Genomic DNA, 57,671 nt, shown 5'->3' on the forward strand with positions numbered 1-57,671 from the left:
GAAAATAGAGACCTTATTTATGTGAGCATGCCGATGGTTATTAATGAGTTAACGCGAGATATTAACTATTTTCTATACATAAAATTAATATCTTTAATGTGATTAAATTCTGTAATAAAGAATCAATCTCAAATGAAAGGAATATATTACTATTTGCGAGTTTATTTAATTTTACTTAATTTTTTGAGAAAAATCTTAATAAATGGCTACTGATTATTAGTGACTATTCCCTCTGTAAAATGGAATTCAAGGGCATGAGAATCATGCGAATATTGGCTAAAAATATGAGTTTGTTTTTTTCTAACGGAAGAGAAAATTAGCATCACGATTTTTAGATCAGCCCTGAGTAACCTGCTATTCTATATTGATACTCTTCATAGTGTTACCATGCAGGGAATGAGTGTGATGTTGAATATGAAAAATCGATTTGAGCGTAATAACCTCTTCGGAGAGAAAAATATCCATGCTGTTTTTGAAGTCAGCCTACTACTGAAAGCAATATTAGCTATCATGGAGGTTGTGGCGGGTATTTTAACCTTTTTTATTACTCCCCAGTTTTTACTGAATATATTGCATCGCCTCACACAAGTTGAGTTTATCGAAGACCGGGGCGATGTGGTCGCCAATTATGTATTGCATGCGGCACAAAGCCTTTCCATCAGCAGTCTGCACTTTGCCGCTTTTTATTTACTAATACATGGCATTGTTAAGCTGTGGGTCATTATTGGATTGTGGCGCAAAAAGCTAGGTTATTACCCTGCGGCAATAGTGATTTTTAGCTTGTTTATTGTCTATCAACTCTATCGTTATACCTTTACTCATTCGGTGCTTTTGATCCTGATAACGCTGCTGGATGTGGTGGTTATCGTGCTGACGGTGCTGGAGTATCGGCAGTTGCGACTGGAACAAAAGAGGCCCCAAGTGAGGCCGTTGTAATAGCGGTTAAATAGCTATTAGGCTATCAGCGGCGGGTGATGCCTTCATAAATCAAACGTAGCCCAAACGCCCCCACGGCAACACCGATAATACCACTTAACAGATGTTGAACTTTACCATATGCGCGCCGCACCGCCGGGCGTGAGAACGCCATGCTAAGCAATGACCGCCAGAGGATAGAGGCTAGAACAATGCCGAGCCAGGCGACTATTTTTGCCCATGCTGGTGTGGTCGGGGTGAGCGTTACCGAGAAAATACTGATAAAAAACAGCACGGTTTGCGGGTTAGATAAATCAGTCAATAGCCCACGACGGAAGAACACATACCAAGGTGTAACCGAGGAAGTGGCGACAGCCCCCATACCCATATGCAGTTCCTGAGGGTGGCGCAGCATATTGTAGGCATACCAAATCAGGTACAAACCGCCGCCGATTTTAATTGCCGAGAACAATGCGCCGCCCTCAGCAATCAGTGCCGCCATACCAAATAACCCCAATCCTGAGTAAATTGCATCCCCCAAAGCCACGCCCAGCCCAGTGAGTAAACCTGCATTTTTGCCAGAGCTGAGACTGGTTTGCACCACAATAAGTAAGTTAGCGCCGGGATTGATAAATGTGAGTACAAATAGCCCGATGGTCAATATGATGACGTGCATTTCGTCCATTCTGTGCGGCTCCGGTAGTCGTGATTTCAGTAGCATAATGTAATCTGCGGGAGCGAACAGCGCATTAATCGTGTTTATTGCATTCAGTGAATAGAAATGTGTCGTCAGTCAGCAAAAATATGGGCCTGACCCACTATCGTCAAATCAACCATTAAGCCAATATGGAGCCCTTCGCGACTGATGGTTTTAATTTCTACAATTTTGTCATGCTGAACAATTTTCTCATGCTGAACAATTGATAAAGTGAGTGTCGAAATAAAACCAGCAAAATCAATACTGATAATTTTAGCCAGACAGTGAGTTGGATAATGATGAACTGCGGGCAGCGGTGTGATGGTCACTTGCTCGGGGCGCAGCATAATGCGTGCTTGCCCATGACGGGTTGCATCGTCAACTTTGACTCGGCCTAGTGCGCAATCGGCCCATCCGGCCTCAATATGAGCAGAAAGAATAAGCGTTTCACCCAGGAATGTGGCGGTCGGCTCATCAATCGGCCTCAGATAAAGCTCTTGCGGTGGGCCAACATGAGCCAACTTGCCCGCGCGCATTACGGCCACCTGATCGGCAAAAGAAAGCGCTTCACTTTGGTCATGTGTAACTAAAATGGAGGCGATATTGGCTTGTGACAACAGTTCAGCCACCGCTTTGCGGGTTGATGCGCGTAAGGCGGTATCCAGCGCTGAGAAGGGTTCGTCCAATAACATCAATACCGGACTTTGCGCCAATGCCCTGGCGAGTGCGACTCGTTGTTGCTGACCGCCGGATATTTCATGGGGCCAAAGCTGCGCTAATCGCCGGTCTAGCGCCACCATTTCCATTAATTCATCAACCCGGCGGGCTTTATCCTGCTTACTGCCTTTTAGTCCATAAGCAATATTGCCCGCCACGGTAAAATGTGGAAACAACGCACCATCTTGTGGGACAAAGCCAATCCCCCGCTTATGAGCCGGCACCTGGATTGAGTGGTCAAATACGGGGTTCCCTTGCAAAATCACCTTACCGCTATCCGGTGTTTCGAAACCGGCAATAATACGCAGTAAGGTGGTTTTACCTGAGCCAGATGGCCCGACAATCGCCGTGCGGCTCCCCGCCGTAACCTGTAAATCAATGCCGTCTAATACATTGACCGATTGGTAAGACTTGCCGATTTGTTGAAGTTCAAGCGTGCTCATAATCCTGCCGTACGTTGAGATTGAGAATAAAGAAGCCAGGTTAGCGGCAGGGAGAGCGCCACCATGAGCAGGGCGTAAGGTGATGCAGCAACGTAATCTATTTCACTGGTCAATGCCCAAAATCCAGTCGCTAATGTGCGGGTGCCATTCGGGGCCAATAACAAGGTGGCGGTCAGTTCATTGGAGATAGCCAAAAATACCAAGGCCGCGCCAGCCGCAGCGCCGGGGGCCGCCAAGCGCATCGTGGTGCTCCAGATAGCTTGAGTGGGCGTTTTCCCTAAACTGCGCGCCACGTTTTCCAGTTCGACCGGCGCGGTCGCAATACCGGCCCGTAAACTGATTAAGGCGCGTGGCGTAAACATCAATAAATAGGCCAGTAAAAGAGTGAATTCAGTTTGGTACAGTGGCCGGGCCATCCGGATAGTGATGGTCACCAGCGCCAGTGCGACCACAATGCCGGGCAGCGAACTGGTGACATAATTACAGCCCTCCATGACCCGGTGTAAACGGCTTGGGTAGCGCACGGATAACCAGGCCATCGGTATCGCGCATAGGGTGATAATTACCGCACCGCTCAGCGCCAATGCCAACGTTTGTTTTAATGCTGGCAGTAGTTCAGCATTCAACCATATATCAATACCGCCAATATAGAGCCAGCGGGTGAGAGTGATAAAGGGCACGCCGAGCGAGAGGGTTGTCATTACCAGCGGTAACAGCAAACACAGTAAGGTGAGGGCGGTTCCCATTGAATAAGAAGTTTGTCTGCGTGCGCTACCGGAACCCACGCGCGCGTAGCGGTTATAGCCGCGGCTGGTGGCTTCAATTAGCAATAATCCTAAGCAACATAACGCCAGAACACCCGCCAACATATTGGCCGCAGGGCCATTAAATGTAGATTGGAATTGATCAAAAATTGCGGTGGTGAAAGTATCGAAACGGATCATGGCGTATAGCCCATATTCTGCTAATAAATGCAGTGCAATCAGTATCGAACCACCCCAAACGGCTAATTTTAATTGTGGCAATACCACCCGGAAAAATACTGCGGTAGGCGTGCTACCCAGTGAGGCGGCGGCATCTTCAAGGCCGGGATCAAGGCGGCGCAATACTGCTGAAGCGGGCAGATAAATAAAAGGAAAATAGGCAATAACAGAGATAAATACACCTGCGCCCAGCCCATGCATTGAGGGTATCAGGCTAATCCAGGCATAACTTTGCACAAAAGCAGGAACAGCCAGTGGGGCGATAGCCAGTAGTGACCAAATTCGCCTGCCGGGTAGAGCAGTGCGTTCAGTGAGCCATGCCAAAGCCACACCAATAATGGCGCAGAGCGGCAAGGTGAATGCCACCAGTAATGCGGTGTTAAGTAGCAACTCCCCGACGCGAGGGCGGAAAACCAGCGCTTTTACTGTTGGCCAGCCAGTATCAATGGCAATGCCAATAACAAACCCCAGTGGCAATAAGGATAGCAACGAAAGCATCACGGCAATAGCCACAATCCCAGAGCCGGGGCGGCGGCTATATTGCACTTGAGCGGCTTGACTCAGTGACATTGGGATAACATCGGGGTTTACATTGGCCATAATCGTCAAGGCACTCGGCGTGTTAATGCCCGTCGGGTCAGGAACTCGACGGGCTAAAAGTTCATATTTTCAGCAGATTGACTTTGTTACAGCAAGCCAGCTTCTGTCATCAACTCAACCACTTTCTTGCTGTTCAGTTTAGACGGTTCTACTTTTGGCGCATCCAGATCTTTCAGCGGCACTAATTTAGGGTTAGACGCAGCATCGACACCCACGGCATATTCAAAAGCATTATTAGTGCGCAAGATATCCTGACCGGATTTACTGGTTATCCATTTCATGAATTCCTGGGCTTCTTGCGGATGCTTGCTTGACGCCAGCACACCGCCACCTGAGATACTCACAAATGCACCCGGATCTTGATGTTTGAAGTAGTGCAATTGTGTCTTGCCGCTGTTCTCGCCGGTTTTGGCTTGATCAACAAAGCGATAATAATGATAGATAACCCCACCATCAATCTGGCCGGCATTGACTGCTTTCATTACCGTGCTATTGCCTTTATACGCGGTGGAGTTGGCTTTCATGGCTTTTAACCACTCCAATGTGGCTTTTTCGCCTTTCAGTTCCAGCATGGCGCTAACAATTGCCTGGAAATCAGCTCCGGATGGTGATGCCGCCCAGCGGCCTTTCCACTCAGGTTTTGCCAAATCCATAATAGATTTAGGTAACTCGGCTTCACTGATTTTTTCCGGATTATAGACAAAAACCGTGCTGCGGGCGGCAATGCCGGTCCAGCGGCCATGTTCAGGGCGATATTCTTTGGCCACCTGAGCTTGTGTTGCCACATCCAATGGCGCGAACAATTTTGCGTTATCAACCAGCACCATGGCGGGGGAGTTTTCTGTCAAGAAAACGTCTGCGGGTGATGCGCTACCCTCCTGAACCAACTGATTACCTAACTCGCTGTCCCCGCCGTTGCGCAGGGTCACTTTAATTCCGGTATATTTGGTAAAGCCGTCAACCCAGGATTTCACCAGATTTTCGTGTTGGGCGTTATACACCACAATGCCTTCGTCATTGGATGCCGCATTAGCGGAAAACGCCAGCATCATTGAGGAAGCCAATAGAGCTGCGGGGCCGAGAGAGGATAAACGTAACTTCATAAAGACATCCTTTAACAGGTCAAAGAAGAAAACGAAAGAGTCAGGCAACAACGAAACAGCTCGATTGTATAGAAAATTAGTACTAATAATAGTGAAAATCATTCGTATTATTTGCTACGAAATGTTTCACTAATGTTGCTATAATTCCTTATTGTTCAAGGGGTTTAGTGCAATTTGTCCTGATAAATGAAGGGCGGTGAGCGCAATTCCTTGATCAATTACTGCGGAGTATCCCGCATTTTCCTGTTTGTTCGTTACAGACAATGACTTAACATAGCTATTACTTTTTGGCATGGTTTATGGATATACGATGCGTCACTTAGCTGTCATTCTTTCCTCACTCATTTTGCTTTCCGCCTGTAGCAGCAAACCGACGCCTCCTGTTGCTGCGACGCCGTCAGATAGCCTGACTCGCAGCGGTTTTTTACTTGAACCTCAGCATATGGGCCACGTGCCAAACGGTGATTTTGCCTATAATGCAGATACCGCCCGCTTTGTTGACAAAATGGTGCGTGAGCATGGCTTTGAACGTCAGCAACTCCATGATGTATTAGCACAAACTAAAAAACTGGATTTTGTTATCCGCTTGATGGATAAGCAAGCGCCGACTTCTGGCCGCCCCTCTGGGCCAAATGGTGCCTGGAACCGTTATCGAAGCCAATTTATTACTCCGGGTAATGTGCAGAATGGTGTGAATTTCTGGAATCAATATGAAGATGCCCTGCAACGCGCTTATGAGGTCTACGGGGTTCCACCAGAAATTATCGTCGGCATTATCGGTGTTGAAACTCGCTGGGGCAGAGTGATGGGTAAGACCCGTATCATTGATGCGCTGGCAACACTCTCCTTTGCATATCCACGTCGTGCCGAGTATTTCTCCGGAGAGTTGGAAACCTTCTTACTGATGGCGCGAGCCGAGGGCAATGACCCGCTCAGTTTACGGGGGTCTTATGCCGGAGCCATGGGCTATGGCCAATTTATGCCATCGTCATTTAAAGATTATGCCGTTGATTTTAATGGTAATGGTCATATCAATTTGTGGGATCCGGTGGATGCTATCGGCAGTGTGGCAAATTACTTTAAAGCACACGGCTGGACGAAAGGGGCGGTGGTCGCAGTACCGGCAAACGGGCAAGCGCCGAATCTCGATAATGGCTTTAAGACCCAATATCCGCTCTCAGCTTTATCTGCCGCAGGGCTAAGCCCAAGCGGTTCGCTGGGGGATTATCAGGAAGCCAGCTTGCTGCGCCTGGATGTTGGCATCGGTTATCAATATTGGTATGGTTTGCCCAACTTTTATACCATCACTCGCTATAACCACAGTACCCATTACGCCATGGCAGTATGGCAGTTAGGTGAGGCGGTGGGCCGAGCGCGGAAAGGTTAATCTGAACTGAGTGGATATAACAAACCAGACGGCGAACAACGTCAAATGAAGGGGAATCGTGCCGTTGGGGTCGTAGCGGCTTAGGCCGCCGGAGTGCCCCTAGGTGCGGTAAACCATTCACTCACTGAGCTATCAATTGTTTTGTCATTTATCTCAAACTAGGGCCACATTAAGTGGCCCTTTTCACTAATCTATCAGATGGGAAATATCATCCGGATGAACCGATGGCGGGGACTGACGCCAACCGCGAGTGAGCCAAAGCAGGTAAATAAAGCCCGCCAGCAACCACAGCAGGCCCACTTCCAGCGCGCGCTGTTCAAGGTGAACCCACAGCCAGACTGACATCACAAACCCCATCATTGGCAACAGCCCGTATTTAAACATGGCTGAAGCGCCGCGCCGTTTCTCATTGAAAATAAAGTGTTTTATGACACTCAAATTCACAAAAGTGAACGCGCCGAGCGCACCAAAGCTTATCATCGACACCACTAAATTCAGGTCAAGGAACAGCGCCAGCAGCGAGATGGTCGCCACGAATAAAATAGCGCGCCAGGGTGTATGGAACTTGCGATGCAGATGGAAAAATACTTTGCGCGGCAACACACCTTCGCGCCCCATGGCATAGAAAATACGCGACACGCTAGTTTGTGCGGTCATCGCCGAAGCATAAACGCCGGTCAGGTAAGTGGCCATAAAGAAGTTATACATCCACTTCCCGCCAACATGCTCGGAGATAATCAGGCTGGCGGTGTCCTGATAAGGAATTAATGATTTCCAGTCTGGATAAGCCAAGTGTGCAGCATAAGACACCGCAATAAAGATGGCACCGGCGCTTATCACCGTGAACAGAATGGCGCGGGGCAGGGTGCGCTTAGCATCGTGGGCTTCTTCTGCCATGGTGGCAATGGCATCAAAACCGAGGAATGCCAGACAAAGCACCGCAGCGCCGGATAATAAGCCCGACATATCACCAGCATTGACCAGTAGCGGCTTCATTAATGCCACTGGGCTTAAATCCGCCTGACTGAAAGAAAGTGCAATAAATAAGACGATAAAAACCATCTGTGCGGCGATCAGCGAGAAATTCACTGAGGTAAGCAGACGCACACCCAGAATATTCAGCAGGCTGACACTGACGATAGACGCAATAATAAAGACCGGAGCAGGGATCGCCGGGAATGCCTCGTGCAAGAAAATGCCTAAAACCAAATAGTTAAGGATTGGCAGGAACAGATAATCCAAAATTTGCGCCCAACCCACCAGAAAACCGGTTTTTCCACCAAAACTACGCTGAACGTAAGAATAGGCGGAACCTGATAGCGGCATGGCGCTAGTCATCCGGCAATAACTGAGGGCGGTAAATAGAATGGTGGCGACGGTAACCAGGTAGGCAATGGGTAAATGCCCCTGACTTAATACAGTCACCTGTCCGTAGGTCGTAAATACGCCCAAAGGCACCATATAAGCAAGCCCGAAAGCGACCAGCGCGGGGGTTTTAAGCACTCTGCGCAACTGAATATTTTGTGGCATTACCGTATCATCTCCTGGTGTGGACAAGCACCGCTAAGCTGTATTTCACAGCTTTAAAATATAAAGGAGCGGATTCTGACACAAGAGATACAGGTTTGAAAGCCAATACCTTTCCGACTTGGTATTGCCGCGTTATTCGCCAGATTGATGAATTAGACTATTAATAGGAATTGCTGCTGATTTTGGCCTGTTTATCCCCCGAATCACCAAATTACACCAGTGGTTCGGGGGCTAATGCTTATTTATCCGGCCAGATAAACCACTTTACCGCCGATTAAGGTGGATTCTACCTGAGTTTGATAAATCACCTCTGGTGACTGCTCAAACAGGTTATTTTTCAGAATGATAATGTCGGCGAATTTGCCCGCTTCCAGTGAACCAATATATTGCTCTTTGGCAATCATATAAGCCGCATCAATGGTCGCTGAGCGCAATGTCTCAATCAGGGTTAAGTCGCGGTCATTATCCAGCCGCGGGCCGGCAGGATTGCCGTCAAGATGCCATGCACGGCGGGTCATCCCCACTTGCAGATTGTACCATTCATCCAAGCGGTCAATCGGCCAGTCACTACCATAAGCAATACGCGCCCCGGCATCGAGGAAACGCGCCGCTGGCTCCATATGTTGGAAACGGGCTTCGCCCAGCATCTCGCGCTCTTCATCAATCAGCACCCCCGGCAAGCCGCCCCACTGGAAAGAGAGCACCGCAGTGGCCCCTAATTTGGCAAAACGGTCATACTGATGGGGAGCCACCAGCTCATTGTGAGCAAGCCCCGGCCGAATATCTTTGCCCGGCAAGGCGGCGCGCATCTGTTCCACTGCGTCCAGCACCATTTCGATTGCACCATCACCCACCGTGTGAGTGTGCGGATGAAGACCGGCGCGGGCACATTCCAGAATCACCGCATTGACCACCGGCGCGGTAAAATAGAGGTCGCCATAGTGCTCAGTTGGCTGCCAGTCTGGGTTTTCAGCCGTGCCGTGATTGGCACGATAAGGTTCGAGCAGGGCGGCGGTCATGGTCGGCGGCTGTAATACGCCGTCAATAAACAGTTTCAAGTGATCAACAGCAAATCCCGGTGCCGGTGTCCACTCATCACTCCCCCATAGGCGGCCAAATTCCACCACTTCCTGCACCACGCGCGCGGCATCTTCCGGCCCTTGTAGGCTATCTGGCGTGACTTCTTTGGCCCCCAGAACCCGCAAAGTCAGCTCATTGCGTTGATATAATTGATGGAAAGCGACTAATTGCTCGGAAAATACACGGGTATCCATCACTGTTGTGACGCCCTGAGCATTCAAAACTTGTTGCACATGGGCGGCAATCTGCACATTTTTTTCTGGCGTAGCAGAAGGAATGCTGTCAAAAGCGCGCATGGCGGGCGCATCTTCCAAAATACCGGTGAGTTTTCCGTTCGCATCACGGGCTATTTTGCCGTCCGGCGGGATGGGAGTGTTTTCGTCAATTCCCAGCAACTCAAGCGCGCGGCTATTCGCCGCCAGTGTGTGGCAGTCATTTGAGAATAAAGCCACCGGGCGACGAGTATTGAGTGAATCGAGGGCGGCTCGGCTCATATCGGCCCCGACCGGCGTCATAGCTTGGCGTTGCCAGGCGCGGACGGTTAGCCAGTCATTTTCGCCCTTAAACGGGTCACTATCGAGATGTTGCTGGATGATATCCAACGTCTGCTCAACACTCAGTGCCGCATAATTAAGATTACAACCAATCAGCTGCTTACCGCCCCAAAAGGGGTGCATATGGCTATCGATAAGGCCGGGCATCATAAACTTACCCGCCAGATCGATAAGTTGAGTTTTCGGGGAAGAGAACTGGGGGATCAGTTCGTCACCGCCAGTCGCCAGAATATAGCCCTGGCCCAGTGCGATAGCGCTGCAAACCTGGTTATTGGCATCAGCCGTGTAAATCGTGCCGTTATAATAGATAACATCGGCGACAGTAGATTGTTGAGTCATAGTTGGCTCTCAATAATCCCTTTCTTCCTTGATGTTGCAGCAGTTTTCACCATCGTGCTACAACGCCAATGACGTTGGGAATGGGTGGATATATAACCAGCATGGCCGGTGTCTCGAGTCAAACCTGTGATAAGAGACCGGCTGAGGCTGGTGTTAAGTTAAGTGTTTTTGAGTAACTCAGTTTTTATCATGACCGCCAGATGGCGCAGGATCTCGGCTTCGGAAAAACCTAATTCGGTTAATTGTGTCAATCCATCCAGACCACAGACCAGCCCAATCAAGCGCCATGCGATATCACTGGCATTGATATCAGAGCGGAATTCATTATTGGCTATTCCTGCATTAATCACTTCGACGGTGGCCTGATGCCAATCCGACATTGAGGTAGCGCAGGCCGCTTTAATCAAGTCATCGCGCTCGGCGAGTATCGAGATTTCATTCCATAACCGGGTTTCGCGTTTGCCGGCTTCATCTTGCGGATAGCCCAATACCAAGAGCACTCGCTCGTGGGCAGGTAAGTTTTGGCTGTCTAGCGCAAAAGCGGCCAAAGATTGTTTCACTAATAATAGAAAAGCATCAGCCCGCAGCCGCGAAACGGACGAAAAGTGATGATGCACTTGCCCGATAGCCACCCCCGCTTCACTGGCGACACGGCGCACGGTAGTGGCGGCCATCCCCTCGGTGATTGCAACACGCATCGCTGCTTGCAAAATGGTGTTGTGCCGCTCTTCACGATTCAAATAGGCCAAAGAGATTCCTTTATCTGACTCATTAGTGTTTTCATCATTATGTGATGAATTGGACGTTAGTTCAACTTTCCGCTATTATTATAAAATTGAACAGGTGTTCAACTTTATTTATTTGAGTGTTTGTATGTCTAAAAAGTGGATGATTTTCTACGTTATTATTCTGATGTATCTCCCTGTTTCTATTGATGCAACAGTGCTCCATGTGGCTGCCCCGCGGCTGGGGATCGCCTTGGCGGCCACCGGTAGTGAGTTACTGTGGATTATTGATATTTACTCATTGGTGATGGCCTGTTTATTACTCCCGATGGGGGCGCTGGGTGACCGCATCGGTTTTAAACGCCTGGCTTTACTGGGATCGGTATTGTTTGGTTTGGCTTCTTTGGCGGCGGCTTTGGCACCTTCGGTGGCGGCGTTAATTGCTGCGCGCGCCTTTTTGGCGATTGGTGCGGCAATGATTCTGCCCGCCACTTTATCTGCGCTGCGCCATATCTTTACCGATGAACGCGAAAGGGCTTTGGCGCTAGGGATTTGGGTCGCTATCGGCACCATGGGCGCGGCGATGGGGCCGTTAGTCGGCGGGCTATTAATGGAATACTTTTATTGGGGCTCAGTTTTCCTGATCAATATTCCCATTGTTATTGTGGTAGTCATTGCCACATTGGTGGTTATTCCTCATCAGCCAATGCGCGCCGAACAGACGTGGAAATTAGCCCCTGCATTGGTATTGGTGACCGCGATCTTGATGTTGGTTTATGCCGCCAAAACCGGGCTGCGCGGTAACGGCGATCCGCTGATGACGTCACTGGCGGCATTGGTGGGCGGCGTGATGTTATTTGCTTTTGTACGCCATCAATTATCGGCATCCGCTCCAATGATCGATTTTCGGCTGATAAGTCAGCGAGTTATCGCCGTGGGTATGGTCATGGCGATGACGGCGATGATAACGCTGGTGGGGTTTGAATTACTTCTGACTCAAGAATTGCAATTTGTGTTAGGAAAAACTCCACTTGAAGCGGGGATATTTTTGCTGCCGCTGATGATAGCCAGCGGGGTAAGTGGGCCGCTATCGGGCTGGTTAGTGGCTAAACTGGGGCTGCGCACCGTCGCCAGTGCCGGTATTGCATTGAGTTCATTGAGTTTTCTGGGATTGGCTTGGACAGATTTTGCCACGCAGGTTTATCTGGCATGGGGGTGGATGATATTGCTCGGTTTCAGTATTGAAGCTTCTCTATTGGCTTCCACTGCGGCAATCATGAGTGCCGCACCCCCTGAAAAAGCCGGTGCGGCGGGTGCGGTCGAGGGCATGGCCTATGAATTGGGTGCCGGGCTGGGGGTGGCAATCTTTGGTTTGATGCTATCGCGGGCCTATACCGCCTCCATTGTGCTACCAGAGGATTTGCCGCTGAGTTTAGTCGAGCAGGCCAGAGCCTCCATTAGCGAAACTATTCAGGTGGTGAATAACCTTGGTGGTTATGAAGCTCTACTCAATAGTGCAAAGCTAGCTTTCTCCGCTTCGCACAGTTTGGTCTTGGGCACCGCCAGCATTTTGTTGATTCTGCTTGCCGTTATTGTGTGGTTCGCCATGCCGGGACAGCGCGTGTCGCAGTGGGAAAAAGCTCCGCGTGACAACGCCACAAATTAGCCGCCAGAGGTTAAATTCTCAGTAAATAAATAGTCCTTACTCTTTAGCCATTACACTGAGTAAAGTGTGTGATATACCTACTTAAGGTAGCGGTGTGAGTTTTGATAGCTGGATAGTTTTGATAGCTAAATAGTTTTTATAGCTAAATAGTTTTTATAGGCTAAATAGTATCAAAACCGTATTCCAATAAAGAGTAAGGCTTTTTCTATGACCGCGCGGCTTTTCACAACACAACTCGATATCGACAGCTCAGCTCAACCTGTCCGGGTCTCTATTAAAGGGGATTGGGTGCTGGCGCATTACCGTGATTTAGAACCGGTCGTGGCGCAGTTTCGCACTAATCCGCCCCCATCAGTGGTCTTTGATCTCAACCAATTGGGCGCTTTGGACACTGCGGGTGCCACTTTATTAGCCTTGCTGCTGGGTGAGGCGCGCATCAGCCATCTGCGTGAACTGGCCCCTAAGTTGCCAGAAGAACGCCGCATTTTGCTGGAAACAGTGAGCCGTGTTTTGCCGGATTTAGCCGCCGAACCATCAGAAAAATCGCCGTCATTTTGGCTTGAGTTATTGGCGAATACCGGCCGGTCGGTGGACAATTTATGGCAAGATATCAAATCGTTGCTGGGTTTTTTCGGCCTGACACTTGAGGCCTTATTTAGCACTATTTTCCGGCCCTCACGCTGGCGCATGACTTCGCTGATTGCCAATATTCAACAAATTGGCCTGAATGCAGTTCCCATCATTATGCTGCTGACTTTTCTGGTCGGGGCGGTTATTGCTTTCCTCGGGGCCACGGTATTAACCACTTTTGGTGCGGGTATTTTCACCGTCGATTTGGTGGTGTTTTCTTTTCTGCGCGAGTTTGCCGTGCTGCTCACCGCCATTTTGATGGCAGGGCGTACCGCCAGCGCCTTTACGGCTGAAATCGGGCTGATGAAAGCCAATGAAGAAATCGACGCCATCCAAACTCTGGGGTTAAATCCGGTGGAGTTATTGGTGTTGCCGCGAGTCTTGGCGTTGTTGATTTCACTACCGATGTTGACCTTTATTGGCATGGTTTGCGGCATTTTTGGCGGCATGGTGGTTTGCGCTTTAGCACTCGATATTTCACCCACCATGTTCCTCTCGATTATGCAAAACAGTAATGGATTGCAGCATTTTCTGGTGGGGATAAGCAAAGCGCCCATTTTCGCCTTCCTGATTGCGATTATTGGTTGTCTTGAAGGGTTCAAAGTCACTGGCAGTGCTGAGTCTGTCGGGGTGCACACCACCACCAGTGTGGTGCATTCTATCTTTGTGGTGATTTTGCTTGATGCCGTCGCAGCGCTATTTTTCATGGAGATGGGATGGTGAGCCAAATAACCCAAGACCCAATCATTCAAATTCGTAATCTGGTTAACAGCTTTGGCCCACAGTGTGTGCATCAAGATCTCAATCTTGATGTGCAGCGCGGCGAAGTTCTTGGTGTTGTTGGCGGGTCAGGCACCGGTAAGTCGGTGTTGTTGCGCAGTATTGTCGGGTTACGCCGCCCAACCGCCGGGCAGATTCATGTATTTGGCCAGGATTTAATGACATTATCGGGCTTGGCCCGTTCCCAGGTTGAGCGCCGATTTGGTGTATTATTTCAACGCGGCGCATTATTTAGCTCTTTGACGGTGACGGAAAACGTGGCCTTGCCACTCATCGAAAATGCAGGCTTGCCGCGTGGCGAGGCCGAGCGGTTAGCGCAAGTTAAGTTGGCATTGGCGGGGTTACCGCCGGGGGCCGGCAGCAAATATCCCGCTTCACTGTCGGGCGGGATGGTCAAACGCGTTGCTTTGGCCCGCGCGTTGGCATTAGACCCGGATATTCTATTTCTCGATGAGCCGACGGCGGGCCTTGATCCTATTGGTGCAGCGGCGTTTGACAGTTTGATCCGCACCTTGCGCGATGCACTCAATTTGACGGTATTTCTGGTCACTCACGACCTGGATACGCTCTATACCCTGTGTGACCGCGTGGCCGTGTTGTCACAAAAGAAAGTGTTGGTGGTGGATACCTTGGATAATGTGGCTGCAACTGATGATGATTGGATTCAAGCGTATTTTCATGGCCCACGTGGGCGAGCTGCTTATCAGGCGGCGGCAGCGATTAATAGCGAAGAGAGGTTGTAAATGGAAACCCGTGCTCACCATGTTGTCATTGGTTTGTTCACTCTCATTGTGGTCAGCGCCGCACTGTTATTCTGCCTATGGCTGACCAACGCCGGTTCTAATCGCCAGTTCAAGCTATACGATATCGTCTTCAATGAGCCGGTGAGCGGGCTGTCTCAGGGCAGCATCGTGCAATACAGTGGCATTCGGGTGGGCGAAGTAATTCAGTTGCGTTTGGACAGCGAAAACCCCAATAAGGTTTGGGCGCGTGTTCGTGTGTCTGCTTCGACGCCTATCCGCGAAGATACTCAAGCCCGGCTGACAGTTGCAGGAATCACTGGCACCTCAAATATTCAATTTAGTAGCAGCACCCCGTCAAGCCCGCTATTGGAGGGTGAAAATGGCGAAATTCCTGTCATTATCGCCACCCCGTCACCGATGAGCCAATTGCTGGCTAATGGTGAGAATTTCATGAGTAACGCCAATGAAGTGCTGATGCGGTTGAACCAACTACTGGCGCCTGATAATCAAAAGCGACTTATCACCACGTTGGATAATCTCGCGCTTGTCACCCAGACTGTCGCTGATCAACGCCAAGATATTCGCACCATGCTGCAACAGTTAGCGCAAGCCAGCAAACAGGCCAATGAGACACTGACACAAACCAACCGCTTACTGCGCAATGCCAATGGCTTGATGGACGGGCAGGGCAAACAACTGGTTAATGATGCCGCTAAGACCATGGCATCATTGCAAAATACCAGCATTATCCTTAATAAATTGGTCAGTGAAAATCAAACTTCACTCAATAATGGTATGCAAGGGATGAATGAATTGGGGCCAGCTGTTGATGAATTACGCAGAACATTAGCGACATTGCGAGCTGCCGTTTCCCGTTTGGAAGAAAACCCTGCGGCTCTGCTGCGTGGTCGTGAAAGAACACAGGAGTTTACGCCTCGATGATATCTCTGAAGATAATGCGCTTTGCGGGCCGCCGCATCGGGCTGTTGATGTTATCCACGCTGGCGATGTTACTGTCAGCTTGCACTATTTTACCGACTGCGCCGATATCCCAGGTTTATCTGCTGCCGGTACCCCCAGCGGCAAATGCACCGCGCGCGCAGACAGTGAATTGGTCACTGCGGGTTTCACAACCGGCGACCAACCAGTTTATTAATAGCTCGCGTATTGCTGTTCAGCCCGAGGGGCAGGAAATTGCAGTCTACAAAAATTCGCGTTGGACTGATCCCGCGCCTATTTTGGTGCGTAATCGCCTGATTCAAGAATTCCGCACTGATGGCCGAATTCCCGCCGTCAGCAGTGATGATGATAGTCTTCAAGCTGATGTGGAGTTGAGTGGCGACTTATCGGCATTTCAGGGCGTGTATCAAGCGGGTAACAGTGAAGTATTGATCCGTTTTGATGCCCGGCTGGTGAGGATTTCAGATCGCAGAATTATGGCGACTCGCCATTTTGAAGTTCGCCAGCCTATTAACGGTGCGCAGATGAATGAAGTGGTGGCGGCCTTTGGCTTGGCAAGTGATCAGTTGGCCTCACAGGTATTGAACTGGACACTGCAACAGTCTCCTCAGTAATTGTCTTCTCAGTTAAAGGGTTATCTTCATCTCAAATATACCCTAAATAATTCGAGTCGCAGGAAAGCGGCAAGAGAGTAAATCCCCAGGAGCTTACACAAGTAAGTGACTGGGGTGAACGAAGGTAGCCAACGCACATGCAGCTTGAAGTATGACGGGTATATGTCAGGTTAAGTAAAGTCCGACAGTTATATTGACTGACTAATAATCATCTGTTGCAAAATAACTGACCGCAGTTACAAAAATATATCTTATGTCAAATAAGTGTTGATTTTATATTTAATAATGTTTGACTATTGCTCTATGAATTGAGCAAAAGGGAATCATTATGCTTTGGAAAAATACCAAGGAGCAGTTTGGCCGCATCACTATTAGTGTCCACTGGCTGGTGGCATTAACAGTATATTCACTGTTTGCGCTTGGTTTATGGATGGTGACTTTAGGCTACTACGATGGCTGGTATCATCAGGCGCCAGAGATACATAAAAGTATTGGCTGTATATTATTTGCTGTAATGTTATTTAGGGTCATCTGGCGCTTTATTTCGCCACCCCAAAGCCATTATTAAGTTATAGCCGCTTTACACGCGTTAGCGCTGAGGGATCCCCACTAATTCAGCGCTAATAAACCAACACCATACTTCGGTAGGTTTTGGCGAGGTGATTAAGAACTGCATCCAGTGCTGTTCGCGTTAAAATTAGCGGAGAGTGTCGCAAGATATTCTCCGCTAATGTCAGATAAGATATAACCCGTCGTGACTTAAGGCTGTTAGCCTGATACCTCAGATGTAACCCTTTATTTTCAGCATGATAGCCAAGTAACCATAATACTGCCGTGCTTAACGTTGCCAGAAGACTTAACACCAGTATACGCCCCGCTGTGCGGCTGTGACTGGCGCGAAGCCCAAAGCCAAAACGTTCACTTTTCTCATCGCGAAAATTCTGCTCTATCTGCATCCTGCGACTGTATAACTTCATGACTTCACGTGGTTTAAACTCCTCTGTACTGCTAAAAATAAGCCACGGTTCTTTTGCTGCGGCGCGTCCGTCCCGCTCCTGCGAATAGCGAGATATCCGGCAACGGGCACGTTTATTCTGCCGCCCTTTGGGTTCCTTTTTATGCAGGTAAAAGTGACCATCACAGCGGGCATATTCTGCACGTGCGAGTGTCCCCGGCCCCAGATATTCAGGTTGGCCACTGGCCGATAATTCCTGCCGCCTGAACCAGTGCTCACCTTTTTTATCCAGCCGGAGCTGGATATTGCCTCTGACTCGCCCGATAAAATCCCAACCCAATGATTTAATATGGTGAAACCAGGCATTTTGAAAACCGGCGTCAGTGACGATGAGTACCTTTTTATCAGGCGCAATAGCGGTGGCGATAGAATTCAGGAACTCTTTTTGTATCAATGCATTCTGTTGGTTATGCGAGGGAACAATTTGGCTCATTAACGGGATGGAACGACCATCACAAATCAGGCTGGCGCGTAAGACGTGGAATGCCTGTGAGGGATAACCACTCCAGTCAACAGCAATAACACACCAGGGAAGTCGGCGCGTAAGTAACGAAGTAATATTACGAAATATCAGAGGGATGTCATGGTGAAGAGCCGTATTACCTAACAGCCGGTCAACCCGTTTTATCTTGTGTTTTACCTGAGCGGTTCCCGGCAGATGGCGTCCGATACTGGTCAGGGTCAGAGAAGCGCCACGCGTCAATGCAACGGTTGCATCAATCAGGGCATTTTGACGATATTGATGAAACGGGGCTAAAGCGCCCCGGAAAAAGTTCTGGCATACTTTACGGGCAGGCATAGAGTTGATCTCGCTGAATTGGTTGCACAATCAGTAGATCATATTTTCTCTATGCCTGTCCTTTTTTCTGGGGATTCACCAGCGCGTTAGCGCGTTATTAGCGCATCTGGTTTTATATATTGTTTTATTTTGTATTATGTTTAGTGGTTATTTAATCTCGACGGCTGATGGGCAATCAATCAATGTGTTTGGCTGGTTTGCTGTTCCTGCCACATTAACGGGTTTACCTGATCAAGCTGATACCGCTGGTACCGTACATCTTTATCTGGCCTGGGCTGTTGTAGTGCTTTCACTATTACATGGACTCGCCGCAATTAAACACCATGTTATTGATGGTGATATTACCCTCAAACGGATGCTGGGACGTAGCACCGATTAACCAACTGTATTATGGAGAATTAAGCATGTTTAATAAGACCCTCTTGGGCCTGACTGTAGGCGCACTGATGTTTACCGCAGGTAGCGCTGTAGCCGCCGAATATAAATTTGATAAAGAAGGTCAACACGCCTTTATTGAGTTTCGGATTAAACACTTAGGCTATAGCTGGTTATATGGCAGTTTTAATGATTTCGATGGGTCTTTCACTTTTGATGAGAAAGATCCTGCGGCTGATAAAGTCAATGTGGTGATCAACACTAATAGCGTTGATACCAATCATGCTGAGCGTGATAAACATCTGCGCAGTAAAGAATTTCTGAATGTCAGTAAATTCCCACAGGCGACATTTGAGTCTACCGAAGTGAAGAAAAATGCCGAAGGCTATACTGTGGTTGGTAATCTGACATTAAATGGCGTCACTAAACCAGTGACCTTGGAAAGTAAACTAACTGGGCAGGGTAATGACCCATGGGGCGGTTATCGTGCCGGTTTTGAAGCTAATGGTAATATTAAACTGAAAGACTTTAATATCACCACTGACTTAGGCCCAGCTTCACAGGAAGTTGAACTTATTCTGTCAGTCGAAGGTGTTCGGGTTAAATAACCTTTGTTGCTTTATTTGAAGGAGCCTTTGGCTCCTTTTTTATTGCTCATGTTATAGTCAATAATCGCTATTTTATTTTGGGTGAGTTAAAAAAAGGCCCTTTATTGACAGAATCTCTGATGAGTAATTCAGATTGGAATATATTTTCATTTGATAAATATCCGCCATCTAGCATGGATATCAGCCGATTAATGACTTCATTTATCATGCCACTGACGGGGTCTTTAATACTGGATAATGGCGGGAGCAGGAAAGGTGCAATAGGAATATTATCAAACCCAATGATGGAAATATCCTCAGGGACTTTTAAACCGGCTTCATTTAATTTCTTCATCGCCCCAATGGCCATATCATCATTACTGGCGATAATTGCGCTGAAAGGTAACTGACTGGTTAATAAAGACTCAATCGCCGTTGCACCACTTGCTGGTGTCCATTTGCCTTGCACGATAAGTTTATCTTGAACTGGCAGCGAAAATTCAGTTAATGCTGCTTTATATCCAGAAAGCCGCTCAATGGCAGTAGGTGAATCAAGTGAACCCGTAATAAAGGCGATATCATGATGACCTTGGTCAATAAGATATTTAGTTGCATTATAGCTCGAGCCTTTATGATCACAGAAAATGCAATGGCTATGATTTTTTCGCAGTTTTCTGTTAACCACCATAATCGGCTGTTTATATTTATCAATAATCAGATCCATAGCATCAACAGTTAAAAACCGGGGATAAATGATTATGGCATCACAGCGTAAATCGAGGAGAAATTGAATGGCATCTTGTTCTTCTTCCGCACTGTGTTTCCCATCAACCAGTACCAACTGACGGCCATTATTTTCTAATTTTTGCGCTGCCTGAGACAGTATTTCATTAAAGTAACTGCCGTTATACAGGGTATTGGTTACCACTAATCCGATGCATTCGGACTTGTTTGTCGCCAGATTTCTCGCCAGTAAATTTGGCCGATATCCAGTCTCTTCAATCGCTTTAAAAACCTGATTTTTAGTTGCATCACTGACATAGCCTTTGCCCGACAAAACCCGCGAAACAGTGGCTTTTGAAACACCGGCTTTCTTTGCCACTTCTTGCATTGTAGACATAGGCCCTTCCTGACACGTTGAAATTATTGTCATTCTATACTCTTCGCCCTTGAAATTGCAGAAGAGTTAGCGGCATTCGTGACTTGGCCGTCGCTGCGAACCATACCCGTTTGCAAGATTCTGATATCGATCACCATCACAGAATTAAAATAGAATAAATTCATCTATTGAATTTTACCTCATATTTTAAGATTCTCATGTGGAACCGGTTACCTATGTGTCAGGGAATGGCTAGTGACAACACCTTTCCGGTCAATGAATAATGTATAACTATATGAATTTAATGGCTAACTGTGGATTTGTGGCGATGGGGAATTTTATCTCAGCACAGAAAGGACACTTAGCTCGGCGCGTGCCATTACGGGGAGTTGTTACTCATGTCAAAAAATTATGCCGCAGTATCACAGCAAATCGTTGATGCTATTGGTGGGGCCAATAATATCGGGGCTGTGACTCATTGTATGACGCGTTTACGCTTTGTACTCAATGATGCAAGTGCGGTTGATTTGGCTAAGTTGAAGGCTATAACCGGTGTGCTGGGTGTAGTACATAGTGAGAATCAGTGCCAGGTTATCATTGGCAATAATGTGAGCTATGCCTTTGCTGAAGTGATGAAACTGCTCCCGGAAGGCGCATTACCGGCAAACGCGCTGCCCCAGAAGAATAAAATCACCTTAAAGCGAATAGGGGCAGGGATACTGGATGCATTGATTGGCACCATGTCACCTTTGATTCCTGCCATCATCGGCGGCTCCATGGTGAAACTGCTGGCGATGATACTGGATATGACCGGCATCTTTGAGAAAGGCTCATCAACTCTCATTATTCTCAATGTCATTGGTGATGGTGCTTTCTTCTTCCTGCCAGTGATGGTGGCGGCTTCTGCGGCGATAAAATTCAAAACCAATATGTCGCTGGCTATCGCTATTGCCGGGGTATTGGTTCATCCAGCCTTTATTGATTTAATGGCAAAAGCCGCGCAAGGCCAACATGTTGAATTTATGGGCGTAACTGTCACTGCGGTGAAGTATACCTACACGGTTATCCCGGCACTTTGTATGACTTGGTTGCTGTCTTATATTGAGCGATGGGTTGACCATATCACTCCTGCAGTGACTAAAAACTTCCTTAAACCGATGCTGATCGTGCTGATTTCAGCGCCTATTGCCATTATGTTTATTGGGCCATTGGGAATATGGATTGGTAGCGGCATTTCTTCTTTGGTCTATACCGTTCATGATTATCTGGGTTGGCTCTCTGTGGCGATTATGGGCGCGCTCTGGCCATTATTGGTCATGACTGGCATGCACCGTGTCTTTACGCCGACCATTATTCAGACCATTGCCGAGACAGGGAAAGAGGGCATGGTGATGCCATCGGAAATTGGTGCAAATCTGTCATTGGGCGGCTCATCTCTGGCGGTTGCCTGGCGCACCAAAAATCCGGAGTTGCGGCAAACGGCGTTGGCCGCCGCAGCTTCAGCGATTGTAGCGGGTATCTCTGAACCGGCACTTTATGGAGTGGCGTTGCGGCTCAAACGCCCATTAATCGCCAGCCTTATCAGTGGATTTATCTGTGGCGCGGTGGCCGGAATTGGCGGGTTAGCTAGCCATTCCATGGCTTCGCCTGGGTTATTTACCAGTGTTCAGTTCTTCGATCCGGCTAATCCAATGAGTATTGTATGGGTGTTTGGCGTCATGGTTCTGGCAATAGTTATCTCTTTCGTCACGACACTTTTACTGGGATTTGAAGATATTCCTGTTGAAGACAGTGTAGGTGGCAGCGCCGATTCTACTGACCCTGCTGTTTCGCACAGTGCAGTAAAAATTAACTAAATGAAGAGGTATTGAATGTCAGTATCAACATTTCCCGACGGTTTCTTATGGGGCGGCGCATTAGCCGCAAACCAGGCCGAAGGTGCTTGTTTTGAAGGCGGAAAAGGGCTGACGACGGTAGATATGATCCCTCATGGGCCACACCGTTTGGCCGTAAAGTTAGGGCAGGAAAAGCGTTTTACCTTAAGAGATGATGAGTTTTATCCAAGCCATCAGGCAATTGATTTTTATCATCGCTATAAAGAGGATATCGCATTAATGGCGGAAATGGGATTTACCGTATTCCGTACATCTATAGCATGGAGCCGGATTTACCCTAATGGTGATGAAATGGCACCTAACACCGAGGGTATTGCTTTTTACCGCGACCTCTTTAATGAATGTAAAAAGTACAATATTGAGCCGCTGGTAACATTATGTCACTTTGATGTTCCCATGCATCTGGTGACGGAATATGGCTCGTGGCGTAACCGAAAAATGGTTAAATTTTTCACCGACTATGCCCGAACATGCTTTGAAGCTTTCGATGGTTTGGTGAAGTATTGGCTCACATTTAACGAAATTAATATTCTTCTCCATAGCCCATTCTCTGGGGCGGGATTAGTGTTTGAGCCGAATGAGAATCAGGAACAAGTCAAATACCAAGCCGCCCATCACGAACTGCTCGCCAGCGCATTAGCGACCAAAATTGCTCATGAGGTCAATCCTGAAAATCAGGTAGGTTGCATGCTGGCAGGAGGGAACTTTTACCCACGAACCTGTAAACCCGAAGATGTTTGGGCGGCGCTGGAAAAAGACCGCGAAAATCTATTTTTCATTGATGTGCAAGCCCGTGGAGCTTACCCCGCTTACACAAAACGCCTTTTCAGGGAGAAAGGTATTTCAATTACCACACAAGAGGGGGATGACGACATTCTTAAACATACAGTAGATTTCGTCTCCTTCAGCTATTACGCCTCGCGCTGTGCTTCGGCGGATATGAATGAACATAACAGCAGCGCCGCTAATATTGTTAAATCCTTGAAAAATCCCCATATTCAGGTCAGTGAATGGGGATGGGGAATTGATCCTTTAGGGTTACGCATCACCATGAATATGATGTATGACCGCTACCAGAAGCCACTTTTCTTAGTTGAAAATGGGCTGGGTGCTAAAGATGAAATTAACCCGCAGGGTGAAATTGAAGACGATTACCGTATTAGTTATTTACGTGAACATATTAAAGCCATGGGTGAGGCCATTGATGATGGTATTCCGGTCATCGGATATACCTCATGGGGATGTATTGATCTGGTTTCCGCCTCTACCGGGGAAATGAGCAAACGCTATGGTTTTATCTATGTTGATCGCGATGATTTGGGAAAGGGTTCCTTAGCGCGTAAGAAAAAGAAATCTTTCTATTGGTATAAAAAAGTTATTGCCAGTAATGGTGCTGATTTGAGTTAAATAATTCGCCGGGAATGACGTCTATGACTTATATTCCCGGCAATGCATTTTATTCGAATACAGCAGTATTTTTATTATTAGTTTTTGATGTGTTACTCGCTACGATCGCGTGTCGAGCCTTTCTTCAAGTTGATCATAAAATCCATAAATGCAGTTCGCAATGGGGTAAATATCGGGTGTTTACGATTCTCCATCATAGTTTCCGAAAACAGCTTCAGACCTAATGCAAATGCGGCTGTTTTCTCTTTACCAAAGTCTAAGTCTTCGTGCGCCTGTAACCGCTCGATGATGCCGAGGATCTCATCGTGATTCTCGGCTTCGAATGTTACCGGGGCTTTATCTATGGCTTCACCTTTGCGATCAGTCAGTGGCTCAATGGTGATCCTATAGCGATATCCCGGCATTAGTTTTTCTCCGCTTCTTGAGTCTCTGCCGCCTTGGGTTCTAACTCTTTTTCAATGGTTTCTACTGCCGTCAATAATGCTGCATTAATATGCTCAACCTGTTGTGGCGTCACATCTGAGCGCATCATACTGCTGCGTAGAATGTGGCGTAAACGGTGCATGGCCTCAGAAATCCCTTCAGCCAGGTTTCCCTCTGGGCGGCGATTTACCTGCGCCAGTCGTGAAAAAATAACATCAACCATCTGTTGGTTTTGCTGCAATTCAGCTTTCCCAGCATCCGTGATTTGGTAGCTTTTACGCCCATTGCCAGTTGCAATTGGGGTAACAAAATCCTGTTCTTCTAACAGAGTCAGAGTGGGATAGATAACACCTGGGCTTGGAACATATAATCCTGAGGATGCCTCTTCGATAGCTTTAATCAGTTCGTAGCCATGGCAGGGCTTTTTATCAAGCAGTGCTAGCAGGACAACCCGCAAATCACCATGTTCAAACAGGCGATGCATTTTTTCGCCACGCCCACGTCTGCCGCCTCTTGCGGCTTCGGTTGTTTCTGTTGCCATTGAGTGGCGACCGCCGCGATGCATTCTTTCGTTGCGATGGTGCTGCCCTTCATGGTGTTCTCCACCACAATGATGACCACGTTTTGAAAAACCAAACATAATGAATCTCCTTTAGATATATCGAAACAATTTCGATATATCTAATTTATATCGATATATCGAAATTGGCAAGAGGAGGATGTGAAAAAGATATATCTAAATGAGTTTTTTATCAGAATAACTGGAGGGGATTGTAAAATTGGGGGGATGGGACGGTGCGATGGAGCAGAACCATGACACAATTTTTCAGTCGCCATTCCGTTTTAGACTAAAACTGAGAGTAATGATCGATTGAATCATCAAGAATTGTCTCTATTTTTATGGGTTTTAATAAAACCTTGAGTACAATTTTTCTGGTTAGTATAAAATTAAATTTTTCTTTTGCGGTCATTTGCAGATAGATATAGGTATTTCGACGATATTAGGATTGTCGTTTTCAATTAACACAAAAGGACTCTTGGATGTTTAAAAAACTTTTCTTTCTTACTCTGTTATGTGCGGTATCCGCTACAAGTTTCGCTGCCGAACCTGTTCGCCCTGAAGTTGCTGATTCTGTTAAGGCCTGGCAAGGCAATGAAGGTATTGAAGTTTGGACATTGCGTTATGGCCCTCGCTCTGAAAATAAGGCATTAGTACAGATAACAAATGCCGACCATGATTGGGATAAGAAAATTCAAATTATGGATGTTGAGAAGAAAGACGATCGCAGTGACTATAGTGTCAATGTTAATGGGAAGAAAATTGTAGTTTTGATCATTAATAACAATAACTTAGGGAAATTATATTTACCTGGCGAGAAAGGCGACCATCCTATTATGTATAGTGAATTGCTTTCTAATGAGGGCAATGCGCAATATTTCCTGAGTGATTTTCTCAAGCAGGAAACTAAGCCGCAATCATAGGCGGTGCTAGCAAATCCCCTTGCTCCGCAGAACCGCACTGGGCAAGGGGAAAACAGCTGGTTAAGCTATTAGCTTTTCTTCACAAACTCAGATTTCAGCTTCATTGGGCCAAATCCATCAATTTTACAATCGATATTGTGGTCACCTTCAACCAGACGGATGCTTTTCACTTTGGTTCCGATCTTCAGAGTTGAAGAGCTGCCTTTTACTTTTAGGTCTTTAACAACAGTTACCGCATCACCGTCAGCCAGTAAATTACCATTGGCATCACGCACCACCAGGCCTTCATCGGCTGCTGCAGAATCGCTATTTTCCGACCACTCATGACCACATTCTGGGCAATTTAATTTTTCCCCTTCCTGCCATGTATATTCAGAACTACACTTCGGACAGTTTGGTAAACCCATCACGCTAACCTCTTGAAATTAAAATTAATAAATATAAAAAAGTGACAAATAACAGGCTATTGTATTGATATTCACCTGTTCTACACATTTTATCACATTAAAGGATAGGTTTGTCATTGTCCCTATGCGGATAGCCAAGGAATAACGTAATGCTGTTCAGAATACGCATGACCTGAACGCCCAAAATCCCAGCCTTGGCTTCACGGAGCATACAGATGATCTGTTTTTACTTAACTGATGAGTGTCATTGACCCATGACAAGGCAGTCGGGGTGGCTCCACTTTATAATCAAGGCCATTTATTTTCTCAGTGGTATGAAAGTATGGCTTATCAACTTAACCTTAATTGGCCCGAGTTTTTAGAGAAATATTGGCAAAAACAGCCAGTTGTATTAAAAAATGCCTTCCCGAATTTTGTCGATCCGATTACGCCGGACGAGTTGGCGGGCTTAGCAATGGAAGCTGAGGTAGATAGCCGTCTGGTCAGCCATACAAATGGCCAGTGGCAGGCGAGTAATGGGCCATTTGAGCACTTTGATAATCTAGGTGAAACCAACTGGTCACTGTTGGCTCAGGCGGTTAACCACTGGCATGCCCCCTCTGCTGAATTAGTTCGGCCGTTTCGTGTGTTACCAGATTGGCGTTTAGACGATTTGATGATTTCCTTTTCTGTCCCTGGTGGCGGAGTTGGGCCGCATATTGATCAATATGATGTGTTCATTATCCAAGGGATGGGCAGCCGCCGTTGGCGGGTTGGCGATAAGCTACCGTTAAAGCAGTTTTGCCCACATCCGGCACTGCTGCATGTTGAGTCATTCACCCCCATTATTGATGAAGATTTAGCGCCGGGCGATATTTTATATATTCCACCGGGCTTCCCACACGATGGTTTCACTCACGAAACGGCGTTTAACTACTCGGTGGGTTTTCGCGGGCCAAATGGGCGGGATTTAATCAGCAGTTTTGCTGACTATGCGCTGGAAAACGATCTTGGTAATGAGCATTACAGCGACCCTGATTTAACCTGTCGAGAACATCCAGGCCGGGTTGAAGAATATGAACTCGACCGCCTGCGTGGGATGATGATCGAGATGATTAATCAACCAGAAGACTTTAAGCAATGGTTTGGCCGCTTTGCAACGACACCGCGCCATGAGTTGGACATTGCTCCGGCGGAGCCGCCTTACGAGCCGAAAGAGATTGTCGACGCCCTGACGGATGGTGAAGTCTTGACTCGCCTTAGTGGGCTGCGGGTTCTACAAGTGGGCGACAGTTTCTTTATCAATAGTGAGCGGTTGGAAATCTGTGACTCTACAGCCGCTGATGCGCTGTGTCGCTATACTATTCTCGGCAAGGAAGAGCTGGGTGAGGCACTCCGTAATCCGGCTTTCATTGCGGAGTTAACTGAGTTGGTTAATCAGGGATACTGGTTCTTCGACGAATAATTATATTTTTAATAGCGGTTTTCGAAAGCATATATTATGAGCCAATTCGGAAGCCGCACCCTACCTATGCCCGTTAGCGGGTATCCAGCCAGTCCCCGATAAATCATCAAAAACGCATGATTATTTAGAGCAAGATATTGCCTTGTTTATTAGGCTATTACCTTGATACGTGGCAGAATATAAAAAGTAATGATTCCCATTTCACCTGAGATGACAAATACATAAATATGGATCGCTCCCGTATACTCAAATTTCTATTACCTTACTTGTGGCCTAAAAATAACTCGAAACTCCGGTATTACCTGATTGCCGCCGTCATATTTATGGTGGTTTCTAAGGTCAGTACCACACTTGTGCCTCTTGCTTACAGGACGATGATCGACACATTAAGCAGTGAAAATGCCAAGATGATGGCTATCCCCATCACCTTAATAATTGCTTATGGGGTCGCGAGAGTTAGTGCCTCCCTATTCGAAGAATTGCGTAACGTGATGTTTGTGCACGTCAGCCAGAATGCGACTCGATTACTTGGTTTACGGGTATTTAAACAATTACATGAACTAAGTTTGCGTTTTCATCTGGACAGGCAAACCGGCGGGTTATCTTTATCTATTGAACGCGGTACACAAGCGGTTGCAACAGTGCTTTCCCGCATTTTGTTCTCTATATTCCCCATTTTATTTGAGATAACCCTGGTCTCTCTTATCATGTGGCATTTGCTAGATGGCTGGTTTGCTGTCGCCATTCTGGCGACAGTGGCATGCTATATCCTATTTACTGTTGTGGCGGTTAGTTGGCGAACCCGTTTTCGGCGTGAGCTAAATCAAGCTAATTCAGACGCTAACACCAAGTCTATCGACAGCCTGATAAATTATGAAACGGTAAAATATTTTGGTAATGAAGAGTTTGAAGCTGAGCGCTTTAATACTTCGCGCCAACTGTATGAATATGCTGCAATTAAAAATTAGTTCAGTTTTACGGCGTTAAGTCTCGGGCAGACGGCAATTATTTCCATCGGGTTGGTGGTGATGATGGCCATGGCGGCGCAAGGTATCACACAAGGCCGTATGAGCATTGGTGATTTTGTGTTGGTAAATGCTTACCTTCTTCAGCTGTACCAGCCGCTCAATTTCTTTGGGTTTATTTATTCTGAGATCAGACAAGCATTGATTGATATGGAGAATATGCTCGATTTGTTGATGGTGGAAAAAGAGATTACTGATCGCCCTGATGCGCCGGCTTTACATCTTACAAAGGGGGAAGTGCGGTTTGACTCAGTCAGTTTTGGTTATGATCCGCGTAGACCTATTCTGAATAAAGTGAGTTTCACTATCCCTGCGGGCAAAACAGTGGCGGTTGTTGGCGCATCGGGAGCCGGAAAATCAACACTATCTCGTCTATTATTCCGGTTTTATGATGTCACTGATGGCGCGATTTATATTGATGATCAAGATGTCCGCAATGTAACTCAAGCAAGTTTACGTGAGGCTATTGGCATCGTGCCGCAAGATACAGTGCTCTTCAATGACACGCTGCGTTATAACATTGCTTACGGCAGAACTTCTTCCAGCTTTGCAGAAATAGAACGCGCGGCGAAACTGGCCCATATTCATGATTTTATCATTAGTTTGCCAGATGGTTATGACACGCGAGTAGGGGAGCGTGGGCTTAAGTTATCAGGGGGTGAGAAACAGCGAGTGGCGATTGCGCGCACTATTCTTAAAAACCCAGCTATTTTGGTTTTTGATGAAGCGACCAGCGCGTTAGATACTCATACTGAGCGCGAAATTCAGGCCCACCTGCGCGAAGTTAGCCGCGACCATACTACTCTGGTCATTGCTCACCGCTTATCCACCATTATTGATGCCGATGAAATTATTGTGATGGAAGCGGGCTCAATAGTTGAACGTGGGCGGCATGAGGCGTTATTGCTGAAAAATGGCCAGTACGCGGCCATGTGGCAGAATCAATATCATGAAGAGGAGCAACTTGCACCATAGCTCTTTGTTTTTAAAGGCTATTTAAAAGAGTGCATAAAGATGAGTGTGCACTCTTTTCGCTGATATTGATTGATTTGTGGAACCAGTCGCCTGAAATGCTCTGAAGCGCAATGTATATCTAATGCCGCTTGGTCTGGCCATTCTTCGATAAAAATAAAGTTGCCGGGATCTTTATGATCGATAAATAAATCATAGGAAATACATAGTGGCTCAAGTTTTGTTCTTTCCACTAATTCTTTATAGAGTGGCGTGACATCACTGATGTGCTCAGGTTTTATAAAATCTTGTGCAATGACTTTTAACATAGGTCTAATAGCGCTAGGCTCCGGTAAAATGCGTGTAAGCGAATACTACCAGCGCAATCGCGATCATAATCATCGTCGTTTTTCTCATTTCAATTCTCGTTATAAATGATGAGTTTCAAGTTGGCTAGCCAAACGATAACGTAAATCCCGCTAAAAAACAGCTATCCGCGACAAAATATCCAGTTTCAGGGTAATGTCAGTAAAATCAATCAAGTCACACAGGGCGGGGCTCTTACAGGAGATGAATCCTGTTTAAGTTGATATTGATCTCATTTTTAATATAATTATTTGTGTTAACTTTCATGATGTGCATTGTCACATAAGGGGGATAATATGTCAGCACTTGAGAAACTCGTTTCAGCATATTGCCATACCAGCCTGGACTTTGTGGCATCCACGGTTGCTTTTATGGAAAACCAAAAAAAGAAAATAAATGTTGATGAAATTGAAGCGAAACTTTCGCCGGATGAATGCGATTTCTTCCAGGAGAGATTAGCTCATTACAGAGATATATACCGACCTCAGTGATCATGCGGCGGTTTTGTCCTGCATTCGACATTAAATAAGCCGCCTGATGGCGGCTTATTCTATTATAAAAATAGAATCTATGAAGATAGGGCGCTCTTATGCTTTCTTGGTAGCAAGAATGACACTTGATGCTTTAAATAATGCAGTGACTTCACTTCCTACCGATAGCGCCATTTCTTCCAGGCTTTCATTGGTGGCTGAACCGTCAACAATGGCATGGACTGTTCCAGATAACTGGTTTCGTGCAGAGGTAGACATCGTATTCCCTCATGGTCATGTCAAATTGACATCGTGCCAGACGAGATTCCAGCCCGACCCCCCATCTGACCAAATACACTTACAGGAGTACAGGCGTGATGCCCATGTGTCACAGAAAAAATGGATATGTGTTAGCGATGAAATAAATCAAAATGAGATAAAGCGCGACGTATATTTATTGAGTAATAAAATCCGTGATAACAGCACTGATGCAGCAAATACGGATAACAGCAGTGTGAACCTCAATGTGACATCCGATAAGTTATATGCGCTGGCGATGAAATAGAAAATTCCATCATGCAAAATATAAACCCCAATCATGGATGGGCTGATATAGGCTAATGTTTTCTTTATCCATTCATGTTTAGTGTCAAAGTTATCAAATATGACAAATAAGCATAAACTCAGTATTAAAACATGTAGGTTATCGAGGAAATAGCTGGCATTTACTGTTTTATAGACATACATCGACATAAAACTTTCATAGAAATACATGGAAACTGCTGTCGGGATAAGAAGAACTTTTGCTGCAAGACGTACTCTCGGCATTTTGGTTATTCTTTGGCAAACTTTGGAGCAAAGGAACCTGCCGGTCATATAATAGAAGATCCACGTCCATAATCTAAAGTATTGCGGAAAATCAATTAGGTAGGGTTTTTCACTGAATGCACTGATTAAATCGATAGAAACAGAAAATATAACCAGGCATGAGAGGGTTATGATTGCTGTTCTGTTACTTTTTAATATCTTAGAGATTATTGGGTTGATTAGATAAATAATAGCAATACTGAATAAAAGCCAACTTTGCAGGAAGTAACCCCGCTTGAAGCCATCTTCGTTGATAAAGTAGAAAAGTACGTTCCAGAAAATAATAATAGTTATTATAGATTTTAACTTTCTGAGTATATCTGCCTGATCTATCTCATCATTTGAGTCGATATAACCAATAATCATAAAGAAAAGTGGGGTTGCGATGATCGATAAAAAGTACAGAACACCCATCACTTCTCCACCGAGAAAACACTGTTCAGTACAAGTTTTACTGGCAGAATAAAAGGTAACGGCAGAAAAACAGCTTAATGTTTTCAGCGCATGTAAACCGACGTTTCTCATAAAGTTGTTTGGCTTAAAATAAAGTTAAACGAGATATCCAGCTTCAGATAACGTAGGTATAGCATTAGAACCTTCCTGTTTAGGCTACTAATTTCTCACTATTTTTACATATAATCCCATTGCTGTCACGTCTGGTAGACTTAAAGCTAAATAAACAACTAAGAAATATTCTTTTTAGAAAAAGACGTTTCCTACACTCTCCGGTGTTGACATCCTATATATATCCTCGTTCCCTTATGGTTTACTGCAAAGTAAGGTGTGTTCTGGGCTATCTACATAATTTCTAATAGCTTTTATTTCATCACAAATAGATGTGAGTTAACAATTCATAGGGTGCTGAAGCACTAGCGGGTGTAGCCAATATGATAAGCTGTATGATCGTTGATAACGACAAATATCAAACGTTGGGTATGGTAACCATCGTAAAAAAGATATTTACATCGTTAGGGTTTAAAAAAGAGATTAAATTCTATCGTAAAGCATTTTATTCAGCAGATATCATTTTTATTGGAGTTGATGAGTTTAGTTTTTTTGATGCTCTAAAACGTCTGGATAAAGCGCCTTCAGAAGCAGATGTTTTTTTAATTTGTGATTCCCGATTGAATAGCTTTTTACAGGGTATCCCAAGGTTCAGTAATGTCACGATGATCTTCAGAGAAGACCCCATCGATACTGTTACCAACAAGATTTCAACTGTTTTTAAACGTAAGGTTCGCGGACTTAAAGAGAGTCTAACTGAGCGAAAATCCCCGAAAGTATTAAGTCAGCCATCGTCAGAGCGACAATATTTGACGCCTAATGAAAATATCGTATTGAAATTGTTCAATGAAGGATTTTCGGGCGGGGATATCGCCAGAATTTTGAAAAAGAGTGAGAAAACAGTTAGTGGGCAAAAACGGTCTGCCATGAAAAAGTTGGGTGCCCGTACTGATGTTGAGTTAATTAAAATGTTTATGTTCAAATAGTTAATATGAAAATGGACTGAATTTTGGTTGCTTTTTCCGTCGACACCAGAGAATACCAAAGGGATTTTCTTGTGCTAGCGGGCAGGGATGCCAGCTTCAAAACCCTGGGGAGCCCCCCAAACAGCCCCAAAGTTATTTGGGGCTGTTTATGGGTTGCGATGCCGCGTTATTTCAGTAAAAAACAGACTAAATACTCTTCAACTTGGCAATCGTACTGTCGATATCAACCTCATGCTCAGAGAATGTGTAGGTGGTATTTTGGAACGTAGTTATTGATAACATTTTCAATGGCACGGTTTTTTCTGAAATATCTTCTTCCTGCGGCCGAATTTTATTCATCAGTAAGTTGACTGAAAGGATGGTGTTGGCTTTATCGATCTCAGCCTGCGCAGGAACTTCTTTAGTAAAGGTATTGAATGATTTGATACTGGTGAGTTTGATTCTCTCATTAGCAATGAATATGTATTTGCTCTCAATGGCCACTTTCACTGCAAATGCGGATAATCCTTTAGTATTGGTTGTCGGCTCGAAAGTGACTTCCGCGCCTTTTTTGATCATCTCGGGATTAGCAACTTTAATAACGTGAAAATAACGGTTATCTCCGTTCTCATCGGTGATAAAACCAAAACCTTTATCTTCAAAAAAAGTTGTTATTCTACCGTTCATCATGCATCTCATATTAGCGTATCCAATGGGTAAGTATAATACAGGTGAATCGCTTTCAGATACAGTCTGGTACTTTCTTTGAGCCCTTTAGGCTGTGTTGTAAAAGAAAAAAATATGGATTTCTGTGCTAGTAATTGAGCAGAAAAGATGGCTTTTTCACTTTTTATCTAATTTTTGTGATCTCTACCGTGGACAAAAAACGGTTCTATTGCTGTACTGTATTGGACACACATTTTGTGTCCAACATTCACGTAAAGGTAAGTTTGATGTCTAAGATTAAAGGTAGCGTTAAGTGGTTCAATGAATCTAAAGGTTTTGGCTTCATTACCCCAGAAGATGGCAGTAAAGACGTTTTCGTTCATTTCTCAGCCATCGCTAGCAACGGTTTCAAAACTCTTGCTGAAGGCCAGCGTGTAGAATTTGAAATCACGAACGGTGCCAAAGGGCCATCTGCTGCTAATGTTATCGCTATCTAAGTAGCCAATATTTCTTAAAACCCGCCTCATTCTTATCAGGCGGGTTTTTTATTTCTAGCCCCGAGGGAATTAACTAAAAGAGATATGCCTTTAAGAAAGCGGCGGTGATCAATAGGCAAAAAATGACTGCCAGCCATTCGGTTCCTGTTTTAGGTAAACTAAACATGGGATTTATCCAGCACATCAGTCACCCCAGCGGTTAACTGTTCTTAACTAAATAATTATCCAGTCTGTAGATTAATAAAACATTAAGACTATGTAAAAAATAGTGCTGTCATGCCCGCGCTTATTGACCCGCAAAGTAATTAACTAATATGAAAGCCAGCATAGTCATAGCCAGTGAACCGGCCAGATTAAGTGCAACTGTACCAGCAGCCCACGCTAATTTCCCATCCTGAAGTAAATAGACAACTTCAACTGAAAAGGTTGAAAATGTCGTCAGGCCACCGCAGAAACCCGTGGTAATCAGTAATTTCCAAACGGGGTCAATGTGTGTGATTCGGGTGAATAGTGCTAATGTCAGGCCGATAATAAAAGCGCCAACCAAGTTTACAATAAGCGTACCCACGGGGATATTGGGTGAAAAACTGTTTAGCTTCATACTGACTAGCCAACGAGCGACGCTACCCACTCCACCACCAATAAATACTGCCAGTAATGTATTAAACATAAACACCTTTCTTTAGAGATGACACTATGCCGGTACTTTGCCGTTATTTAGCTTGCCAGTTCAATGCGGTTACGGCCATTGTCTTTTGCCAGATACAGCGCAGAGTCGGCGGCTTTTAGCCATTGCTGATAGTTAATCATATCGTGTCGGTAATCTGCGATACCAGCACTGACTCTAAGCTGTAAGGATGGAGCGTGGGTAAAAACTAAATCAGCCAGTTTTTCCTGAATTCGCATTAATACTTCCCGTGTTTGTTCTGCCGTAGTATTAGGCAAAATAGCACCGAACTCATCCCCACCGTAACGGCCAACAATGTCGATGGCCCGCAGCCCTAGCAATAATTCTTCGGCAAGAACAGTAATAGCTTCATCACCCACGGCATGACCAAAGGTATCATTAATCGATTTGAAGTTATCAATATCAAGTAAAATAAGTGTGGCACCCTGTTGGTAGCGTCGGCAACTATCAAATTGATTATGTAGTTGATGTTCCCAATGCCTGCGATTATAAAGCCCGGTTAATCCATCCCTAACACTAATACGCAATAACTCTTCTTTATTTTCGGCCAGGCGTTTTGCGGTTCGGTAGGTGACTAATCCAAGTAGGGAGGGGTAGATAATTATCATCGGTAGACAGGCATAGACCTGGAGTGGCGAGGTTTCAGGTTTAAAGGGTAAATTAAATATCCATGCAGTCAGTAAACTACAGGCAATCTGCAATGCAAGGCCTTTGCAAAAAACGTTTTTCCCGCCAGAAGCAATATTGTTCATGCTCATCATTGAAAGAATCACGACGGACGGCAGAGCATTGAATGACATTATTGCGACCCAGACACCACCCAGTGCTGAGTCTATTTTCATATTTATGATTTCTTGTTCAAACGGTTGTTCAGAGCGTGTAGCCAATAGGTATGAAATATGTGGCCAGACTAATCCATTAAGGGCGAGCATGAACCAAAGCCATAATGGAGCATTCTGGGTGTAGAGTACTGAGCCGACACAAAACATACCAACGCCTAAGCCAAATACGCGAGGTAAATAAGTCCTTTTAGCAAAACTTAACCCAGATCTGCGGGTGTTTATTCTACTTGAATAAGGCAATTGGCGATTCCCTCGTTGTTTCTGCTTTGGGGGGATGTTAACGGCAATGTCTCATCCGGAATGAGTCAAAATAAGTGAGAAAAGACTCTGAGTAAATCATAGTTCACTAACGAAATCTGTTACATATTACTCTTGTTTTAATCGGCAATTTATTCGTAAATAGCCCATGTTTTAATAAACATTGCTAATCAAGAAGGTGCGTATGGAAGGTCTCAGTATTACCAAATTATTGGTAGTCGGCATATTAATTGTGTTGTTGTTTGGTACCAGCAAACTGCGCACACTGGGTGCTGACTTAGGTGCGGCCTTGAAAGGCTTTAAAAAAGCCATGGGCAATGATGATGCTCCGCCAGCCAACACGACCGCTGAGTCTAAAACAGCAACAGAAGCCAAACCGCCGATCGAGCATAAAGACTGATTATGCTTGCTTGGCTGCCATTTCGGTTGCTATAGAAGAATGATCATGAATTAGCCGGGGTCTTATCGGCAATTCTTCTGTGGTTGATAATGGAAACAGGCTGAAAATTAAAAACGGATCTCCAATGGAAATCCGTTTTTGATTATTTATTATTTAAGGTGTAATAAAATATTTCATCCAAATTAACCTGAGCATTTATTCAGGCCAATTTGCTTATTTTACTTCCAACCCTTTTGCTTGTAAGTCTGCATGGTAAGAGGAACGCACAAATGGGCCACAAGCTGCATGAGTGAAGCCCATTGCCATTGCTTCTGCTTTCATCTCATCAAACTCTGCCGGGCTGACATAGCGCTGTACCGGTAAATGGTGGCGGCTCGGCTGTAAATATTGCCCTAGTGTCAGCATAGTGACGCCGTGGCGGCGTAAATCATGCATAACTTCCACGATTTCGGCATTAGTCTCACCTAAACCCACCATTAACCCAGACTTGGTAGGAATCTCTGGATGAGCTTCTTTAAAGCGCTCCAATAATTTAAGCGACCACTCATAGTTAGCCCCTGGGCGAACCTGACGATATACACGGGGAACGTTTTCCAGATTATGGTTAAACACATCCGGTGGCGTGACAGTCAGAATATCTAATGCGCGATCCATACGGCCACGGAAATCAGGCACCAGCGTTTCTATTTTAATTGTTGGATTCTTGGCTCGAATCGCTGAGATGCAATCTGCAAAGTGCTGAGCCCCCCCATCACGCAAATCATCCCGGTCAACAGAGGTGATAACGACATAGCGCAAACCCATATCTTTAATAGTTTGAGCCAGTTTTTCTGGTTCATTGGCATCCGGTGTTACCGGGCGGCCATGGGCAACGTCGCAGAATGGGCAACGGCGAGTACAAATTGCCCCGAGGATCATAAATGTCGCGGTACCGTGGTTAAAGCACTCCGACAGGTTAGGGCAGGAGGCCTCTTCGCAAACCGAGTGCAGACCATTTTTACGCATTGCAGCCTTGATACCCTGAATGCGGCTGGAGTCAGCAGGAAGCTTGATTTTCATCCACTCGGGTTTGCGTAGCAGCTCTTGGCGTTCGGTAACCACGGTTTTAATCGGGATTAACGCCATTTTATCTGCGTCGCGGTATTTGACGCCGCGTTCCATCTGAATCGGTTTACTCATAATCGTACAGGTTCCAGTTCTGAATCTCTCAATTTGAGATTTTTTATTAAATTCAACAGGATGTGGCGTTCGTTAAAAAATTTTTGAAAATTGTTTAAAAATTATATCATCTTTAGCCCGTCCCATTCAGCCCCCAATTTTGTAGGCGTTTGTAAATGGGATGCTATAGGGCGTTTGAATACCACATATTGACAGTTATTGAGCTATTGGGTACCAACAGGTAAATAGTCCGCCAATGCCCAGGATTGCTGTTCTGCCGGTGAATAGCCTAATTCACGGGTAAACTCGCGCACTAATATGGGTTGGATATCGGCAATAGTGGTACCCGTTTTTAGCGCACTGACCTGGGTCATTTGCATGCCGGCGTAACCACATGGATTGATGCGCTGGAATGGCTCCAAATCCATGGCAACATTGAGTGCCAGACCGTGAAATGAACAGCCTCGACGAATACGCAGGCCCAATGAGCAAATTTTTTGTTGGCCAACATACACACCGGGAGCATCCGGGCGAGCCCGTGAATTAATGTCAAAATGAGCCAGAGTCTCAATGACAGTATTCTCAATCGCGGTGACTAATTGCCGCACGCCCAATTTGGCGCGCTTGAGGTCAATCATGATATACATGACTTGCTGACCGGGGCCATGGTAGGTGACCTGACCCCCTCGGTCACTCTGGATAACCGGAATATCTCCGGGCACCAGAACATGTTCAGCTTTTCCTGCCTGACCCTGAGTAAAAACGTGTTGATGCTCAACCAGCCAGATTTCATCTGCGCTGCTATCGGTGCGAAACTCAGTGAAATTATGCATGGCTTGAGATACGGGGGCATAGGGTTGTAACCCTAGCTGGCGTAAAATGATCTTGTGTTGTTGCAAGCGAGGCATCATCTGGTTACAGAAATGGTGGCGTCAGTATACCAGCCCAGCAGTGAGGAGCCACTGTTTTGGCGATTGAAAGAGATAGTTTGGTGATTGAAAGAATAATTTAGAGATAAAAATAAGGCCCGAAAGCTGAGTCAGCAGTTCGGACCATAGGTGAAAAGGCAGTATTGGAATAGCGCTACAGCACCATTCTGACCAGTTCCAGGTTACCTAATTCTTCATACAGCGTTTCCACCTGATCAATATGGGTCGCTGTGATAGTGATGGAAACGGAGTGATAGTTGCCTTTGCTGCTCGGTTTTACTTCGGGGGTATAATCGCCCGGAGCATGGCGCTGTACCACTTCAACCACCTGGTTAACCAGTTGAGGTTCAGCAATGCCCATGACTTTGTAGGTAAAGGGGCAAGGGAACTCAAGCAGTTCATTCAGTTTAGTTTTCATGTGCGCTCCTGGGGTTGACGGACAGTTTGTTGTCGGAAAAATTATTGCCGGATAGGTATTAAGATAACAATAAAAATTTCCGACTATAAAATTATAACTCCCGCCGAGGCGGGAGTTTGACATTATTTATAATATGGGACTTATTTGTGGTTTTTCAAGCTAGGGCTTAGCCAAACCAGCGGTGGAACATGAGCTTGATGTAATCCACCATGCGGCTGAAGAAACCGCCTTCTTTAACTTCGTTCATCACCACCAGTGGGCGTTGATCGATGGTTTTACCATCTAACTGGAAGTTAATCATCCCGACAACTTGATTCTTCGCCAGTGGTGCATGAATTTCAGGGGTATTAAGTACATAGCTGGCTTTCAGATCTTTCATCCGGCCACGTGGGATTGTCAGGTAAACGTCTTTATCAACCCCTAATTGTACACGGTCGCTATCACCAAACCAGACCGGTTCAGAAGCAAATTCTTTACCGACTTTCAGTGGCGCTACGGTTTCAAAGAAACGGAAGCCCCAGGTCAGCAGTTTTTTGCTTTCAGTTTCACGGCCCTTAAAGGTATGGCCGCCTAACACCACCGAAATCAAACGCATCTGCCCATCGGTAGCCGAGGCTACCAGATTATAACCCGCCGCTTCGGTATGGCCGGTTTTGATGCCATCAACATTCAAGCTGGTATCCCACAACAAACCATTGCGGTTGGTCTGGCGGATATTATTGAAGGTAAATTCTTTTTCTTTATAAATGGCGTATTCATCCGGGACATCGCGGATCAGCGCCTGCCCGATCAATGCCATATCGCGTGCTGAGCTGTACTGCCCTTCAGCATCTAAACCGTGGACGGTTTTGAACTGGGTGTTTTGCAGGCCCAGCGCTTTAACATAGTTGTTCATCAGGTTTACGAATGAGTCTTGGCTACCGGCAACGTAATCGGCCATCGCGACACAGGCATCGTTACCTGATTGCAAGTTGATACCACGGGTCAGTTTAGATACCGGCACACGGTCGCCTGGTTTCAGGAACATCAACGAGGAGCCCTTGAACTCTGGGTTGCCAGTCGCCCAAGCATCTTTACCCACGGTAACCATATCTTCTGGCCCGATTTTACCTGCTTTGATTGCCTGCCCAATAACATAGCTGGTCATCATTTTTGTCAGGCTAGCCGGGTTGCGGCGCGTATCCGCATTCATTTCTGCTAATACTTTGCCGGAGTTGTAATCAATCAGAACGTAGGCTTCCGCGTCGATCTGTGGCACACCGGGGATCATGGTTTTTAAATTGACGTCATCAGCGTTTGCAGCAGAAGCTGCGCTCATAACAATGACAGTGCCGAGCATCAAGCTCTTGATAATGCGAGAAGTAGTTACATATTTCATGGTCAGGACAACAACATCCGTGGGAGTAAGTTAAAAAAGTGCTACATCATACCATAGCCTTCTTACTTGACGTTGCTGCCTTGCTGCAACGCCAATTAATTGGGTTATAAACGTATGTAGCGTTTATAGTTTTAACCGTAACATCCTGTTTGGACTGAGAGTTACGGTTATTTTTAGTAGACGGGCCTTAAATTGCTACAAGGTATGTATGATTTAAGGTGCCGCAACCACAAATGACTGCTGCTGAGCTTCGCTCGACAGGCGTTGTTGCAGTTCAACGGCCTGCTGGCGGCTGCTGAATGGCCCAAGTTGAACGCGGTGTACGCTGCCATTGGCGGCCACTTTCCCCGGCACACCAAAACGTTGACTCAAACTTTGCTGCCAAGTTTGCGCCCGCTGCGCATCACTCAACGCACCGACTTGAACCACATAACCACCCGATGATGGTGTCGCGGCCTCTGATGAGGTCACCGGGCCGGGGTTGGCGACCACCGGCGGCTGTACAGGTTGTGAACTCACTGTCGTGGGTTCTGAACTTTCCAGCACGCCCGCCGGGACTGGCGTTGATGCACGCAGGAAGCCGCTGCTTTGTGGGGCCACTGGCTGGTTAGTATCTGCACCGGACAAATGACTATTATCAATAGGGCGGACAGGCGCACTGACTGCGGGAGCATCCTGCTGTATTGGTGTCCCCATTCCGCTGGAACCTAAATCTGGGCGGTTTGGCAATGCATAACTTTGTTTCGCGATAGTGGTGCCAACCATGCCGGGGCCAGATAATGAGCCATCCGGTGCCACATTGATAAAATCAATCTTCACTTTGGTATTATTTGAAATATTTAGGCGATCGGCTGCTGCTTTGGATAAATCGATCACCCGACCTGGCGTGTAAGGGCCGCGGTCGTTGACGCGAACCACAATCTGGCGACCATTGCTGATGTTGGTGACTCGCACATAGCTTGGGATAGGCAGAGTGGGATGGGCCGCTGTCAATGCGTTGGGATCAAAAGTTTCGCCAGTAGCCGTGGTGTTGCCATTAGCTTCTTCGCCATACCACGCCGCGAGGCCAACCTGACTGAAGTTTTGCGGGTCTTTGACAATGCTATAGGACTGGCCATTAACCTTATAATCCTGATTAAAACTAGGATTAAATGGCTCATAGCGTGGTTCTGCACCGCCGATTTCTTCCACCGGGCCGTTGTATGTCTGCTGCACTTGTTGCTGGGGTGCCGGAGGCTGACTGGTACATGCTGATAACAGCACGCCTGCGATGCCTATCCAAAGCCATTCCTTACGCATTGCTCACCTCTATAAATTCTTAGATAACATTTTTCGATGAGTATGTATCGACATCACGATACCAAACCCGGCCATCAGCACTATCAGCGCCGAGCCTCCATAGCTGACCAAAGGCAAAGGTACGCCAACCACAGGTAAAATTCCACTTACCATGCCGATGTTAACAAACACGTAGACAAAGAGTATCAGCATTAACCCCCCGACCATCACCCGGCCGAAGGTGGTTTGCGCGTGGGCCGCAATCACCAGGCCGCGCATAATAAGGCACAGATAAAGGGCTAATAACACCAGCACACCAATTAAGCCCAATTCTTCGGCTAACACGGCAAAGATAAAGTCTGTATGGCGCTCGGGTAAGAATTCCAACTGTGACTGAGTTCCGTGTAGCCAGCCTTTCCCTGATAACCCACCGGAACCAATAGCAATTTTAGACTGAATAATATGATAGCCAGCCCCAAGTGGGTCACTTTCCGGGTCGAGCAGCATCATCACGCGATCGCGCTGGTAGCCATGCATCAGGAAGAACCACAGGATAGGAATAAATGCGGCAACCAAAACCGCGGCAATCGCGATCAAGCGCCAGCTCATACCGGAAAGGAACAAAACGAATAACCCGGAGGCGGCGACCAGGATAGAGGTGCCAAGGTCGGGTTGCGCGGCGACTAATAAAGTCGGCATAAAGATTAAAATCAGTGCGATGCCGGTATTTTTCAATGAGGGCGGGCAGACGTCACGGTTCATAAAGCGGGCGACCATCAATGGAACCGCAATTTTCGCAATTTCAGAGGGTTGGAAGCGGATGAAACCCAAATCCAGCCAGCGCTGCGCCCCTTTACTGATTTGTCCAAATGCATCGACCAGCACCAGTAAAATGACACAAACGAAATAGAGATAGGGCGCCCAACTTTCGTAGACGCGGGGCGGTATCTGCGCCATCACCAGCATCACAACCAAGCCCATCGCAATTTGACCTACCTTGCGTTCCATCATGCCGATGTCTTGACCACTAGCGCTCCACATCACGAAGGCGCTATAAGCCAGCAGCGCCAATACGCAAATTAGAAACGGCAGGTCAATGTGCATTTTGTACCACAAAGAGCCTTTTTGTTGATTATCAGTCATGAGTTACCTTAATCCGCTTCAACTAATTTGCCTTCGCTAGTCTGCTTCAACTCCCGGAGGCAGAGGAGTTGCGTCCGGCAATTCAGTGTTGTTATCGCCCAACAATATATGGTCGAGAATTTGGCGAGTAATTGTCCCCACCGCAGGCCCGGCACCACCATTTTCTAAGATCATGGCGACAGAGACCGTCGGGTTTTCGTAGGGGGCATAGGCGACCATTAATTTATGGTCACGCAAATGCTCAGCCACTTTATGAGCATTGTAGGTTTCGTAACTGTAAACCTGCGCCGTACCGGATTTTACCGCAGCCTTATACGGCGTACCTTCAAAGAATTTACGGCCGGTTCCGTTAGGGCGATTGGCTACACCATACATGCCATCTTTGGCGATTTCCCAGTAACCGGAATGGATATCACCAATTTGGGTGGTATCTTCTTGTTTATAAGGCACTAAAACGCCATCAATACGGGTGCTTTGCAATAAATGCGGTGTTTTAACCGCACCATCATTAATCAGGGTCGTCAATGCTTTTGCCATCTGGATCGGGGTGGCAGTCCAATATCCCTGACCGATGCCCACGGGGATAGTATCCCCTTGATACCATGGCTTTTTATGGCGTTTTTGTTTCCATTCGCGAGTCGGCATCAGGCCAGCTCGTTCTTCGGATAAGTCGATACCGGTATATTCACCATAACCGAATTTGGTCATCCAGGAGGATAAGCGGTCAATCCCCATGTCATAAGCAACCTGATAGAAGAAGGTGTCGGCCGACTCTTCCAGCGCTTTGGTGACATTCAACCGGCCATGGCCCCATTTCTTCCAGTCGCGAAAACGTTTTTCTGAACCAGGGAGTTGCCACCAGCCGGGGTCAAACAGACTGGTGTTTTTGGTGATAACACCGGCACTGAGAGCCGAAACAGCAATATAGGGTTTTACCGTCGAAGCGGGCGGGTAAACACCTTGAGTGGCACGGTTTATCAGTGGGCGATTCGGGTCGTTCAATAGCCCCTGATAATCTTTATTGGAGATGCCATCGACAAACAGATTAGGGTCATAGCTGGGGTTGGATACCAAGGCTAAAATCCCACCGGTTCGCGGGTCGGTAACAACAACAGCTGCGCGGCTGCCACTCAACAATTGCTCAATATAGGTTTGCAGATGCAAATCAATCGTCAGATAAATATCTTTACCGGCCTGTGGTGGCTGCTCATGCAGTTGACGAATGACCCGGCCACGGTTATTCACTTCAACTTCTTCATAACCGGTTTTTCCGTGCAGCACAGACTCATAATAGCGTTCAATACCTAGCTTACCGATATCGTGCGTTGCTGCATAGTTAGCGAGAATTCCGTCTTTATCCAGACGTTCGACGTCTTTATCATTAATCTTGGAAACATAGCCAATGACATGTGTCAGTGCTGAACCATAAGGGTAGAAGCGGCGCTGATAGCCTTTGACTTCAATGCCGGGGAAGCGGAATTGATTAACGGCGAAGCGAGCGACTTGTACTTCGGAGAGTGGAGTTTTGACCGCAATTGAAGTAAATCGGCGTGAGCGCTTACGCTCTTTTTCAAAATTGGCGATATCCTCATCCGTCAGATCCACTACGGGGCGCAGTGCATTGAGGGTGGCGGGGAGGTCTTCAATTTTTTCCGGCATCAGCTCTAACTGATAAATTGTCCGGTTCATCGCCAGCGGGGTGCCGTTACGGTCAAATATCATGCCACGGCTTGGGGCGATGGGAACCAGCTTAATGCGGTTTTCATTGGAACGAGTGCGATAGTCTTCAAAACGGACTATCTGCAAATTGTATAGGTTTGCGACCAATATTCCGCTAAGCAGCAGGATACCGAGAAAGGCCACCAGGGCACGACGGACAAACAAGGCTGATTCAGCCGAATAGTCGCGAAAAGGATTAAGTTCTTTTTTCATCCTGCTACTGGCTTCACTCTATTCAGGGTTATCATTTCACTCAGATTCATCGCCCACCTATTCCCGGTGATAAGGGTGATTGGTCGTAATACTCCAGGCGCGATAGAGGCTCTCGGCAACTAAAACACGGACTAAAGGATGAGGTAGCGTCAGCGGAGAGAGCGACCAGCTCTGCTCGGCGGCGGCTTTACAGGCTGGGGCTAACCCCTCCGGCCCGCCAATCAGCAAACTGACATCTCGGCCATCTTGCTTCCAGCGCTCTAATTGTTGAGCCAATTGTGGGGTTTCCCAGGGGGTCCCTGGGATATCCAGCGTGACAATACGGTTGTTTTTCCCAACCGCCGCCAGCATTAGCTCGCCTTCTTTTTCCAAAATGCGTTTGATATCCGCATTTTTACCCCGTTTACCTGCGGGTATCTCTACCAGCTCGAAGGGCATATCTTTGGGAAAGCGGCGCAGGTAATCGATAAAACCTGTCTGCACCCAGTCTGGCATTTTTGTACCGACGGCTACCAGTTGCAGTTTCACCGCTTAGCTCCAGAGTTTTTCCAGTTCGTAAATACGGCGACTTTCTTCTTGCATCACATGCACAATGACTTCGCCTAAGTCGACGACGACCCAGTCAGAGACACCCTGACCTTCGATACCAAAAGGTATCATGCCAGCCGCGCGCGATTCCTGAACCAGGTTATCTGCCAGTGCCATAACATGGCGAGTGGACGTCCCGGTACAAATAATCATGAAATCAGTGATGCTGGACTTACCCTGAACATCCAGAGTGATAATGTCTTGGCCTTTTAAATCATCGAGCTTGTCGATAACAAATTCTTGGAGCGCTTTACCTTGCAAAGGTTCCCCCTCGGGTGATTTCTGTCTATACCCTTCGTACTTGAAGTAGCAGGGGTGTTAGCTACACTTTCTCACCCGAGTCACTTACTCATGTAAGCTCTTCGGGATTCGTGCGCTGGCTGCCTACCTGCAACGTCAAATTCTTTGGGTATATAACGTTCTTAAGTATTGTTTGCAGGAGATCCCGCGAACAGTTACCGGTATGAACAGTTAGAATGTAACGTTTTTTCAGCGAATACCTGAAATTTAGCGGCGGAGTATAACATGGGTAAATGCATCGCGATATAAACCCTCAGCCACGAACCGCCTTCATACTTGAAGCCGCAGGAGTGTTCGCTACGTTCACTCACCTGAATCACTTACCTGAGTAAGCTCATCGGGGCTAATGAGCCTCATCCTTGAGGCTCACCCTACGGGCTAGCATAAATGCTGTTCAAATCGGTTCAGACCGATTTGTCATTCTCTTGCTGCCTACCTGCAACTTCAATTTTTTTGGCGATACAAACCTTGTAACTCAATATATCGCTGTACTGCACGAGGCAGTAAGTCATCGCAACTTTCGCCATTATGACGCCGATGGCGAATATCGGTAGCAGAAATGTTCAATAAAGGTGTGTCTGCCAGATAGATTGCCCCATGGGGCCGCAGGCTTAACGCCTCTGGTTCAAAGACACGATGGGCATCAAGCCATTGCTGTAATTCAGGTGTTTCCAGTGTTTGCGAGTAGCCAGGGCGAGCGCAAACCAACAAGTGACACACATCTAGCAATGATTGCCAGCGATGCCATTTATGCAGCGACAGTAATGAGTCTTGCCCAATAATAAACGCTAAAGGCTGTGTAGCACCACGTTCTTTACGCAGTGCTTCCAGTGTATCAATGGTGAATGATGGGCTGTCGCGTAATAACTCGCGTGAATCAACGCTGAACAAAGGATTGTCGGCCACTGCCAGTTCGACCATTTTTAGCCGCTGTTGTGCATTGGCTTCAGGTTGCGGACGATGCGGAGGGACATGATTAGGCAACAAAATAATGTGTTGTAAACCGACTTGTTGAGCCAATGCTTCAACTGGCTTTAAATGACCATAATGAATGGGGTCAAAAGTCCCACCGAACAGGGCAAACAGCGTGCGAGTCGGGGATTTATTCGGCATCAAAAAAACTCTCAGGTAAATTTTTTCCACACATCAGCATAGATAGTGTTTCTAACTCCGGCCAGACTGACTGACCATAGTCCTGTTTCAGACGGACTTCTATCTGTGCTAATAAATGCACAGCTTGTTGCAGTTGTTGCATGGAAAGGCGCTGTAGTGCTTGAGTCATCATCGGACGGCGATTTTGCCACACTTTGAATTGGTCAAATAAAGTTCTCAGTGGCACTTGTCCCATTCGGCGCTTTAGCGTTAACAACTGTAATAATTCGCGCTGAAGTGTGCGCAGTAAGATAACTGGCTCACTGTCTTCCTGCTGCAATTGTTGCAGAATATGCCAGGCGCGTTTGCTTTTCCCTGCCAGTAAGGCATCAAGCCAGTGATACGGGGTGAAATGTGCGGCGTCGTTGACGGCTTGCTCTACTTTGGGCAGTGTTAGTTTGCCGTCAGGGTAAAGCAAGGAGAGCCGTTCCAATGCTTGTGATAACGCCAGCAAGTTACCTTCATAGCAGTAGCAAAGCAGTTGAACGGCGGCATCATCTACCTCTAGATTCAGACTCTTAGCGCGAATACTTACCCAGCGTGGAAGCTGCGCTTGTTCTGGTGTTTGGCAACTGACAAAAACACCATTCTGGCTGAGGGCCTTAAACCAAGCGCTGTTTTCTTGCGCCTTAGTCAGCTTGTTTGCCCGCAATATCAGCAAGATATCAGGGTGCAGCAAGCCAGATAATTTAACTAACTGTTCATTCATTGGCGCGGTCAATCCGCTGTCCGGGAAACTCAATAGAAGAGTTTGGCGGCTGGCAAATAAACTCAGTGCCTGACAAAGACTAAAAATATTGTCCCATTCAGTGTGAGCATCCAGCGCGAAACTGAAATGCTCGGTGAAATCATGGGATATTGCTACACGGCGAATATGGTCTTGGCTTTCCTGTAACAATAAGGGTTCGTTACCACATAACAGATAACAAGCACGCAGCCCCTCATGGAGCTGCGCGACAAGTTGTTCAGGATAGACTCGGATCATTGGGCCGGGGTACTGACAGCAGGTTTGCCAATATTGATTTCTTCGACAACAGCCGTTTTAGCGGCACCAGGAGCAGTATTACCTTTCGTTAGTGCATCGCCATTTTCCCGCGCACTTTGCACTTCAGCAGCATGCACAACCAAAAGCTTACGCACTAACTGTTGAGCCGCCTGATCACGCATTTCCTGACGTAAAACATCGGCTTCCGCCGCTTTCGCCAGTGCTGTTAGCGGGTTATCGAAGAAAGTACGGAAGACATTGACCTGTATTGGGTAAATATCATGACCTGGAATCAGAACTTGCGCCTGTACATGCAAGACTAACTGATACTCCGCCGTCACACCGTTACGGAAGACTGACACTGTATTCTGACTCTGGGATGAGCCAATAATCCGTAGTATCGGTAGGTCCTTACGCATCGGGTCATCAACAATAGTGACGTTACTTAAACGCAATTGTTGGCGTATCGCACGAGTTAACGGGCCATAAGGATCGCTACTTTCCAGCAACAGTTTTTGTAGCTCAGGTGGCACCTGAGTGGTGCCTCGCAAATTAAAGCCACAGCCAGCGGTGACTAGCACCGCCAACCCCAGCAACAGCGTCAGAATACGATGTCGCACAACTCCTCCTTGTCTTAACCTACAACCAGGTTAAGCAGTTTGCCTGGGACATAGATGACTTTACGCACGGTAACGCCATCCAGGTATTTAGCCACCAAGTGCTCTTGACCAGCGCGCTCACGGACTTGCTGCTCAGTGGCATCGGCAGGCACAGTAATTCGGCCCCGCACTTTGCCATTAACCTGTATGACCACTAATTTAGAGTCTTCGACCATTGCTTGTTCATCTGCAATTGGCCATGGCGCGATATCAATATCACCTTCGCCACCCAGAGCTTGCCACAAGCTGAAGCAAACGTGAGGGGTGAATGGATATAGCATACGCACCACTGCCAGCAATGCTTCTTGCAACAGAGCGCGGTCTTGCTCAGTTTCCTGAGGTGCGCGGCCCAGCTTGTTCATCAACTCCATCACCGCAGCAATGGCGGTATTGAACGTTTGACGGCGGCCCACGTCATCAGTGACTTTGGCAATTGTTTTGTGCAACTCACGACGTAAAGATTTTTGTTCTTCCGTCAGGCTAGCGATATCCAGTGCGGCTACCGCCCCTTTAGTGGTGTGGTCAAACACCAAGCGCCAGACGCGTTTCAGGAAGCGGTTAGCGCCTTCTACACCAGATTCCTGCCACTCCAGCGTCATTTCTGCTGGTGAAGCAAACATCATAAACAGGCGCACGGTGTCGGCACCGTATTTTTCTACCATGATTTGTGGGTCGATACCGTTATTTTTCGATTTCGACATTTTGCTCATACCGGCATAAACCAGTTCATGGCCTTCGGCATCCGCTGCTTTAACAATGCGGCCTTTGTCATCACGCTCAACAATGGCATCAGCCGGAGAAACCCAAATGCGCTCACCGCTAGTGCCGGTGTAGTAGAAGGCATCCGCCAGCACCATACCCTGACACAACAGGCGCTTGGCGGGTTCATCTGAATTCACCAGACCGGCATCACGCAGCAGTTTGTGGAAGAAGCGGAAATACATCAGGTGCATGATGGCATGCTCAATCCCGCCGATGTATTGATCGACTGGCAGCCAGTAGTTAGCCGCCGCCGGATCCAGCATCCCTTCATCATATTGTGGGCAGGTGTAGCGCGCGTAATACCAGGAAGATTCCATAAAGGTATCGAAAGTATCGGTTTCACGCAGGCCAGGCATACCATTGACGGTGGTTTTAGCCCACTCAGGATCGGCCTTGATCGGGCTGGTAATACCATCCATGACGACATCTTCCGGCAGGATGACCGGCAGTTGATCTTCAGGTGTTGGCACTACAGTGCCGTCTTCCAGTGTTACCATCGGGATAGGCGCGCCCCAATAGCGTTGACGGGAAACACCCCAATCACGCAGACGGTAATTGACTTTGCGCTGACCGACACCCAGTGCGACCAGTTTGTCGGCGATAGCATTGAAACCATCTTCGTAATTCAGACCATCAAACTCACCCGAGTTAAACAGGGTGCCTTTTTCGGTCATCGCTTCCTGACTCAAGTCTGGCTCACTGCCGTCAGCCGCCAAAATGACCGGCTTGATTGGCAGGTTATATTTGGTCGCAAATTCCCAGTCACGAGCATCGTGGCCTGGAACCGCCATGACTGCACCGGTGCCGTAATCCATCAAGACAAAGTTAGCCGCCCAGATAGGCAGTTTTTCACCCGTCAGTGGATGGATGGCATACAGGCCGGTTGCCATGCCTTTTTTCTCCATCGTGGCCATTTCAGCTTCGGCAACTTTGGTGTTACGGCATTCAGCAACAAAATCAGCCAGTGCCGGGTTGGTGACCGCGGCTTGCAATGACAATGGATGGCCCGCAGCAACCGCCAGGTAGGTCACACCCATAAAGGTGTCTGGGCGAGTGGTGTAGACGGAGAATTTCTCTTCGCTGTCGGCGACATCGAAAACGATATCAACCCCTTCAGAGCGGCCAATCCAGTTACGTTGCATGGTCTTAACTTGTTCTGGCCAGCTTTCCAGCGTGTCCAGGTCATTAAGCAATTGGTCAGCGTAATCAGTGATTTTAATAAACCACTGTGGAATTTCTTTGCGTTCAACTTTGGTATCACAGCGCCAGCAGCAGCCGTCGATCACTTGCTCGTTAGCCAGAACAGTTAAGTCGTGTGGACACCAGTTAACCGCCGAGGTCTTTTTGTAGACCATGCCTTTTTCATACAACTTGGTGAAGAACCACTGTTCCCAACGGTAATAATCAGGTTTACAGGTGGCAATCTCGCGATCCCAGTCATAACCGAAGCCCAGTAATTTTAACTGGTTCTTCATATATTCGATGTTGTCGTAAGTCCAAGGGGCAGGTGCGGTGTTGTTTTTGACCGCCGCGCCTTCAGCTGGCAGGCCAAATGCATCCCAACCGATAGGCTGTAACACGTTTTTGCCCAGCATGCGCTGGTAACGGGAGATAACATCACCAATGGTGTAGTTACGAACGTGCCCCATATGTAGGCGCCCTGACGGATACGGCAGCATGGATAGGCAGTAATATTTTTCTTTGCTGGTATCTTCAGTGACTTTAAAAGTTTGCTTCTCTTGCCAGTGAAGCTGAACTTGCGTTTCGATATCTTCTGGGCGGTATTGCTCTTGCATGGCGGCCGGTGGTCCTATAGTGAAAAACAGCTACGCCTGTAGCATCATCTGTTTCATATCATAAAGAGAGATCCGCATAGCATAGCTGATAAGCGGCAGCGGCAACAACACTCTGCATCCTACAGGAGGCATTTTCTGCGCAGTGAATGGCAGAAATCATCAAAGTGACGCGAGAACAACCTGATGATGACGTGACTTCAGTCATTTACGACTAAAATTATTAACGTTAGCTTTAATATCAGAGTAAGTACCCGCAGATAACAGGAGCGAAGTAAGCAAAACAGGCACTTTATCCCTATTTCTTTGTCACAACTTTTGCTTTATCACAATTTGCTTTATCACAACCGTGGATCGAGGAGACTGTATGAACAAGGTAGCTCAATATTATCGTGAGTTGGTGGCATCACTGACTGAACGCTTGAAAAATGGTGAACGTGATATCGACAAGCTGGTGGACAGCGCTGAGCAGCGGCTAGATGTGTTAGAAGACTTAACTCGCAGTGAAGTCGAGCAAATTATTCAGGCGGTGCGGCGAGATCTGGAGGAATTTGCTCGTAGCTATGAAGAGAGTAAGGATGAATTTACTGATAGCGTATTTATGCGAGTTATTAAAGAAAGTTTATGGCAGGAGCTGGCTGATATCACCGACAAAACACAGTTGGAGTGGCGTGAGGTGTTCAAAGATGTCAGCCACCATGGGGTTTATCACAGTGGCGAGGTGGTCGGGCTGGGGAACCTGGTCTGTGAAAAATGCCATTATCACCTGGCTTTCTATACCCCAGAAGTGTTGCCGCTTTGCCCTAAATGTGGTCATGACCAATTTAATCGCCGGCCTTTCCAGCCCTAAAGCTGATTTAGGCTAAAAGAGACACTCCGCGCTGGCGGAGTGTCAAAAGCTTATTTGCCGTAGCGGGCAATACGTTCGACCAGTAAATCAATAAATCCTTTTCGATCAATGCCCATCAGAACTTCTGCATTAGGTTTATTGTCAGTGAGTTGGTAATAATCAACCACTGTCATCCCTTGGGTATATTCACCACGGGTTTCGATACCGACCCAACGTTCAATACTGGTGAATAATTCCGGTGCCAATAACCAGGCGATGGTGCAAGGATCATGCAATGGCGCACCTTGAAAACCCCAGCGCTCTTGTCGGTGATACAACATAAAGAAATCCAATAAGTCCGCAACTACCTCGGCGATTGGATTATTCAACTGACGAATTCTGTCAATGTCCTCATCCATCACTTGTGCTTGATGAGTGACATCCAACCCCGCCATGGTAATGGGGATTCCCGATTTAAAGACACGATCAGCTGCTTCGGGGTCAACAAAAATGTTAAATTCAGCCGCAGGCGTCCAGTTTCCTAACATCACCGCCCCGCCCATGATAACGATGCGGTCTATTTTGGCCGCCAGAGCACCATGGCCGGCCAGTAACAAAGCGACGTTAGTCAGAGGGCCGGTTGCCACCAAGGTCACGGGGTGAGGGCTGTCACGCAATATTCTCGCCATTAGTTCCACGGCATTTTCAGCTTGTGGCGCGAAGCCCGGATCAGGTAGCGATGGGCCATCTAAACCACTTTCACCGTGAACATTGTTAGCAATAATCAGTTCGCGCAGTAGCGGCTTCAATGCCCCCCCAGCCACCGGAATATCCTGGCGCTCAAGTAATGTCAAAATCCGCAGCGCATTGCGCAAAGTCTTATCGGGGGTTTGGTTGCCAGCACAGGTGGTCACGGCTTGTACATTCAGTTCGGGGGAGGTCAGAGCCAAAATCAGCGCAATAGCATCGTCATGGCCGGGATCGCAATCAATGATAATAGAGCGGGACATCACTTTTCCTCTTTTAGTGGCAGCATTCTTTGGAGGATGCGCACAATAAAATGGATAAGCAATCTCGGCGGGTGTAAAAAGAGAACCAGAGCAAATTTCCTCCCCCACCGGCGCAGGGGAGGAGGGCGGTTAATGCAGGATTTTCGCCAGGAAGTCTTTGGCACGGTCAGATTTAGGATTGTTAAAGAAATCATCTTTGTTACTGTCTTCGACGATTTTCCCTTCATCCATGAAAATAACCCGGTTAGCGACTTTACGGGCGAAGCCCATTTCGTGGGTCACTACCATCATGGTCATGCCCTCTAGCGCCAGTTTGACCATTACATCCAGCACCTCGTTGATCATTTCTGGGTCAAGGGCTGAAGTCGGTTCGTCAAACAACATGGCGATAGGGTCCATACACAGTGCGCGGGCAATCGCCACACGCTGTTGCTGGCCACCAGATAACTGAGAGGGGAATTTATCTGCGTGGGTGGTAAGACCGACACGCTCTAACAATTTTAGCCCTTTTTCCCGCGCTTCTGTTTTATCGCGTTTGAGCACTTTGACTTGTGCCAGTGTCAGGTTTTCAATGATAGACAAGTGTGGGAACAGTTCAAAATGCTGGAACACCATGCCGACTTTGGAGCGTAATTGCGCCAAGTTGGTGCCCTTATCATTCACGGCAATACCATTTACTGTAATGTTTCCTTTTTGAATTGGTTCCAGCCCATTAACAGTTTTGATTAAGGTCGATTTACCTGAGCCAGAAGGGCCGCAGACCACCACGACCTCGCCTTTTTTTACTTCGGTGGTGCAGTCAGCCAGCACCTGAAAGTGGCCGTACCACTTAGAAACATTTTTCAGGGAAATCATCAAACAGTCCTTTTCTTCAAATAGTTAACCAGCATCGACGCGGAAAAACTGATAACGAAATACACCAAACCGGCAAACAGCACCATTTCGACCTGAGTCCCGTCCCGCTCGCCAATAGTGGTCGCGGTGCGGAAGAAATCCGCCAGACTAAGGACATATACCAGCGATGTATCCTGAAATAATACAATCCCTTGGGTTAACAGCAATGGCACCATGGCGCGGAAAGCCTGGGGCAGAATAACCAGTCTCATTGACTGACCTTGGGTCATGCCCAACGCCAGAGCTGCAGAGGATTGCCCACGAGAGATGCTTTGGATCCCGGCACGGATAATTTCTGAGTAATAAGCCGCTTCAAATAATGAAAAGGCTACCATGGCAGAGATTAAGCGAATATCAGTTTTTGGTGATAAGCCCAGCACATTTTGTAATAAGCTCGGAACCACCAGATAAAACCACAGCAGCACCATCACCAAAGGAATAGAGCGGAACACGTTGACATAGGCGGTGGCAAACCAACGGATGGCTTTAATCGGCGACAGCCGCATCACGGCCAGAATCGTGCCCCAGATAATCCCAAAGACAATGGCGATAAGGGTTATTTTGGCGGTAACGGCCAAACCTTGCAGCAGATATGGCAGGCTGGGGGCGATGGAACTCCAATCAAATTCGTACATTATTTACTCCCCAGATTGCCGGGCAACTGCACTTTCTTTTCAACTAATCGCATCAACAACATGATGATAGCGTTGATCAATACATAACCAAGGGTGATGGCAGTAAACGACTCATAGGCGTGAGCTGAGTAATCCAGCAATTTCCCTGCTTGTGCCGCCATATCCACCAGCCCGATTGTTGATGCAATCGCTGAGTTTTTAACCAAATTGAGCATTTCTGAGGTCATCGGGGGAATAATGACCCGATAGGCATTGGGCAATAAAACATAGCGGTAAGTTTGCGGCAGAGTTAACCCCATCGCCAAACCCGCCGCTTTTTGACCTCGAGGCAGTGATTGAATCCCGGCACGTACCTGTTCACAAACACGAGCGGCGGTAAATAAACCCAGACACATCATTGATGAAAGGAAGAACTGGATATTCGGATCTAACTCACTTTTGAACCACATGCCAAGATTGGTCGGTAAAAGCTCAGGGACCACCAGATACCAGGTAAAGAATTGCACAATAAGCGGCACATTACGGAACAGCTCGACGTAAGTGGCCCCTATGGTAGACAGAATGCGGTTGGGAACTGTTCTTAAAATCCCAAATAATGAACCTACGAAGAAAGCGATAACCCAAGCGCACAATGATAATGCGACAGTGACCTGAAAGCCGGACCAAATCCAGCCGAAATAGGTGGTATTACCGAAAGGGGCAGGTTGCAAGAAAATGCCCCAGTTCCAGTCTATTGACATAACAAACTCCCTTAAAAGGATGGATAAGCCACCCTGATGACTGATGATCCAATGCGTTGCGGCTTCCCGAGGGTTAACAAAAAAATGCGGAGTGGGGAACGGCCACCCCGCATTCATTTCCTGTATCCCATCGGTTCATCATCAATCTGTAGGGTAGGCATCGCCCACCCTGATTATTATTGTTAGTTCAATGCTTTATCGTTAGGGGCTTTGAACAGCACCTTCATTTCATCAGACAGTGAGAAATTCAGGTTAAGATTTTTAGGTGGAATTGGGTTTTTGAACCAGCGATCAAAGGACTTTTCAGCCACACCAGAGGTTTGTGCGGTGGCAATGGTTTCATCCAGCAGAGCTTTAAAGGCTGGGTCGTTTTTACGCAACATACAGCCGTAAGCTTCCTGAGATTGCGGAGTACCGACGATGTCCCATTGATCCGGTTTCTTGGCTTTTGCTCGCTCGCCAGCCAGCAAAGCATCATCCATCATAAAGGCCACTGCGCGGCCACTTTCCAAGGTACGGAAAGAGTCACCGTGGTCTTTGGCGCTGATGATGCGCATATTCATGTTGTCTTTTTCATTCAATTTATTGAGCAAGACTTCAGAGGTGGTGCCCGATGTCACGACCACAGGTTTTCCAGCTAACTCTTTGAAATCTTTGATTTCAGAACCTTTTTTGGTCAGTAAACGGGTACCGACAACAAAAATGGTGTTAGAAAATGCGGCTTGTTGCTGACGTTCGAGGTTATTCGTGGTGGAACCACACTCGAAATCAAAGGTTCCATTTTGCAGTAACGGAATGCGGTTCTGCGAAGTAATGGGGATGAGTTTCACTTGCAGGTCGGGTGCATTAAGTTTTTTCTTGATCGCATCGACGATCAAGTTGGAATAATCTTGTGAATAACCAACCACTTTCTGTTGATTATCATAATAAGAGAATGGAACGGAAGACTCACGGTGGCCGACCACGATAACGCCGTTATCTTTGATCTTCTTCAGTGTGTCAGCAGAAGCATCTGCCTTTACTGCTTCTTCTGCTTGGGCTACACCACTTGCCATCCCAGCTAACAGTAGCGCTAACGCCAATTTACGCATATGCATGGTCCAACTCCTTTAATGTTGTTTTTTACTTAATATTTTCTAACTCGATGTTGTGATACTTAAAATGTAGTCATGTTAAAAACAAGAAATACCCAAAAATCGTCTTATTTTTTGGTGCTTGCATAACCAAAGATATTTGTTGGTCAACCCGCTATTTTCATTGTTACTTGTATCAGATTATCTTTAAAAAATAGCAAATTGTTATGCAAATGATGAATAAATGTTTGTTTTTTGGGACGCAAATCGCACCAAATAGAGGCAGTAAAACAGTACCGCACTATTAGGGTGCGTGATGCGCCCCATAAATGTGCGGGCGAATAACCGCTATTTCTTCATTCGAAACTGACCTTCGCCGATTCACTGAGGGAATCCCCTTTGATGGCTGAATACAAGCTAGATATGAGGAAATAACTAACACTATTTGATTAGAAACAATGCAAGGTCTGTGCCAGTCGAGGGAAAGTTGTGCGGATAAATAGCCCTGTTTATCAGGGCTAAGAAATATTATCTGGGGGAGATGAGTTAATTAACCTGTAGCCAATCATGGAATACTATCAATTAGCTTAAGTATTGCCTCATTTTAACAGCAGGTTAGCTTAATTGATGACTAACTTAATTGATGATTATTGATAGCCAAATGAGCTTTAAAAACTTCCAGCGCGGTTGGAACGTTTTCTTTCTCTACATGTTTCTCTGGGTTCCACAAGTCAGCAAAGGTGATTGCGCGGCCACAGTGGATAAATACTTCATCGACTTCAATCACTAACACGCTGCGAGCGGGGTGGCCGTTTTGGCTAAAACGCTCACACAGTTGTGGGTCGATGGATATTTTTGCCCGGCCATTCACCCTGAAACCTTCAGTCCAACCGGGGATCAAGAACAAGATGCCGATAAATGGGTTATGCAGCAAATTACGAATACCATCCAGGCGGTTATTGCCCGCCCTGTCTGGCAACATCAGTGTTTTGCTATCCTGCACATGAATAAAACCCGCATCCCCGCCTTTGGGCGAACAGTCTATTCCATTAGCGCCCAGAGTCCCCAACACCGCGAAAGGTGCGGCGGCAATCAGCTTTTTGGCATAATCATCAATGTGATCTATTTGTTTTTTCAACACGTTCTGATTGGGCGAGGCGTAATGCTCACTTAATTGTGCTTCAGTCGTGAGGATATATTCAGGTTTCAATGACATAAGGCGCTCAGGTTACTTTGGTTTATTTTTGTCAGGGCGACAGCGGACAGCACGATATAACGTCAATGCCGCCAGTACCAAGGTGATAATCCACATTGGCCACGAGCCAAAGCGGGCATAAGGGGTCATGCCGATCGTTGGCGTGACTTTAACTTCCAGGACTTGCTGGGTGAACTGTGGAATTTGTGCCAAGACTTCACCGCTTGGGCCAACTGCCGCCGTAATACCATTATTGGTACTGCGCAACAGAGGGCGACCTAATTCGAGGGCGCGCATGCGTGCCATTTGGAAATGCTGCCATGGCCCGATAGAGTGACCAAACCATGCATCATTAGAGACCGTTAGCAAGAAGTTGGTATCCGGCCTGAAGTTATCTCGAACCTGTTGGCCCAAGACGATTTCATAACAAATAGCGGCAGTCAGGTTAAACCCGGCCACATTTAACTGTGGCTGCACATAATCGCCGCGGCTGAATGTCGACATAGGTAAATCAAACAGCGGCGCCAGTGGGCGCAGCAGGGACTCAAGCGGCACAAACTCACCAAAGGGTACCAAGTGGTGTTTGCTATAGCGATTACGGGTCGGATATTGGTAGGGTTCTTTATCGCCTAACACAATGATACTGTTGAAGAAGTGGTAACCATTACCCTCCGGCCGGCGCTGTGCATCTACAATCCCGGTGATCAAGCTGCTGTGATTGGCCCGCATTAGGTCATCAACCATCGTCAGGAAGCCGGTTTGATCAGTTTCAATATCAGGAATGGCAGATTCTGGCCAGATGATAATGGGAGCTTTACCCATAAATGGGCGGGTCTCATCCAGATAGACTTGCAGAGTCGATAGCAGGACTTTAGGGTCCCACTTCATTGACTGAGCAATATTACCTTGCACCATCGCCACA

The 57,671-nt window shown here is 46.9% G+C and carries 54 protein-coding genes and 4 pseudogenes (1 of these 58 only partly in view); 20 read left to right on the forward strand and 38 right to left on the reverse strand.

Annotated features, from left to right (window positions below; translation table 11 throughout):
• Positions 1-405: 405 nt before the first annotated feature.
• Entirely contained in the window at positions 406-936 is a 531-nt protein-coding gene (locus DXZ79_RS06195; RefSeq protein ID WP_038634885.1) for a DUF2127 domain-containing protein, read from the forward strand.
• Between the two features lie 25 nt (positions 937-961).
• Here DXZ79_RS06195 and DXZ79_RS06200 read toward each other — a convergent pair whose 3' ends face one another.
• The 4 genes from DXZ79_RS06200 to DXZ79_RS06215 all read right to left on the reverse strand — a co-directional run bounded on the left by DXZ79_RS06200 (position 962) and on the right by DXZ79_RS06215 (position 5,458).
• A complete protein-coding gene (locus DXZ79_RS06200) occupies positions 962-1,600 on the reverse strand; it encodes a LysE family transporter (RefSeq protein ID WP_038634882.1) in 639 nt (212 codons plus the stop codon).
• 104 nt (positions 1,601-1,704) lie between these two features.
• Entirely contained in the window at positions 1,705-2,772 is a 1,068-nt protein-coding gene (locus tag DXZ79_RS06205) for an ABC transporter ATP-binding protein (protein ID WP_038634879.1), read from the reverse strand.
• The gene (locus tag DXZ79_RS06210) at positions 2,769-4,355 is read right to left on the reverse strand and encodes an ABC transporter permease (RefSeq protein ID WP_050291457.1); all 1,587 of its coding nucleotides are present in this window, start codon (positions 4,353-4,355) and stop codon (positions 2,769-2,771) included. The genes DXZ79_RS06205 and DXZ79_RS06210 overlap by 4 nt, the downstream gene beginning before the upstream one ends.
• Positions 4,356-4,441: 86 nt before the next feature.
• The gene (locus DXZ79_RS06215; protein ID WP_120011160.1) at positions 4,442-5,458 is read right to left on the reverse strand and encodes an iron ABC transporter substrate-binding protein; all 1,017 of its coding nucleotides are present in this window, start codon (positions 5,456-5,458) and stop codon (positions 4,442-4,444) included.
• A gap of 310 nt (positions 5,459-5,768) precedes the next feature.
• Here DXZ79_RS06215 and mltB point away from each other — a divergent pair, with 310 nt between their 5' ends.
• Positions 5,769-6,845: a lytic murein transglycosylase B gene (mltB, locus tag DXZ79_RS06220; protein WP_038634872.1), complete on the forward strand. Its 1,077-nt coding sequence runs from the start codon at positions 5,769-5,771 to the stop codon at positions 6,843-6,845.
• 186 nt (positions 6,846-7,031) lie between these two features.
• Here the strand turns inward: mltB and DXZ79_RS06225 are convergent, their stop codons facing one another.
• The 3 genes from DXZ79_RS06225 to DXZ79_RS06235 all read right to left on the reverse strand — a co-directional run bounded on the left by DXZ79_RS06225 (position 7,032) and on the right by DXZ79_RS06235 (position 11,097).
• The gene (locus DXZ79_RS06225) at positions 7,032-8,375 is read right to left on the reverse strand and encodes an APC family permease (RefSeq protein WP_038634869.1); all 1,344 of its coding nucleotides are present in this window, start codon (positions 8,373-8,375) and stop codon (positions 7,032-7,034) included.
• Between the two features lie 242 nt (positions 8,376-8,617).
• A complete protein-coding gene (locus DXZ79_RS06230) occupies positions 8,618-10,348 on the reverse strand; it encodes an amidohydrolase (RefSeq protein ID WP_038634866.1) in 1,731 nt (576 codons plus the stop codon).
• A gap of 158 nt (positions 10,349-10,506) precedes the next feature.
• Complete coding sequence (locus DXZ79_RS06235) at positions 10,507-11,097, reverse strand: TetR family transcriptional regulator (protein ID WP_038634863.1); 591 nt, start codon at positions 11,095-11,097, stop codon at positions 10,507-10,509.
• Positions 11,098-11,221: 124 nt separating this feature from the next.
• Between DXZ79_RS06235 and DXZ79_RS06240 the strand changes: the two genes are divergently transcribed.
• The 6 genes and pseudogenes from DXZ79_RS06240 to DXZ79_RS06265 all read left to right on the forward strand — a co-directional run.
• Positions 11,222-12,739, forward strand: a complete 1,518-nt coding sequence (locus DXZ79_RS06240; RefSeq protein ID WP_072089043.1) for a SmvA family efflux MFS transporter — start codon at positions 11,222-11,224, stop codon at positions 12,737-12,739.
• Positions 12,740-12,946: 207 nt separating this feature from the next.
• A complete protein-coding gene (locus tag DXZ79_RS06245; RefSeq protein ID WP_120011161.1) occupies positions 12,947-14,092 on the forward strand; it encodes an MlaE family ABC transporter permease in 1,146 nt (381 codons plus the stop codon).
• Positions 14,086-14,892 (forward strand): ABC transporter ATP-binding protein, encoded by an 807-nt coding sequence (locus tag DXZ79_RS06250; protein ID WP_038634858.1) that lies wholly within the window; start codon positions 14,086-14,088, stop codon positions 14,890-14,892. Before DXZ79_RS06245 ends, DXZ79_RS06250 begins: the two co-directional genes overlap by 7 nt.
• Positions 14,893-15,834: an MlaD family protein gene (locus tag DXZ79_RS06255; protein WP_038634855.1), complete on the forward strand. Its 942-nt coding sequence runs from the start codon at positions 14,893-14,895 to the stop codon at positions 15,832-15,834.
• Positions 15,831-16,466 (forward strand): ABC-type transport auxiliary lipoprotein family protein, encoded by a 636-nt coding sequence (locus tag DXZ79_RS06260; protein WP_038634852.1) that lies wholly within the window; start codon positions 15,831-15,833, stop codon positions 16,464-16,466. Before DXZ79_RS06255 ends, DXZ79_RS06260 begins: the two co-directional genes overlap by 4 nt.
• 328 nt (positions 16,467-16,794) lie before the next feature.
• Positions 16,795-17,063: pseudogene (locus DXZ79_RS06265) on the forward strand (cytochrome b); the annotation flags it as partial.
• A gap of 23 nt (positions 17,064-17,086) precedes the next feature.
• Here the strand turns inward: DXZ79_RS06265 and DXZ79_RS06270 are convergent.
• Complete coding sequence (locus DXZ79_RS06270) at positions 17,087-18,280, reverse strand: IS4 family transposase (protein WP_120011132.1); 1,194 nt, start codon at positions 18,278-18,280, stop codon at positions 17,087-17,089.
• An 82-nt stretch (positions 18,281-18,362) separates the two neighbouring features.
• Between DXZ79_RS06270 and DXZ79_RS06275 the strand changes: the two are divergent.
• Positions 18,363-18,659 (forward strand): annotated as a pseudogene (locus tag DXZ79_RS06275) (cytochrome b); the annotation flags it as partial.
• A gap of 25 nt (positions 18,660-18,684) precedes the next feature.
• A complete protein-coding gene (locus DXZ79_RS06280; protein WP_038634846.1) occupies positions 18,685-19,263 on the forward strand; it encodes a YceI family protein in 579 nt (192 codons plus the stop codon).
• A 67-nt stretch (positions 19,264-19,330) separates the two neighbouring features.
• Here the strand turns inward: DXZ79_RS06280 and DXZ79_RS06285 are convergent, their stop codons facing one another.
• A complete protein-coding gene (locus DXZ79_RS06285; RefSeq protein ID WP_038634843.1) occupies positions 19,331-20,362 on the reverse strand; it encodes a LacI family DNA-binding transcriptional regulator in 1,032 nt (343 codons plus the stop codon).
• 377 nt (positions 20,363-20,739) lie between these two features.
• Between DXZ79_RS06285 and ascF the strand changes: the two genes are divergently transcribed.
• Both ascF and DXZ79_RS06295 read left to right on the forward strand, forming a co-directional pair.
• The gene (gene ascF, locus DXZ79_RS06290; RefSeq protein WP_038634840.1) at positions 20,740-22,197 is read left to right on the forward strand and encodes a PTS cellobiose/arbutin/salicin transporter subunit IIBC; all 1,458 of its coding nucleotides are present in this window, start codon (positions 20,740-20,742) and stop codon (positions 22,195-22,197) included.
• 15 nt (positions 22,198-22,212) lie between these two features.
• Positions 22,213-23,643: a 6-phospho-beta-glucosidase gene (locus tag DXZ79_RS06295; RefSeq protein ID WP_038634837.1), complete on the forward strand. Its 1,431-nt coding sequence runs from the start codon at positions 22,213-22,215 to the stop codon at positions 23,641-23,643.
• 92 nt (positions 23,644-23,735) lie between these two features.
• Here DXZ79_RS06295 and DXZ79_RS06300 read toward each other — a convergent pair whose 3' ends face one another.
• Together DXZ79_RS06300 and DXZ79_RS06305 are read right to left on the reverse strand one after the other, a co-directional pair.
• On the reverse strand, positions 23,736-24,047 hold the full coding sequence (locus tag DXZ79_RS06300) for a DUF3861 domain-containing protein (RefSeq protein ID WP_038634834.1): 312 nt from the start codon (positions 24,045-24,047) through the stop codon (positions 23,736-23,738).
• Entirely contained in the window at positions 24,047-24,706 is a 660-nt protein-coding gene (locus tag DXZ79_RS06305; RefSeq protein ID WP_038634832.1) for a PadR family transcriptional regulator, read from the reverse strand. Before DXZ79_RS06305 ends, DXZ79_RS06300 begins: the two co-directional genes overlap by 1 nt.
• 401 nt (positions 24,707-25,107) lie before the next feature.
• On the opposite strand from DXZ79_RS06305, the gene DXZ79_RS06310 reads away from it, so the two are divergent.
• A complete protein-coding gene (locus DXZ79_RS06310) occupies positions 25,108-25,548 on the forward strand; it encodes a hypothetical protein (RefSeq protein ID WP_038634830.1) in 441 nt (146 codons plus the stop codon).
• A 68-nt stretch (positions 25,549-25,616) separates the two neighbouring features.
• Here the strand turns inward: DXZ79_RS06310 and DXZ79_RS06315 are convergent, their stop codons facing one another.
• On the reverse strand, positions 25,617-25,958 hold the full coding sequence (locus DXZ79_RS06315) for a zinc ribbon domain-containing protein YjdM (protein ID WP_162472775.1): 342 nt from the start codon (positions 25,956-25,958) through the stop codon (positions 25,617-25,619).
• 319 nt (positions 25,959-26,277) lie between these two features.
• On the opposite strand from DXZ79_RS06315, the gene DXZ79_RS06320 reads away from it, so the two are divergent.
• Both DXZ79_RS06320 and DXZ79_RS06325 read left to right on the forward strand, forming a co-directional pair.
• A complete protein-coding gene (locus DXZ79_RS06320; RefSeq protein ID WP_038639658.1) occupies positions 26,278-27,399 on the forward strand; it encodes a ribosomal protein uL16 3-hydroxylase in 1,122 nt (373 codons plus the stop codon).
• Positions 27,400-27,626: 227 nt separating this feature from the next.
• Positions 27,627-29,399: pseudogene (locus tag DXZ79_RS06325) on the forward strand (ABCB family ABC transporter ATP-binding protein/permease).
• Positions 29,400-29,416: 17 nt separating this feature from the next.
• Here the strand turns inward: DXZ79_RS06325 and DXZ79_RS06330 are convergent.
• Positions 29,417-29,704, reverse strand: coding sequence for a putative quinol monooxygenase (locus tag DXZ79_RS06330; RefSeq protein WP_038634821.1), 288 nt, complete (start codon positions 29,702-29,704; stop codon positions 29,417-29,419).
• A 333-nt stretch (positions 29,705-30,037) separates the two neighbouring features.
• On the opposite strand from DXZ79_RS06330, the gene DXZ79_RS06335 reads away from it, so the two are divergent.
• Positions 30,038-30,232 (forward strand): glycogen synthase, encoded by a 195-nt coding sequence (locus DXZ79_RS06335; RefSeq protein WP_038634818.1) that lies wholly within the window; start codon positions 30,038-30,040, stop codon positions 30,230-30,232.
• A gap of 96 nt (positions 30,233-30,328) precedes the next feature.
• Here DXZ79_RS06335 and DXZ79_RS21295 read toward each other — a convergent pair.
• Positions 30,329-30,490 (reverse strand): annotated as a pseudogene (locus DXZ79_RS21295) (TOBE domain-containing protein); the annotation flags it as partial.
• Between the two features lie 147 nt (positions 30,491-30,637).
• Positions 30,638-31,603: an acyltransferase gene (locus DXZ79_RS06345; protein ID WP_038634812.1), complete on the reverse strand. Its 966-nt coding sequence runs from the start codon at positions 31,601-31,603 to the stop codon at positions 30,638-30,640.
• 374 nt (positions 31,604-31,977) lie between these two features.
• Here DXZ79_RS06345 and DXZ79_RS06350 point away from each other — a divergent pair, with 374 nt between their 5' ends.
• Positions 31,978-32,568 (forward strand): helix-turn-helix transcriptional regulator, encoded by a 591-nt coding sequence (locus DXZ79_RS06350; protein WP_038634809.1) that lies wholly within the window; start codon positions 31,978-31,980, stop codon positions 32,566-32,568.
• Between the two features lie 186 nt (positions 32,569-32,754).
• Here DXZ79_RS06350 and DXZ79_RS06355 read toward each other — a convergent pair whose 3' ends face one another.
• Positions 32,755-33,234 (reverse strand): cold-shock protein, encoded by a 480-nt coding sequence (locus DXZ79_RS06355; RefSeq protein WP_038634807.1) that lies wholly within the window; start codon positions 33,232-33,234, stop codon positions 32,755-32,757.
• A 266-nt stretch (positions 33,235-33,500) separates the two neighbouring features.
• On the opposite strand from DXZ79_RS06355, the gene cspE reads away from it, so the two are divergent.
• The gene (gene cspE, locus DXZ79_RS06360; protein WP_002210315.1) at positions 33,501-33,710 is read left to right on the forward strand and encodes a transcription antiterminator/RNA stability regulator CspE; all 210 of its coding nucleotides are present in this window, start codon (positions 33,501-33,503) and stop codon (positions 33,708-33,710) included.
• Positions 33,711-33,996: 286 nt separating this feature from the next.
• Here the strand turns inward: cspE and crcB are convergent, their stop codons facing one another.
• Both crcB and DXZ79_RS06370 read right to left on the reverse strand, forming a co-directional pair.
• A complete protein-coding gene (crcB, locus tag DXZ79_RS06365; protein ID WP_038634804.1) occupies positions 33,997-34,380 on the reverse strand; it encodes a fluoride efflux transporter CrcB in 384 nt (127 codons plus the stop codon).
• A 47-nt stretch (positions 34,381-34,427) separates the two neighbouring features.
• Positions 34,428-35,480, reverse strand: coding sequence for a diguanylate cyclase (locus DXZ79_RS06370; RefSeq protein ID WP_071841731.1), 1,053 nt, complete (start codon positions 35,478-35,480; stop codon positions 34,428-34,430).
• A 202-nt stretch (positions 35,481-35,682) separates the two neighbouring features.
• On the opposite strand from DXZ79_RS06370, the gene tatA reads away from it, so the two are divergent.
• Positions 35,683-35,898 carry a Sec-independent protein translocase subunit TatA gene (gene tatA, locus DXZ79_RS06375; protein WP_038634802.1) on the forward strand — a complete coding sequence of 72 codons (216 nt, stop codon included), beginning with the start codon at positions 35,683-35,685 and terminating at the stop codon, positions 35,896-35,898.
• Between the two features lie 213 nt (positions 35,899-36,111).
• Here tatA and lipA read toward each other — a convergent pair whose 3' ends face one another.
• The 13 genes from lipA to leuS all read right to left on the reverse strand — a co-directional run bounded on the left by lipA (position 36,112) and on the right by leuS (position 50,376).
• A complete protein-coding gene (gene lipA, locus DXZ79_RS06380) occupies positions 36,112-37,077 on the reverse strand; it encodes a lipoyl synthase (RefSeq protein WP_032819853.1) in 966 nt (321 codons plus the stop codon).
• Positions 37,078-37,280: 203 nt separating this feature from the next.
• A complete protein-coding gene (lipB, locus tag DXZ79_RS06385; protein ID WP_050291453.1) occupies positions 37,281-37,967 on the reverse strand; it encodes a lipoyl(octanoyl) transferase LipB in 687 nt (228 codons plus the stop codon).
• A 172-nt stretch (positions 37,968-38,139) separates the two neighbouring features.
• The gene (gene ybeD / locus DXZ79_RS06390) at positions 38,140-38,403 is read right to left on the reverse strand and encodes a DUF493 family protein YbeD (RefSeq protein WP_005158389.1); all 264 of its coding nucleotides are present in this window, start codon (positions 38,401-38,403) and stop codon (positions 38,140-38,142) included.
• A 166-nt stretch (positions 38,404-38,569) separates the two neighbouring features.
• Entirely contained in the window at positions 38,570-39,781 is a 1,212-nt protein-coding gene (gene dacA, locus DXZ79_RS06395) for a D-alanyl-D-alanine carboxypeptidase DacA (protein WP_038634797.1), read from the reverse strand.
• Positions 39,782-39,994: 213 nt separating this feature from the next.
• Positions 39,995-41,080, reverse strand: a complete 1,086-nt coding sequence (rlpA, locus tag DXZ79_RS06400; RefSeq protein WP_038634795.1) for an endolytic peptidoglycan transglycosylase RlpA — start codon at positions 41,078-41,080, stop codon at positions 39,995-39,997.
• Between the two features lie 9 nt (positions 41,081-41,089).
• A complete protein-coding gene (gene mrdB, locus DXZ79_RS06405; protein ID WP_038634793.1) occupies positions 41,090-42,202 on the reverse strand; it encodes a peptidoglycan glycosyltransferase MrdB in 1,113 nt (370 codons plus the stop codon).
• 36 nt (positions 42,203-42,238) lie between these two features.
• Positions 42,239-44,134 (reverse strand): peptidoglycan DD-transpeptidase MrdA, encoded by a 1,896-nt coding sequence (gene mrdA / locus DXZ79_RS06410; RefSeq protein WP_050291452.1) that lies wholly within the window; start codon positions 44,132-44,134, stop codon positions 42,239-42,241.
• Between the two features lie 57 nt (positions 44,135-44,191).
• Positions 44,192-44,662, reverse strand: a complete 471-nt coding sequence (gene rlmH, locus DXZ79_RS06415; protein ID WP_004390602.1) for a 23S rRNA (pseudouridine(1915)-N(3))-methyltransferase RlmH — start codon at positions 44,660-44,662, stop codon at positions 44,192-44,194.
• Between the two features lie 3 nt (positions 44,663-44,665).
• Positions 44,666-44,983, reverse strand: a complete 318-nt coding sequence (gene rsfS / locus DXZ79_RS06420) for a ribosome silencing factor (protein WP_004390601.1) — start codon at positions 44,981-44,983, stop codon at positions 44,666-44,668.
• Positions 44,984-45,466: 483 nt separating this feature from the next.
• On the reverse strand, positions 45,467-46,135 hold the full coding sequence (nadD, locus tag DXZ79_RS06425; protein WP_038634788.1) for a nicotinate-nucleotide adenylyltransferase: 669 nt from the start codon (positions 46,133-46,135) through the stop codon (positions 45,467-45,469).
• Positions 46,125-47,159, reverse strand: coding sequence for a DNA polymerase III subunit delta (gene holA, locus DXZ79_RS06430; protein ID WP_038634785.1), 1,035 nt, complete (start codon positions 47,157-47,159; stop codon positions 46,125-46,127). Before holA ends, nadD begins: the two co-directional genes overlap by 11 nt.
• Complete coding sequence (lptE, locus tag DXZ79_RS06435; protein ID WP_120011162.1) at positions 47,156-47,779, reverse strand: LPS assembly lipoprotein LptE; 624 nt, start codon at positions 47,777-47,779, stop codon at positions 47,156-47,158. The genes holA and lptE overlap by 4 nt, the downstream gene beginning before the upstream one ends.
• 14 nt (positions 47,780-47,793) lie before the next feature.
• On the reverse strand, positions 47,794-50,376 hold the full coding sequence (gene leuS, locus DXZ79_RS06440; protein WP_038634777.1) for a leucine--tRNA ligase: 2,583 nt from the start codon (positions 50,374-50,376) through the stop codon (positions 47,794-47,796).
• A gap of 364 nt (positions 50,377-50,740) precedes the next feature.
• Between leuS and DXZ79_RS06445 the strand changes: the two genes are divergently transcribed.
• Entirely contained in the window at positions 50,741-51,223 is a 483-nt protein-coding gene (locus DXZ79_RS06445) for a zinc ribbon-containing protein (RefSeq protein ID WP_038634773.1), read from the forward strand.
• A 50-nt stretch (positions 51,224-51,273) separates the two neighbouring features.
• On the opposite strand, the gene rihA is transcribed toward DXZ79_RS06445, so the two are convergent.
• The 7 genes from rihA to lnt form a co-directional block, all read right to left on the reverse strand.
• Positions 51,274-52,212 (reverse strand): pyrimidine-specific ribonucleoside hydrolase RihA, encoded by a 939-nt coding sequence (rihA, locus tag DXZ79_RS06450; protein ID WP_050291451.1) that lies wholly within the window; start codon positions 52,210-52,212, stop codon positions 51,274-51,276.
• 129 nt (positions 52,213-52,341) lie between these two features.
• Positions 52,342-53,067, reverse strand: a complete 726-nt coding sequence (locus DXZ79_RS06455) for an amino acid ABC transporter ATP-binding protein (protein ID WP_004390594.1) — start codon at positions 53,065-53,067, stop codon at positions 52,342-52,344.
• Positions 53,067-53,741 carry a glutamate/aspartate ABC transporter permease GltK gene (gene gltK / locus DXZ79_RS06460; protein ID WP_032819850.1) on the reverse strand — a complete coding sequence of 225 codons (675 nt, stop codon included), beginning with the start codon at positions 53,739-53,741 and terminating at the stop codon, positions 53,067-53,069. The genes DXZ79_RS06455 and gltK overlap by 1 nt, the downstream gene beginning before the upstream one ends.
• Positions 53,741-54,481: an amino acid ABC transporter permease gene (locus DXZ79_RS06465; RefSeq protein ID WP_038634768.1), complete on the reverse strand. Its 741-nt coding sequence runs from the start codon at positions 54,479-54,481 to the stop codon at positions 53,741-53,743. Before DXZ79_RS06465 ends, gltK begins: the two co-directional genes overlap by 1 nt.
• A gap of 182 nt (positions 54,482-54,663) precedes the next feature.
• Positions 54,664-55,578 carry an amino acid ABC transporter substrate-binding protein gene (locus tag DXZ79_RS06470; protein ID WP_042562351.1) on the reverse strand — a complete coding sequence of 305 codons (915 nt, stop codon included), beginning with the start codon at positions 55,576-55,578 and terminating at the stop codon, positions 54,664-54,666.
• Positions 55,579-56,185: 607 nt separating this feature from the next.
• Positions 56,186-56,770 carry an MSMEG_1061 family FMN-dependent PPOX-type flavoprotein gene (locus tag DXZ79_RS06475; protein ID WP_038634765.1) on the reverse strand — a complete coding sequence of 195 codons (585 nt, stop codon included), beginning with the start codon at positions 56,768-56,770 and terminating at the stop codon, positions 56,186-56,188.
• Between the two features lie 12 nt (positions 56,771-56,782).
• On the reverse strand, positions 56,783-57,671 hold the 3' portion of the coding sequence (gene lnt / locus DXZ79_RS06480; RefSeq protein WP_038634762.1) for an apolipoprotein N-acyltransferase. Its footprint extends 668 nt past the window's final position; the window shows 889 of its 1,557 coding nt (coding positions 669-1,557); the start codon falls outside the window, past its right edge; its stop codon occupies positions 56,783-56,785.

Origin of the sequence: Yersinia rochesterensis (genome assembly GCF_003600645.1) — a bacterium.
Lineage (GTDB): Bacteria > Pseudomonadota > Gammaproteobacteria > Enterobacterales > Enterobacteriaceae > Yersinia > Yersinia rochesterensis.

What these genes read in the sequence shown, in the direction of transcription:
- DXZ79_RS06200 (WP_038634882.1), bottom strand. Translation starts at nt 1,600, where the DNA reads ATGGACGAAATGCACGTCATCATATTGACCATCGGGCTATTTGTACTC.
- lipB (WP_050291453.1), bottom strand. Translation starts at nt 37,967, where the DNA reads ATGATGCCTCGCTTGCAACAACACAAGATCATTTTACGCCAGCTAGGG.
- DXZ79_RS06215 (WP_120011160.1), bottom strand. Translation starts at nt 5,458, where the DNA reads ATGAAGTTACGTTTATCCTCTCTCGGCCCCGCAGCTCTATTGGCTTCC.
- DXZ79_RS06330 (WP_038634821.1), bottom strand. Translation starts at nt 29,704, where the DNA reads ATGTTAAAAGTCATTGCACAAGATTTTATAAAACCTGAGCACATCAGT.
- DXZ79_RS06345 (WP_038634812.1), bottom strand. Translation starts at nt 31,603, where the DNA reads ATGAGAAACGTCGGTTTACATGCGCTGAAAACATTAAGCTGTTTTTCT.
- DXZ79_RS06250 (WP_038634858.1), top strand. Translation starts at nt 14,086, where the DNA reads ATGGTGAGCCAAATAACCCAAGACCCAATCATTCAAATTCGTAATCTG.
- DXZ79_RS06310 (WP_038634830.1), top strand. Translation starts at nt 25,108, where the DNA reads ATGTTTAAAAAACTTTTCTTTCTTACTCTGTTATGTGCGGTATCCGCT.
- dacA (WP_038634797.1), bottom strand. Translation starts at nt 39,781, where the DNA reads ATGAAATATGTAACTACTTCTCGCATTATCAAGAGCTTGATGCTCGGC.
- DXZ79_RS06230 (WP_038634866.1), bottom strand. Translation starts at nt 10,348, where the DNA reads ATGACTCAACAATCTACTGTCGCCGATGTTATCTATTATAACGGCACG.
- mltB (WP_038634872.1), top strand. Translation starts at nt 5,769, where the DNA reads ATGCGTCACTTAGCTGTCATTCTTTCCTCACTCATTTTGCTTTCCGCC.
- DXZ79_RS06305 (WP_038634832.1), bottom strand. Translation starts at nt 24,706, where the DNA reads ATGTTTGGTTTTTCAAAACGTGGTCATCATTGTGGTGGAGAACACCAT.
- DXZ79_RS06260 (WP_038634852.1), top strand. Translation starts at nt 15,831, where the DNA reads ATGATATCTCTGAAGATAATGCGCTTTGCGGGCCGCCGCATCGGGCTG.
- DXZ79_RS06245 (WP_120011161.1), top strand. Translation starts at nt 12,947, where the DNA reads ATGACCGCGCGGCTTTTCACAACACAACTCGATATCGACAGCTCAGCT.
- DXZ79_RS06350 (WP_038634809.1), top strand. Translation starts at nt 31,978, where the DNA reads ATGATCGTTGATAACGACAAATATCAAACGTTGGGTATGGTAACCATC.
- DXZ79_RS06255 (WP_038634855.1), top strand. Translation starts at nt 14,893, where the DNA reads ATGGAAACCCGTGCTCACCATGTTGTCATTGGTTTGTTCACTCTCATT.
- tatA (WP_038634802.1), top strand. Translation starts at nt 35,683, where the DNA reads ATGGAAGGTCTCAGTATTACCAAATTATTGGTAGTCGGCATATTAATT.
- DXZ79_RS06270 (WP_120011132.1), bottom strand. Translation starts at nt 18,280, where the DNA reads ATGCCTGCCCGTAAAGTATGCCAGAACTTTTTCCGGGGCGCTTTAGCC.
- DXZ79_RS06210 (WP_050291457.1), bottom strand. Translation starts at nt 4,355, where the DNA reads ATGGCCAATGTAAACCCCGATGTTATCCCAATGTCACTGAGTCAAGCC.
- DXZ79_RS06320 (WP_038639658.1), top strand. Translation starts at nt 26,278, where the DNA reads ATGGCTTATCAACTTAACCTTAATTGGCCCGAGTTTTTAGAGAAATAT.
- gltK (WP_032819850.1), bottom strand. Translation starts at nt 53,741, where the DNA reads ATGTACGAATTTGATTGGAGTTCCATCGCCCCCAGCCTGCCATATCTG.
- lipA (WP_032819853.1), bottom strand. Translation starts at nt 37,077, where the DNA reads ATGAGTAAACCGATTCAGATGGAACGCGGCGTCAAATACCGCGACGCA.
- cspE (WP_002210315.1), top strand. Translation starts at nt 33,501, where the DNA reads ATGTCTAAGATTAAAGGTAGCGTTAAGTGGTTCAATGAATCTAAAGGT.
- DXZ79_RS06280 (WP_038634846.1), top strand. Translation starts at nt 18,685, where the DNA reads ATGTTTAATAAGACCCTCTTGGGCCTGACTGTAGGCGCACTGATGTTT.
- DXZ79_RS06285 (WP_038634843.1), bottom strand. Translation starts at nt 20,362, where the DNA reads ATGTCTACAATGCAAGAAGTGGCAAAGAAAGCCGGTGTTTCAAAAGCC.
- DXZ79_RS06300 (WP_038634834.1), bottom strand. Translation starts at nt 24,047, where the DNA reads ATGCCGGGATATCGCTATAGGATCACCATTGAGCCACTGACTGATCGC.
- DXZ79_RS06465 (WP_038634768.1), bottom strand. Translation starts at nt 54,481, where the DNA reads ATGTCAATAGACTGGAACTGGGGCATTTTCTTGCAACCTGCCCCTTTC.
- DXZ79_RS06195 (WP_038634885.1), top strand. Translation starts at nt 406, where the DNA reads ATGTTGAATATGAAAAATCGATTTGAGCGTAATAACCTCTTCGGAGAG.
- crcB (WP_038634804.1), bottom strand. Translation starts at nt 34,380, where the DNA reads ATGTTTAATACATTACTGGCAGTATTTATTGGTGGTGGAGTGGGTAGC.
- DXZ79_RS06240 (WP_072089043.1), top strand. Translation starts at nt 11,222, where the DNA reads ATGTCTAAAAAGTGGATGATTTTCTACGTTATTATTCTGATGTATCTC.
- mrdB (WP_038634793.1), bottom strand. Translation starts at nt 42,202, where the DNA reads ATGACTGATAATCAACAAAAAGGCTCTTTGTGGTACAAAATGCACATT.
- DXZ79_RS06455 (WP_004390594.1), bottom strand. Translation starts at nt 53,067, where the DNA reads ATGATTTCCCTGAAAAATGTTTCTAAGTGGTACGGCCACTTTCAGGTG.
- DXZ79_RS06355 (WP_038634807.1), bottom strand. Translation starts at nt 33,234, where the DNA reads ATGAACGGTAGAATAACAACTTTTTTTGAAGATAAAGGTTTTGGTTTT.
- rihA (WP_050291451.1), bottom strand. Translation starts at nt 52,212, where the DNA reads ATGTCCCGCTCTATTATCATTGATTGCGATCCCGGCCATGACGATGCT.
- DXZ79_RS06205 (WP_038634879.1), bottom strand. Translation starts at nt 2,772, where the DNA reads ATGAGCACGCTTGAACTTCAACAAATCGGCAAGTCTTACCAATCGGTC.
- ascF (WP_038634840.1), top strand. Translation starts at nt 20,740, where the DNA reads ATGTCAAAAAATTATGCCGCAGTATCACAGCAAATCGTTGATGCTATT.
- DXZ79_RS06470 (WP_042562351.1), bottom strand. Translation starts at nt 55,578, where the DNA reads ATGCATATGCGTAAATTGGCGTTAGCGCTACTGTTAGCTGGGATGGCA.
- nadD (WP_038634788.1), bottom strand. Translation starts at nt 46,135, where the DNA reads ATGCCGAATAAATCCCCGACTCGCACGCTGTTTGCCCTGTTCGGTGGG.
- DXZ79_RS06335 (WP_038634818.1), top strand. Translation starts at nt 30,038, where the DNA reads ATGTCAGCACTTGAGAAACTCGTTTCAGCATATTGCCATACCAGCCTG.
- rlpA (WP_038634795.1), bottom strand. Translation starts at nt 41,080, where the DNA reads ATGCGTAAGGAATGGCTTTGGATAGGCATCGCAGGCGTGCTGTTATCA.
- mrdA (WP_050291452.1), bottom strand. Translation starts at nt 44,134, where the DNA reads ATGAAAAAAGAACTTAATCCTTTTCGCGACTATTCGGCTGAATCAGCC.
- holA (WP_038634785.1), bottom strand. Translation starts at nt 47,159, where the DNA reads ATGATCCGAGTCTATCCTGAACAACTTGTCGCGCAGCTCCATGAGGGG.
- leuS (WP_038634777.1), bottom strand. Translation starts at nt 50,376, where the DNA reads ATGCAAGAGCAATACCGCCCAGAAGATATCGAAACGCAAGTTCAGCTT.
- DXZ79_RS06225 (WP_038634869.1), bottom strand. Translation starts at nt 8,375, where the DNA reads ATGCCACAAAATATTCAGTTGCGCAGAGTGCTTAAAACCCCCGCGCTG.
- ybeD (WP_005158389.1), bottom strand. Translation starts at nt 38,403, where the DNA reads ATGAAAACTAAACTGAATGAACTGCTTGAGTTCCCTTGCCCCTTTACC.
- DXZ79_RS06475 (WP_038634765.1), bottom strand. Translation starts at nt 56,770, where the DNA reads ATGTCATTGAAACCTGAATATATCCTCACGACTGAAGCACAATTAAGT.
- DXZ79_RS06295 (WP_038634837.1), top strand. Translation starts at nt 22,213, where the DNA reads ATGTCAGTATCAACATTTCCCGACGGTTTCTTATGGGGCGGCGCATTA.
- DXZ79_RS06445 (WP_038634773.1), top strand. Translation starts at nt 50,741, where the DNA reads ATGAACAAGGTAGCTCAATATTATCGTGAGTTGGTGGCATCACTGACT.